Below are 45623 nucleotides of genomic sequence, written 5' to 3' on the forward strand. Positions count from 1 at the left end.
CGCGGTGGGCGCGGAAGGGGCGTACGTCAGGGTGCCGGTGTCGATGCTCATCGTGGGCCTCGAATCGTCGCGGTGGGGAGGGTGGGGACGTGCTCTGCTGATGTCCTCCACGGTCGCGAAAACGCGGGCCCCACGGCATACGGCGACGTGGTGTCTTGGGGGTGGTGCTAGGCCCCCTGCCGCCCTGGGGCGGCCCGCAGGCGCGGATCGCCGCCGCCGGTGGGCGACGTCCGGGCGGCCCTGGCGGCGGAGTGCGGAACGGGTCCGCTCACGCCGACTCTCCCCTCTCTGGCACCGGGCCGCTCACGCCGGCTCCCGCCTCTCTGGCACCGGGCCGCTCACGCCGGCTCCCGCCTCTCCGGCACCGGGCCGCTCACGCCGGCTCCCGCCTCTCCGGCACCGGGCCGCTCACTCCTGCTCGGCCCGGGGCCGCGCCCCCAGACCGCGCAGCCACGCGGCGACGTCCTCGGCGCCCGCCGCGACGGCGATGTCCAGCGGCGTCATGCCGTCGTACCCGACCCGGTCCACCTCGGCGCCCTGCGCGAGCAGATACCGCGCGGTGGCCAACTGTCCGCCGTGGCAGGCACCCCAGAAGGCGCTGCCGATGTCCTCGGCGTCCGGCGGGCCCGTCGCGGCCGAGGCCTCGGAGGAGGCCTCGACGGCGGCCCCCGAGGCAGCCCCCGAGGGGGCTCCGAAGGCGGCCTCGACGCGGTCGAGGAGGCCCAGCGTCGCCGCGTCCTGCAGCGTCGTCCGCGCCCCGTGCTCCAGCAGCCGCCGCGCCGCCCGCCACTGCCCGAACCCGCGCGCGTCCGCCAGCGGGGTGCCGCCCCCGATGACGGCGCCGTCCGCCTCGATGTCCGCGCCCGCCGCGAGCAGGGCGTCGAGCGCGGCCACGTCGTCGTTGCTCGCGGCCCAGTGCAAGGGGGTCTCCGCATGCGCCCCGACGAACCGGGCGCCGGGGTCCGCGCCCGCCGCGACCAGCACGGCGATGGTCTCGGGCGCCGCGGGGAAGTGCCCCGGCCAGTCCGTGGCGATGTGCAGGAGCGAGCGCGTGCCCGCCGCCTCGCCCTCCTGCCGGATCCCGGCGGCGGCGAGCCCCGGATGCGCGCCGAGCAGTGCGCGCAGCGCGGGGACGTCACCGGCGCGGATCGCCGCGGTCACGGCGACGGCCAGCGGATCACGCGCGTCGAGAACGTCCATGCCCGACCTCCTGATCGGCAGCGGCCTGATCGACTGCCTCCGAGTCTGTCAGGGGCCACTGACAACGGCCGGGCCCGCGCCGCCCGGGACCGTCCGCCGGGTCCGGTGCAGGACGGCACCGAGAACCATCGCGACGGCCACGGCGATCAGGTGCTCGCGGCCCGCGAGGTTGGGCTCGGCGATCGAACCGGCGACCGTGGGGACGACGGCGGCGACGTAGAGCACGGGCGCCCGCAGCGCCACGGCCGTGTACGCGAAGAGCCCGACTATGGCGGCGGAGGCACCGGTGTCCACCGCGTGCGCGGCCTCGGCGGGCAGCCCGAGCCGGTCGGGCCCGAGGGCGATCAGCACGCGTGCGCCGAGCGTGCCGGCCAGCGTGGCGGCGTAGGCCACCACCAGCGCGCGCACGCGCCCGAAGACCAGCTCGGCGAGCGCGAACGCCAGGATCAGCCGCGGCAGTCCGCCCCACGCCGACAGATCCACGGCGGGCACGAACATCGAGACGGGCGTACGCAGCAGCGACAGCCACAGCGGCTGGTCGGCCCGCACCTCGCTGAGCACGCGCAGCACATCGGCCCCGAGGGCGGTCTGCTGGAACTCGTGCAGCCCGATCACGGCGACGGCGGCGAAGAGGGCCAGCGCGATGCCCAGGGGCCCGCGCTCCCACAGCCCGCGGCACGGCTCCGCGACGACGGTCCGCCACTCGCGCAGCAGCCCGTCCAGGCCCCGGCGGGCCAGTCGCGACACCAGCGACACCAGCTGTCCATCCTCTTCCCGGACCGCCACCTTTGCGGGGCGGAGAACGTCGAAGGCCCCAACCGCGAACGGTTGGGGCCTTCAACTGCCCTTGCGGGCGAGTGCGGAGGATACGAGATTCGAACTCGTGAGGGGTTGCCCCCAACACGCTTTCCAAGCGTGCGCCCTAGGCCACTAGGCGAATCCTCCGCCGCAAACAATACAAGACGTTGGAGGGTGCTCGCGAACACGATCCGATCGGGGACCTCCCGACGGCTTCCCGAGGTCGGAACGGTTCCTCCCGGCGTCGCTTCCGCCCCCACGGATCCGCTAGGGTGGGCGTCAGCCCCTCACGTGGCGCTATCTGACTGAACTCCCCCAGGGCCGGAAGGCAGCAAGGGTAGGTCGGCTCTGGCGGGTGCGTGAGGGGCGCTTTGCGTTGGGGCGGTCCGGGTTGTCAGTGGTCGCCTATAACCTCGTATGCGTGTCGTCTCTCGCGCTGTACCGCCGCTATCGCCCGGAGTCGTTCGCCGAGGTCATCGGGCAGGAGCATGTAACCGACCCGCTGCAGCAGGCGCTGCGGAACAACCGGGTCAATCACGCATATCTGTTCAGCGGCCCGCGCGGCTGCGGCAAGACGACGAGCGCGCGCATCCTGGCCCGCTGTCTCAACTGTGAGCAGGGTCCCACTCCCACGCCCTGCGGCGAGTGCCAGTCCTGCCGCGACCTGGCGAGGAACGGCCCGGGTTCGATCGACGTCATCGAGATCGACGCCGCGTCGCACGGTGGCGTGGACGACGCCCGTGACCTGCGCGAGAAGGCCTTCTTCGGCCCGGCGTCGAGCCGGTACAAGATCTACATCATCGACGAGGCCCACATGGTCACCTCGGCGGGCTTCAACGCCCTCCTGAAGGTGGTCGAGGAGCCTCCGGAGCACCTCAAGTTCATCTTCGCGACGACCGAGCCCGAGAAGGTCATCGGCACGATCCGTTCGCGTACGCACCACTACCCCTTCCGGCTCGTGCCCCCCGGCACGCTCCGGGACTACCTCGCCGAGGTCTGCGGCCACGAGGCCATGACCGTCGAGGACGGGGTGTTCCCGCTGGTCGTGCGCGCGGGCGCGGGGTCCGTGCGTGACTCCATGTCCGTCATGGACCAGCTCCTCGCCGGCGCGGGCGATGAGGGTGTGACATACGCCATGGCGACGTCCCTCCTCGGGTACACGGACGGCTCGCTGCTCGACTCCGTGGTCGAGGCCTTCGCCTCCGGGGACGGCGCCGCGGCCTTCGAGGTCGTGGACCGCGTCATCGAGGGGGGCAACGACCCGCGGCGCTTCGTCGCCGACCTCCTGGAGCGGCTGCGCGACCTGGTGATCCTCGCGGCCGTGCCGGACGCGGCCGAGAAGGGGCTCATCGACGCCCCCGCCGACGTCGTCGAGCGGATGCAGGCCCAGGCGGGCGTCTTCGGAGGCGCCGAACTGAGCCGCGCGGCCGACCTCGTCAACGAGGGCCTGACGGAGATGCGCGGCGCCACCTCGCCGCGGCTCCAGCTGGAGCTGATCTGCGCGCGCGTGCTGCTCCCCGCGGCGTACGACGACGAGCGCTCGGTCATGGCCCGCCTCGACCGCCTGGAGCGCGGCGGGAACTTCATGCCGGGCGGCGGCCAGGGCCCCGCGATGGGGTACGTCCCGGGGCCCGAGGCCCACGCGGGCGTGCAGCAGCCCGGCGTCGCCATGCCCGCGCCGGGTCCGTCGGTTCCGCAGGGTCCGCCGGTTCCGCCCGGGGGTGGGCCTGCCGCCGCGCGCGCGGCGGTGCGGGGCTCCGGGGCTCCGCAGGGCGCCCAGGCTCCGGAGCCGCAGGCTCCGCAGACCCCGCAGGCTCCGCCCGCGACGCCTGCCCCGGCCCCCACTCCTGCTCCCGCCCCGGCGGCTCCCGTCGCCCCTGCCGCTCCCGCCGCTCCGGCCGGTGAGCGGCGTCCCGGCGGCTGGCCGACGGCTTCGGCCCCGGGCAGCGGCGCCTCGACGCCCGCGCCCGCCCCCGCGCCCTCCGCTCCGGAGGCGGCGGCGCCGCGACCGGGCGGCTGGCCCACGGCGGCGTCCGCGGGGAGCGGGGCCCCGGCCCCGCAGTCCGCCCCGCCGCAGGCCCCGGCCCCGTCCGCCCCGGCCGCGCAGGCCCCCGCCCCGATGGCCGCGGCGCCCGCGGGCGGCCCCGACCCGCGCACCCTGTGGCCGAACATCCTGGAGGCGGTGAAGAACCGCCGCCGCTTCACCTGGATCCTGCTCAGCCAGAACGCCCAGGTGGCGGGCTTCGACGGGACGACCGTCCAACTCGGCTTCGTCAACGCGGGAGCGCGGGACAACTTCGCGAGCAGCGGCAGCGAGGACGTGCTGCGGCAGGCGCTGTCCGAGCAGTTCGGCGTGCAGTGGAAGGTCGAGGCGATCGTCGACCCGTCGGGCGGCTCCGCGCCTCCGCCGGCCGCGGGCAACTTCGGCGGCGCCCCAGTGGCGCCGCCGCGCCCCGTCGCCCCTCCGCAGCCCGCGCCGACCCCGGCCCCGTCCCCCCAGGCCCCGCCCCCGCCGGCCCCGGACCCCGCCCCGGCCCCCCGGTCCGCCCCCGCCCCGGAGCACGTGGCCCCCGAGGACGACACCCCGGAGGACGACGACCCGGACCTGGTCGAATCGGCACTCTCGGGCCACGACCTGATCATGAGAGAACTGGGCGCGACGGTGGTGGACGAGTACCCGAACGAGTAGGGGGCGGGCAGCGCCCCCCGCCCCGGGGTACCGCCCCCCGCCCCGGCGCCCCGAGCCTGGAGGAACGTACGACAGGCTCCGGAGCCAGACCTCGTACAAAGGCACCCCGCCCCGCGGGCTAGGCTGGCCACCGTGAAGGTCCTCGTCATCGGCAGTGGTGCCCGCGAACACGCCCTGTGCCGCTCTCTGTCCCTCGACCCCGACGTCTCCGCGCTGCACTGCGCCCCCGGCAACGCCGGCATCGCAGAGGTGGCCGAGCTGCACCAGGTGGACGCCCTCGACGGCGCAGCCGTCGCGGCCCTGGCGGCCGAGCTGGAGGCGGGGCTCGTCGTCGTGGGCCCGGAGGCCCCCCTCGTCGCGGGCGTCGCCGACGCCGTGCGCGCCGCGGGCATCCCCTGCTTCGGCCCGTCCAAGGAGGCCGCGCAGCTGGAGGGCTCCAAGGCCTTCGCGAAGGACGTGATGGCGGGCGCGAGCGTGCCGACCGCCCGGTCGTACGTGTGCACCACCCCGGAGCAGATCGACGAGGCCCTCGACGCCTTCGGGGCGCCGTACGTCGTGAAGGACGACGGGCTCGCCGCCGGCAAGGGCGTCGTCGTCACGGACGACGTCGAGGCGGCCAGGGCGCACGCCCGCGCCTGCGACCGCGTCGTCATCGAGGAGTTCCTCGACGGCCCCGAGGTCTCCCTCTTCGCGATCACCGACGGCGAGACCGTCGTCCCGCTCCAGCCCGCCCAGGACTTCAAGCGCGCGCTCGACGGCGACGAGGGGCCGAACACCGGCGGCATGGGCGCGTACTCGCCGCTGCCCTGGGCCGACCCGAAGCTGGTCGACGAGGTCATGGACAGCGTGCTCCAGCCGACCGTGGACGAGCTGCGCCGCCGGGGCACGCCGTTCTCGGGCCTGCTGTACGCGGGCCTGGCGATCACGAGCCGCGGCGTGCGCGTCATCGAGTTCAACGCCCGCTTCGGCGACCCCGAGACCCAGGTCGTCCTCGCCCGCCTGAAGACCCCGCTGGCAGGGATCCTGCTGGCGTCGGCGAACGGCACCCTCGCCGACCTGCCCCCGCTGCGCTGGAGCGACGACGCCGCGGTGACCGTGGTCGTCGCCTCGCACAACTACCCCGGCACCCCGCGCACGGGCGACCCGATCGAGGGGCTCGACGAGGTCGCGGCGCAGGATGCCCCGTACGCGTACGTCCTGCACGCCGGGACGAGGCGCGACGGCGACGCCGTCGTCAGCGCGGGCGGCCGCGTGCTGTCCGTGACGGCGACCGGCGGCGACCTCACCGAGGCCCGCGAGCGCGCGTACGCGGCGCTCTCCCGCGTCCGTCTCGACGGCTCCCAGCACCGCACGGACATCGCGGCGAAGGCGGCCCGCGAGGCCGCGGCGAAGGCCTGAGCGGCCTGCCCGCCGAGGCGTGAACCGCCCGCCCCGCACCGTGTGAACCGCATGCTTCACGCACCCCGTGCGTGACTTTCGGCCAACCTGAGGCCCCGGATCCGAGACTGGATCCGGGGCCTTTTCAGCGGTCAGCTTTAGCCAAAGCCATTCCATCGAGTGACCGATGGCCCATCCGGCTGACGGCGACGGACACCCCAACTAGGGTGCGGCGCAAGCGTTCCTGGCGCCCAGAGCCAAACAGACCACCGGCATTGCGATGTCGGTGGCGGGTGCCACAGTGGGGGAGTGAGCAACACCAACGCCAGTGATGTGCGCCGCCGGCCCGGGCCGGCGGCCGAGCAGTAGGCAACAGGGGGTGCCATCGGTCGTGTCAGGTATGGGTGTGGAGGTGGGCGCGCAAGCGGCGCGCTCCCGGGCCCTCGCCGTGCTGCGCCTGCGCAGCCGGGCGCTGGCCGTCGCCCTGCTGCCCGCGGCCGTCGCCGTCGTGCTGCTCGCGGGCCGGGCCACGGGCCATGTGGGCGGCGGGAGTTGGGAGGTCGCCGGCTGGGTCGTCACGGCCGTCGCCGTGCTCGTCCTGCTCGGCGCGGCGGCCGTCGCCCTGGTGGTGGCACGGGCCAGGCCCGCCCTGAGCCCCACCGTCCCGATCGCCGAGGAGTCCGCCCCGGACCTGTACCGCCTGGTGCGCGACCTCGCCGACCGCCTGGACGTGCCGGCGCCCTCGGCGATAGCGCTCACCCCGGACTGCGACAGCTGGCTGGAGGACCGCACCCACCCCGCCCACGGCCCGCCCGCGCGGGACCGCGAGGACACGGCGGCGGGGAGCGGCCAGGGCCCCGACGGCGTACGGAGTCCGCGCGCCCCGCACCGCCCGGCCTCCGTCGCCCCGGTGCTGGTCATCGGCTCGCCGTTCCTGTGGTGGATGCGGGTCGGCGAACTGCGCGCGGTGCTCGCCCCGGTCGTCGCGGGTACGGGCCCTTCGGCCCACCCCGACATAGCCGCCGCCCGGCGCTTCGTGCGCGGGCTCGACGCCGCCGTGGCGGTCGCCTCGGCCCCCGGCCGCGGCCTCCTCGCGCGCGTGGTGCTCGGCGGGATCGGCCGGGTCGCCCGGATGCTCCTGCGCAACTGCCGGGTGCACGCCGCCGAGATGGAGCGCGGCGTCGCCGCGGCGGCCGCCGAGCGCGCCCAGACCGTGGACTACGGCGTCCGGATCGTCGCCCAGGAGCAGGTAGGCCTCGCGTACGCGGGCTGGGACCGCCTCCTGACCCGGGTGGCGCTGCCCGCCTGGCGCATGGGCCGCTGGCCGTCCCGGCTCGACGCGGGCGTGGTCTCGGCGCTGACCGAGCTGTCCCGCAGGGACCGCCTGGCGGAGGGCTTCGCCTCGCGCCTGGGCGAGCGTCCCGCCTGTGACCTGCTGGAGGAGCCCGGTTCGGTGGACGAGGCGGCCTCGCTGCTCGCCGCCAGGCTCTTCCACGGCGGCCCGGCCGAGTCGGGTCCCGACTGGGCGCCGGTGGCCTGGCAGGAGTATCCGGACGAGGTCGTGGACCGGAAGTGGCGCATGGACGCCGCCCGGCTGCACCGCGTCCTGGACTCGCTGGGGGTGAGCCGGTCCGCCGACCCGGCGGCCCCCGATTCCGAGGGCCCGACCCTCGACCGCGTCCTGCACCACCTCACGGCCGCGTCCGCCGCCCCGGAGAGCGACGGCGAGGCCGCCGCCGCGCCGGAGCCGCGGGCCGCCGCCACCCCGCAGACGGCCGCCGCCCGAGTCGGCGCGGGCGGCGTCCCCACCGACGGCACCGCCCGCGACGAGGTGCCCCACGTCCTCGGCGAAGACGCCCTCGCCCTTGCCGAAGGCACCCTGCACCTCGCCGAGGACGGCTCCGAGGACGCCCCGGAGGACGAGGGCCCCGGTGGCACGCTCGCCGCCGGACTCAGCGCCGAGCTGGCCCGCGAGGAGGCCGCCGAGCCACCCCGTCCGGCCCCCACGGGCCAGGGCCCGGACGAGTCGCTCTGGGACGACGGCGCGCTGCCGCTCTTCCCGATGCAGCCGCCCCGCACGGGCCGCGAGCTGCTCGCCGACCACGTCACCGCGATGGTCTGCTGCGCGGCGGTGGACACCGCGGGCGCCGCCCCCGGCCTGGACTGGCTGGACGGTCCCGCCCTGCTGGTCGACGGGGAGCGCGCGGCGGACCTCGCGCCGCGCGTCCTGAGCCTCGTCGAGGACGGCGACCCCGGGCCGCTGCGCGACTGGCTCGCCCGCCTGGGCATCCGCGCGGAAAAACCGGTCCGGCTGGTCTGACCCCGCCCCGCACCCGGCGAGGACCCCTCCGACCCCGAATCCGCAGGCAGTCGCCACCCTCCCGCCACCTCGTCCGCCCCCGTCGCGCCACCCCGCCCCGCCACCCCACGCGGAACGGCATGTTCCGTTCACGTCAATTCGCGACGAACGGTGACGGCGCGCCTGCGTAATGTGATGTGCTGGTCCCGCCGTCGGGCCGTGCGCGACCAACCCGGCGACGCCGTCTCGGGGGAGCGAGGGAGGGGAAGGCATGGGACCGGAGCCGATCCGCCGCTGGGAATCGGGCGCGCTCGCACATGCCGTGTCGGACCCTTTCGGGCAGGGCCCGCTGCCCTGGCTGCGCGGTTCGGAGCACTACTTCGACGACACGGGCACGGTCGTTCCCTGGTACGTCGACCACGCCCCCGGTGCCGCGGACATCCCCGCTCCCCGCACCGGCGGCCCGCTCACCGCCGACGACGTGCACCGCCAGATCAAGGGCTTCACCTCCACCGGCGCCGCGGCCCCGGGCGAGGCGATCGACTTCCACGTCACGGTCGACCCGCCCCAGCAGTTCAGCGTGGACATCTACCGCATCGGGCACTACGGCGGCGACGGCGCCAGCAAGATCACCACGAGCCCCCGGCTCTCCGGCATCGTGCAGCCGGCCCCGCTCGCCGCCGACCGCACGGTCTCCTGCCACCACTGGTGGCTCTCCTGGCGCCTGCAGATCCCCACGTACTGGAGCATCGGGGCGTACGTGGCGGTGCTGACCACCGCCGACGGCTACCGCTCGCACGTCCCCTTCACGGTCCGCGACAGCCACCCCGCCGACCTCCTGCTCCTGCTGCCGGACGTCACCTGGCAGGCGTACAACCTCTATCCGGAGGACGGCCGCACCGGCGCCAGCCTCTACCACGCGTGGGACGAGCAGGGCCGTCTCCTCGGCGAGAGCGAGGCCGCCGTCACGGTCTCCTTCGACCGTCCCTACGCCGGCGCGGGCCTGCCCCTGCACGTGGGCCACGCCTACGACTTCATCCGCTGGGCCGAGCGCTACGGCTACGACCTGGCATACGCGGACGCCCGCGACCTGCACGCGGGCCGCGTCGACCCGACCCGCTACCGGGGCCTGGTCTTCCCCGGCCACGACGAGTACTGGTCGGCGAGCATGCGCCGCACCACCGAGCTGGCCCGCGAGCACGGCACGTCCCTGGTCTTCCTCTCCGCCAACACCATGTACTGGCAGGTGGACCTCGGCCCCTCCCCGTCCGGCGTCCCGGACCGCCTCCTGACCTGCCGCAAGCGCCGCGGCCCCGGCCGCGCCGCCCTGTGGCGCGAGCAGGACACGGCCGAACAGCAGCTCCTCGGCATCCAGTACGCGGGCCGCGTCCCCGAGCCGCACCCCCTGGTCGTCCGCAACGCCGACCACTGGCTGTGGGAGGCGACCGGTGCGCACGAGGGCGACGAGATCCAGGGCCTGGTCGCGGGCGAGGCCGACCGCTACTTCCCGCGGACGCCGCTCCCCGAGCACCAGGGCCGGATCCTGCTCTCCCACTCCCCGTACGAGGACGCCGAGGGCGCCACCCGCCACCAGGAGACGTCCCTGTACCGCGCCCCCTCCGGCGCCCTGGTCTTCGCGTCCGGCACCTTCGCCTGGTCCCCGGCGCTCGACCGTCCCGGCCACGTGGACACCCGCGTCCAGCGCGCCACGGCCAACCTCCTGGACCGCATCTGCAAGCGCGACTGAGCCCGCGCACCGGCACCGACGCGCAGCTCGGCCCAACCCCTGGCCAAGACCGCACTCCCGATCAGGGAGAATCGACAGGACTTGGCCAGAACCACGGGAGGGAACCGTGTCCGGATTCGTAGAAAAGCCCGAGCCTCTTCAGGTCCCGGGCCTGGTGCACCTCCACACCGGCAAGGTGCGCGAGCTGTACCGGAACGAGGCGGGCGAGCTCGTCATGGTCGCCAGCGATCGCCTCTCCGCCTATGACTGGGTGCTGCCCTCGGAGATCCCCGACAAGGGCCGCGTCCTCACCCAGCTCTCCCTGTGGTGGTTCGACCAGCTCGCGGATCTCGTCCCCCACCACGTCCTCTCCACGGAGCTGCCCAAGGGCGCGCCCGCCGACTGGGAGGGCCGCACGCTCGTCTGCAAGTCCCTGGAGATGGTCCCGGTCGAGTGCGTGGCCCGCGGCTATCTGACGGGCTCGGGCCTGCTGGAGTACAACGCGTCGCGCACCGTCTGCGGCCTCGCCCTGCCCGAGGGCCTGGTCGACGGCTCGGAGCTGCCCGCGCCGATCTTCACCCCCGCGGCGAAGGCCGAGGTCGGCGAGCACGACGAGAACGTGTCGTACGAGGAGGTCGCCCGCCAGGTCGGCGCCGAGACGGCCGCCCAGCTCCGCCAGACGACCCTCGCGGTCTACGGCAGGGCGCTGGACATCGCGCGCGAGCGGGGCCTGATCCTCGCCGACACGAAGTTCGAGTTCGGCTTCGAGGGCGGGACGCTGATCCTCGCGGACGAGGTGCTCACGCCGGACTCCTCGCGCTTCTGGCCCGCCGACCAGTGGGAGCCGGGCCGCGCCCAGCCGTCGTACGACAAGCAGTTCGTGCGGAACTGGCTGACCTCGCCGGACTCCGGCTGGGACCGCAAGAGCGAGCAGCCGCCGCCGGCGCTGCCGCAGGACGTGGTGGACGCCACCCGCGCCAAGTACATCGAGGCGTACGAGCGGCTGACGGGCATGGCCTGGTAGCCGGAGCGCCCGGCACACGAAGAAGGCCCCGGTCGATTCGACCGGGGCCTTTCATCTGGAGCGGACGACCAGGTTCGAACTGGCGACCTCAACCTTGGCAAGGTTGCGCTCTACCAACTGAGCTACGTCCGCGCTGCGCCGAAGCGCGAGGACAACTATACCCAACCTCGCTCGCGTGCGAGACGCACTGCGGCATGACGGTTCTCCGCACCGATTTTCGTGGCCGCGGAGGACAGGTAGTTGCGGACGGTCCCCTGGGACAGCGCGGCCCGTTCGGCGATCTCCGCGACCGGCGCCCCGTCGGCGGCGAGTTCGAGCACCTCGGCCTCGCGGGCGGTCAGCGGGGAGTCCCCGGCGGAGATCGCGTCGGCCGCCAACTCCGGGTCCACGTAACGGTTTCCGGCGTGCACGGTGCGGATGATCTCGGCGAGCGTCTGGGCGCTGACGGTCTTCGGGACGAAGCCGCGCACCCCCACCGCGAGGGCCCGCTTGAGATGCCCCGGTCTGCCGTGACTCGTCACGATCATGGTGCGGCAGTCGGGGAGTTCGTCGCGCAGGGATGTGGCGACACTCACACCGTCGGCGCCCGGCATCTCCAGATCGAGCACCGCGACATCGGGCCGGTGGGCCCGCGCCATGGCGAGCGCCTCGGGTCCGGACGCGGCCTCGGCGACCACGACGAGATCGTCCTCCAGCGCGAGCAGGGCGGCGAGCGCCCCTCGGATGAGGTGCTCGTCGTCGGCGAGCAGTACGCGAAGGCTCACACCGCCACCTCTTCGTCCGGTTCCTCGTGCCGCTCCCGGCGGGAGCGGTCCTTCCGCGCGGTGGTGCCGGGCACTTCCACGGTGAGCCGGAACACCCCGTCGGCCGCCCCGAAGTCCAGCGTGCCGTCCACGGCGGCCAGCCGCTCGCGCAGCCCCGCGAGCCCCGACCCCCGCCCGCCGGGCGCGGTCTCGGGCGCCCCGTCGTTCTCCACGACCAACGTCGTACGCTCCTCGCTCTTCGTCAGAGTGATCTCGCACCGCCGCGCGTCGCCGTGCCGCAGCACGTTCGTCGCCGCCTCGCGCACGGCCCAGCCGAGCGCCGACTGCACGGGGGTCGCGAGCCCCGCCGCCGACCCGGTCAGCCGGCAGTCGATGCCCGCCGCCTCCAACACGCCCTGCGCACCGGCGAGTTCCGCCCCGAGGTCGACCTCACGATAGCCGCGTACGACTTCGCGGACCTCCCGCTGCGACTCCTGGGCGATGCGCTGCACCTCGACCATCTGGTCCACCGCCTCCGGCCGCCCGCGCCGGGCGAGCTGCACCGCGAGCTCGCTCTTGAGCGCGATGACGGCGAGGTTGCGCCCCATCACGTCGTGCAGGTCCCGCCCGAACCGCAGCCGCTCCTCGGCGACCGCGAGCCGCGCCTCGACCTCACGGGCCCGGTCGGCCTCCCACATCGCGGAGAGCGTCCAGGCGCCGCAGCGCGAGGACAGCAGCGTGATGAGGCAGCCGAAGGCGATGAGGACGCCGATCCCGACGAGGTGCCTGCCGCGCACCCCGACGGCGGCGAAGGAGCCGACGACCACGGCGTCGACCAGCGCGAAGCGCAGGACGAAGTCCCGGATGGGGACGGCGAAGGCGAGCGACTGGCCGAACGGCACCGTCAGATAGAGCGCGACGAAGTTGATCATTCCGTCGTCGACGCCGCCCACGGCCTGGAGGGCGAGGGCGAACCCCAGCGTGACGGCCATGAGGGCGGTGCTCACGACGAGGTCGCGGCGCGGCATCGGGGCCCGCTTGAGGTAGTGGTCGAGGGAGCGCTGCTGCGTGCGGTTGACGTGCACGCCCTGCACGGCGGCCGCCGCGATCATGCTCCAGCCGAGGAGCTGCGCGGCCGCGTCGTGGTGCAGGCTCAGGGCGGTCGGCAGCGAGCCCCAGCTGAGGAAGAAGACCCAGGGCATCGCGTACCAGACGGCCAGGCTCTGCCATTCGACCTTCTCGATCTTGCTCCGCGCGTGCCAGCCGCGCTGCCAGGCTCGCATCCGGCCGACCACGTACGTCGCCTCCCTCAGTGCCGGGGTCCTCGGTGGCACCCCCGTCAGTGCCGGGGTTCCCACCGGAACCACCGTCGTACAGCAAACACCGCGAGCAGGGTCCAGGCCACCGCCGTCACGATCGCGCGCAGCGTGTCCCCGGAGGAGAGCGTGCCGGCCCAGCCGCCGCGGATCAGCTCGACGACCGGGGTGAGCGGGAGCACCTGGCAGACGGAGGCGACCTTGTCGGGCAGGACCTCGAGCGGGACGAAGAGGCCGGAGCCGATCATCGAGACGAAGATCAACGGCAGGCTCATGACCTGCGCGGACTCGGTGGAGCGGCTGAAGCTTCCGGTGACGGCCGCCAGCGCGGCGAACATCACGATGCCCAGGGCGACGCCGAGCACGACGAGGTGGGGTGCGCTCGGCGCCCCGGTGTCGAGCACCATCGCGCAGCCCACGGCGAGGATCAGGCTCTGTACGACGCCGATGGCGACGGACGGCAGCGCGGCGCCCGCCAGGATCTCGTTGTCCCGCAGCTCGCCGGTGCGCAGCCGCTTGAGCACGAGCTCCTCGCGCCGGGCGGCGTAGACGGCGGTCAGCGCGGAGTACACGGCGAAGAGCAGCGAGAAGCCGAGGGCCGTCGGCAGCACGACGGTGCCGACGTCGAGGCCGGTGCCCTTCAGGTCCATGTCCTTGGTGGCCTGCTTCATGCTGACCGGGATGATGAACGGCACGAACAGCGCCGCGAACAGCGTCCCCTTGTTGCGCACGAGGAGCGTCGCCTCGGCGCGGGCCAGCGCGCCCATGCGCCGCGCCGGGGTGGTCACAGCCGTGGTGCTCATACCGCCATCTCCTTCCGGGCGGGGCGCCCGGCGGGGCCCTCGTCCGTTCCGCTCTCCGCTTCCTTGGCGATCCGCAGGAACGCCTCCTCCAGCGAGGCCGCCCGCACATCGAGCCCGCCGAGCTCGACCCGCGCGTCCCGGGCCCACAACAGCAGCCCGGTGGCAGTGCGTTGGAGTTCGTTCGTACGCAGCCGGATCCGGCGGCCCGTCGTCTCGTGCCCGGTCACACCCAGCTCGGCGAGCGGCGGCAGGTCTCCGGCGAAGTACCCCTCGGGCAGTTCGAAGGAGACGTGCGAGGGCTGTGCGGCGACCACGTCCGCGACGCTCCCCTCGGCGGCGATGCGGCCCTCGTGCAGGATGGCGAGCCGCTCGGCGAGCTGCTCGGCCTCTTCGAGGTAGTGCGTGGTGAGCAGCACGGTCGTGCCGTTGTCGCGCAGCGTGCGGACCAACTCCCAGGTCTCGCGCCGCCCTTCGGCGTCGAGGCCGGTGGTCGGCTCGTCGAGGAAGAGCACCTCGGGCCGGCCCATCAGGGCCATCGCGAGGTCGAGCCGTCGCTTCTCGCCGCCGGAGAGCTGCTTCACGCGGACACCGGACCGCTTGCCGAGCCCCACGATGTCCAGCGCCTCGGGGACGGGCATCGCCCCGCTGGTGCAGCCGGCCCACATCCGCGCGGTCTCCGCGACCGTCAACTCGGCGGGGAAGCCGCCCTCCTGGAGCATGACGCCGATGCGCGGGCGTACGGCGGACCGCTCGGTGTACGGGTCGTGCCCGAGCACCCGGATCCGTCCCGCGGCCGGTGCGGCGAGCCCTTCGAGGAGCTCGACGGTGGACGTCTTTCCGGCGCCGTTGGTGCCGAGGAGGGCGAACAGCTCGCCGCGTCCCACGGAGAAGGAGATCCCCCGTACGGCCTCGAACCCTCCTCCGTACACGCGCCGGAGATCGGTCACGTCGATCACTTGGTCTGTCATGACGTCAGCGTCCCCCGGCGCGGGGCGCCGCAGCAGTGCGGGCTGTCACCGGCGCGTATGACAAATGTCAGGGGGGTCACCCGGTGCCACCTGGGGCGATGCCCCGGAGCACGACATGAGAAAGGCCCCGGTCGAATCGACCGGGGCCTCTCATCTGGAGCGAACGACGAGGTTCGAACTCGCGACCTCAACCTTGGCAAGGTTGCGCTCTACCAACTGAGCTACGTTCGCATTGCCTCCGACCAGCTCTCACTGATCGGCGCGAGCACCAGCCTACCGCAACCAGAGGACTGGTCCGTAAGCGATGCGGAGCGGGTGACAGGAATTGCACACTGCGCCTTCCCCCTGGAAGGGGGATGTTCTACTACTGAACTACACCCGCACGACTCCGTGGGGTTCGGCTTTTCGGCCTGGCCCCTCGGCGTGCTCCAGACTCTAGCTGACCGGCGGGGGTGCAGCGCAAGTCGGTTGCCGCGAGGGGCCGCCCGGCCGGGTGTCGTACGAGGTCGGCGCGGGGCGGAGCGAGGCCGGCTCGGGTCCGGCCCCGGGTCCGGCGCGAGGTCAGTTGGCCGCCTCGAAGGCCTCGTAGACCTTCTTCGGGATGCGGCCGCGGGGCGGGATGTCCATCTGGTGCGAGCGGGCCCAGGCGCGGACCGCCGAGGGGTCGGGGGTCACGGCCGTGTGCCGGAACACCTTCCCGGACTTCGCCTGCTTGCGGGCCGCCTCCAGGTACGGGGCAAGTGCCGTGCGCAGTTTCTTGGCATTGGTTTGATTGAGGTCGATCTCGTACGACTTGCCGTCAAGACCGAACGCGACCGTTTCCGCCGCTTCCCCGCCGTCGATGTCGTCAAAGAGAGTGACCACGACACGCTGCGCCACGAATATCGGTCCCTTCGTGCGGCTCTACCGCGTTGACGTGCGGAGATGCCGACTGTCCGGCTGTTTTGGGGCAAAGTATCGACTATTGCCATTTCCTTTGTACAGTGCCCGGCATTGAATTGGGAAGCCCGCCCGAATACCTCCGCGTGTCCAGCGTGATTGCCGATCCGTGATCTTTTCCTGGATTCTTCGTGAAGGTGCCCCGTTCGAAACCTGTTTGGTCACCGGAACGTGACCGTCATCTCGTAGGTTGCTACGAATCTACGCGAGTAGAAATTTTGTGCCGGTAGTCTGAAGGAACCTGCTCAGCACACCGCAAGCAGCACACGCCAGCACCACACACCGGGAGTGCCAGTGGCACGCGTCGTAGTCGACGTCATGCTCAAGCCGGAGATCCTCGACCCCCAGGGCCAGGCGGTGCAGCGTGCACTGCCGCGCCTCGGTTTCCAGGGCATCTCCGACGTACGTCAGGGAAAGCGCTTCGAACTCGAGGTGGACGGGCCGGTCGACGACGCCGCCCTCGCCCGTATCCACGAGATGGCGGAAACCTTCCTCGCCAACACGGTGATCGAGGACTTCGTCGTAAAGGTCGAAGACGCCGAAGGCTCCGAGAAGGTGGCGGGGGCCGCGAAGTGACCGCTCGAATTGGAGTCGTCACTTTCCCGGGAACCCTCGACGACCGCGACACCCAGCGCGCCGTCCGGGTCGCAGGCGCCGAAGCCGTGCCGCTCTGGCACAAGGACAAGGACCTCAAGCAGGTCGACGCCGTGGTGCTGCCCGGTGGTTTCTCCTACGGCGACTATCTGCGGGCCGGCGCCATCTCGCGTTTCTCCCCGGTGATGGAGTCCGTCGTCGAGCAGGCGAAGGCCGGAATGCCGGTCCTCGGCATCTGCAACGGCTTCCAGGTGCTCACCGAGACGCACCTCCTGCCCGGCGCGATGCTGCGCAACAACCACCTGCACTTCATCTGCCGTGACCAGAAGCTGCGCGTGGAGAGCGACCGGACCGCCTGGACCGCCGACTACACCGTCGGCCAGGAGATCTCCGTCCCGCTCAAGAACATCGACGGCCGGTACGTCGCCGACGAGCGGACGCTGGACATGCTGGAGGCCGAGGGCCGCGTCGCCTTCCGCTACCTCGACATGAACCCCAACGGCTCGCTCCGTGACATCGCCGGCGTCACGAACGAGGCGGGCAACGTCGTCGGCCTCATGCCGCACCCCGAGCACGCCGTGGAGCCGCTGGTCGGGACCGGCCGCACCGACGGCCTCGGATTCTTCACCTCGATCCTGAAGAACCTCATGAACAGGGCCAACGCCTGATGACTCTGGACACCGTCAAGCACGCGGCCGAGACGCCCGACGTCAAGCTGCCCTGGGCCGAACTGGGCCTGAAGGAAGACGAGTACGCGCGCGTCCGCGAGATCCTCGGCCGCCGCCCGACCGGCGCCGAGCTCGCCATGTACTCCGTCATGTGGTCCGAGCACTGCTCGTACAAGAGCAGCAAGGTCCACCTGCGCCAGTTCGGCGAGAAGGCTCCCGAGAACGACGCCATGCTCGTCGGCATCGGCGAGAACGCCGGCGTCGTCGACGTCGGCCAGGGCTACGCGGTCACCTTCAAGGTCGAGTCGCACAACCACCCCTCCTACGTCGAGCCCTACCAGGGCGCGGCCACCGGTGTCGGCGGCATCGTCCGCGACATCATCGCGATGGGCGCCCGCCCGGTCGCGGTCGTGGACCCGCTGCGCATGGGCGACGCGCACCACCCCGACACCAAGCGCGTGCTCCCCGGAGTCGTCGCGGGCATCGGCGGCTACGGCAACTGCCTGGGCCTGCCCAACATCGGCGGCGAGCTCGTCTTCGACGCCTGCTACCAGGGCAACCCGCTGGTCAACGCCGGTGCCATCGGCGTGATGCGGCACGAGGACATCCACCTCGCGAAGGCGTCCGGGCCCGGCAACAAGGTCATCCTGTACGGCGCCCGCACGGGCGGCGACGGCATCGGCGGCGCCTCGATCCTGGCCTCCGAGACCTTCGACGACAGCAAGCCGTCGAAGCGTCCGGCCGTCCAGGTCGGCGACCCCTTCCAGGAGAAGCTCCTCATCGAGTGCACCCTGGAGGCCTTCGCCGAGAAGCTCGTGGTCGGCATCCAGGACCTCGGCGCGGCCGGGCTCTCCTGCGCGACCTCCGAGCTGGCGTCCAACGGCTCGGGCGGCATGCGCGTCGAGCTGGACGACGTGCCGCTGCGCGACTCCACGCTCACTCCCGAGGAGATCCTCATGAGTGAGTCGCAGGAGCGCATGTGCGCCGTCGTGGAGCCCGAGAAGGTCGACCGCTTCCTGGAGATCTGCGAGAAGTGGGACGTCATCGCCACCGTCGTCGGTGAGGTGACCGACGGCGACCGCCTGGAGATCTTCTGGCACGGCGAGAAGATCGTCGACGTCGACCCGCGCACGGTCGCGCACGACGGCCCGGTCTACGAGCGTCCCTACGCCCGTCCGTCCTGGCAGGACGCCCTCCAGGCCGACGACGCGAACAAGCTGGCCCGCCCGGCGAACGCGGACGAGCTGCGCGAGCAGGTCCTCAAGCTGGTCGCCGCCCCGAACCAGGCCGCGAAGTCCTGGGTCACCGACCAGTACGACCGTTTCGTGCAGGGCAACACCGTGCTCGCGCAGCCCGAGGACTCCGGGATGATCCGGGTCAACGAGGAGACGGGCCTCGGCGTCGCCATCGCCACCGACGGCAACGGCCGGTTCGCGAAGCTCGACCCGTACAAGGGCGCCCAGCTCGCGCTCGCGGAGTCGTACCGCAACGTCGCCGCGTCCGGCGCCAAGCCGCTCGCGGTCTCGGACTGCCTGAACTTCGGCTCGCCCGAGGACCCGGACGTCATGTGGCAGTTCGCCGAGGCCATCCGCGGCCTCGCGGACGGCTGCCTGGAGCTGGGCACCCCGGTCACCGGCGGCAACGTCTCGCTCTACAACCAGACGGGCGAGGCGGCGATCCACCCGACGCCGGTCGTCGCGGTCCTCGGTGTGATCGACGACGTCGCCCGCCGCACGCCGATCGCCTTCAAGGAAGAGGGCCAGCTCCTCTACCTGCTCGGCGAGACGCGCGAGGAGTTCGGCGGCTCGGCCTGGTCGCAGGTGGTCCACGGCCACCTCGGCGGTCTGCCGCCCGAGGTCGACCTGGCGCGCGAGAAGCTGCTCGCCGAGATCCTGATCTCGGCCTCGCGCGACGGCATGATCGACGCCGCGCACGACCTGTCGGACGGCGGTCTCGTGCAGGCCGTCACCGAGTCCTGCCTGCGCGGCGGGCAGGGCGCGCGCCTGGTCGTGCCGGACGGTCTGGACGCGTTCACGCTCCTCTTCTCCGAGTCGGCGGGCCGCGCGGTCGTGTCCGTGCCGCGCAGCGAGGAGCTGCGCTTCACCGACATGTGCGGGGCGCGGGGTCTGCCCGTCACGCGCGTCGGTGTCGTGGACGGCGACGCGGTGGAGGTCCAGGGCGAGTTCACGCTGCCGCTGAGCGAGCTCCGCGAGGCGCACGAGGCGACGCTGCCGGGGCTCTTCGCCTGACGGTTCCTGTCGCGGCCCCCGTTCGGACCTGGTCCGGGCGGGGGCTTCGTCGTGTCCGGGGGCGTGCGGCGTGCGCGGGCGGTGCTCGCGGATCGAGGGTTGCACGGGATTACGTAATTACGTAATCTCGCACTCATGGAGCTGGAAGAGCGCGTCGCCGAGCTGGAGCGGCGCATGGCCGAGCTGGAGGGCGCGCGCACCGCGCCCGTGCCCGCCACCGGCGAGGGCGACTTCTGGGCCCTCGAAGGGCTGAAGGCGAAGTACCCCGAGGACGAGGTGCCGGACGGCGTCGTCGTGTTCACCGGCTCGGTGCGGCTGCCGACGGGCCAGCGGTACGAGTGGCAGTACGGCCACACCACCGAGCAGCTCCTCGCGGGCGAGAGCGGGGGCGCCGACGAGGGCGCGGGGGAAGGGGAGGGCGCCGGTGCCGACTGGGGGGAGACCGCCGAGTCGCTCGCCGCGCTCGGCCACCCCGTGCGGCTGCGGCTGCTCCGCGAGATCCTCGGCGGTCGCCGCACCGCCGCCGACCTGGCCGCCCTCGACGACGTCGGCACGACCGGCCAGATCTACCACCACCTGCGCCAGCTGACCGGCGCGGGCTGGCTGCACACCAAGGGGCGCGGCCGGTACGAGGTGCCGGCGGGACGGGTGGTGCCGCTGCTCGTGGTGCTGTCCGCCACGCGCCCGTAAGCACGTCCGGGGGACCGCGCAGCCGCGTAGCCGCGCGATCGAGGCGGGACCGCACGACAGCGCCACCCCACGACCGCGGCGGGACCGCACCCACCGCAGCACCGCGCCACCGCACGACCGAGGCAAGACCGCACTACCGCAGGGGGAACCACCATGTCCGCACGTCAGCGCAAGTTCGCCGCGACGCTTCAGCGCCTGCTGCTGCTCTACATCGCGGTCCACCTGGCCGTCGACCTCACCGTGGGCCTGCCCTATCCCTCCTGGGTCGGCGTGGTCGCCGCCGCCCTGGTGTTCGGCCTCGGCTTCGTCCTCGGCCGCTCGGCCCGCCGCGCGTTCGAGGCCGCCGGGTCCCCGGCCCCCGTCGAGATCGACCCGCCGGTCACCGGCCGCTGGTCCGCGCTGAACAGCCCCGCCGACAAGGTGCCGAGCCACGGCACGCACGGCTTCGGGCAGACCTACGCCATCGACATCGTCGCCGAGCCGGCGGAGGGCCTCACCCGGCCCGCGTTCGCCTGGCTGTGGCCGGTCGCGCGGCGCAACCGCGCCTTCCCGGCCTTCGGGGCGCCGCTGCTGGCCGTCGCCGACGCGACCGTCGTACACGCGGAGGACGGCCAGCGGGACCACCTCAGCCGCAACTCCCTGCCCGGAGTCCTCTACTTGATGGTCGGCGAGGGCTTCGGCAGGTCGATGGGCGGCGCCCGCCGCATCGTCGGCAACCACGTCGTCCTCGACCTCGGAGAGGGGACGTACGCCGCGTACGCGCACGTCCGGCAGGGCTCGCTCGCCGTGCGGGCCGGCGACAAGGTCCTCGCGGGTCAGGTGCTCGGCCAGTGCGGCAACTCCGGCAACTCCACCGAGCCGCACGTGCACTTCCAGCTGATGGACGGGCCCGACCTGGACACGGCACGGGGCATCCCCTTCACCTGGCGCGGCGTCGGCGTGCCCGCGAACCGCGAGGTCTTCACGGCCGGGGAGGCCGCGGGCGTCACGGCCACCGGGGAAGCCGCGGCGTAAGCCCCGTCGCGGGCGGCGTACAGTGCGGAAATGGCTGAGGAACGTCTGGGGCTGCGCGAGCGCAAGAAGCGGCAGACCGCGACGCGGATCTGGCGGACCGCGCTCGACCTCTTCCTTGAGCGCGGCTTCGACAGGGTCTCCGTCGCGGAGATCGCCGCGGCGGCCGAGGTCTCGAAGGTGACGGTCTTCAACTACTTCGGCACCAAGGAGGACGTGCTCCTCGGCCCGATCGAGGAGCACGTCGCCGACGCGGCCGACGCGGTGCGCCACCGGGCGCCCGGCGAGTCCGCGGTCGACGCGCTGCGCCGGCAGTTCCTCGCCAAGGTCGCCGAGCGCGACCCCTCGATCGGCCTCTCCGACGATCCGCGCCTGCTCCAGCTTCGCCAGCTCATCAGCGACACCCCCGCGTTGGCGCGCCGCACCCTGATCTTCCAGATGCGCGGCGTCGAGCTGCTCGCCGAGGTCCTCGCCGAGGAGACCGGCGACCGGCTCCTCGCGGGCGTCGCCGCCCACCAGCTCCTGGCCGCGCGCGACGCGGTGATCCTGGAGAACCACCGCAGGCTCCTCGCGGGCGCCACCGCGGACGACATGGCCGACGACTGCGCGGCCCTCGCCGAGCGCGCCTTCGACCTGGTCGAAAAGGGACTGCAGGGGTATCCGGCGAAGCCCTAGGCTCGGCACCATGCCACCGGCCAAGAAGCGCACGCGCGCGTACGACTCCGCCAAGATCCGCACCGCCGTGCTCGCCCAGTACGGCAACGTGCGGGAGGCGGTCCGCACCCTCACCCCCGAGCAGCTCGCCCGCCCCACGCGCCTCGGCGACTGGACCGTACGCGAACTGGCCGCGCATCTGACGATGGTGCTCGCCACCGTCCACCGCTACCTCGGCATGCCGGAGCCCGACCGGCACGAAGTCGCCCTCCTGGACTGGCCGTTCGCCACCGTGACCGTCGCCGGACAGGTCGACGAGGACACCCGCGCGCTCGCCGACGGCGCCGATCTGGACGAGCTGTTCGCGCGGACGCTCGCCGGCGTCGAGGAGTCCCTGCCCGCCGCGCCGGACGACCGCCTGGTGCCGTCCCGCGTCGGTGTCATGACCCTCGCCGACTTCCTGGTCACCCGGACCGTCGAACTCACCGTCCACACCGACGACTTGAACGACGCGGTGCCCGGCCTCGACGTCCCCCACGACCGGGGGACCCTGGCCGCCTGCACCCGACTGCTCGCCGACGCCCTCGCGGTGAAGGCGCCGGGCGCGTCGACCGAGGTGCGCGTCCCGCCGTACGCGGTCGTGCAGTGCGTGGAGGGACCCCGGCACACCCGAGGCACCCCGCCCAACGTCGTCGAGACCGACCCGCTGACGTGGATCCGCCTCGCGACGGGACGTACGGACTGGGCGACGGCGCTGGAGACGGCGCAGGTCAGCGCCAGTGGCGAGCGGGCCGACCTGGCGGGGCTGCTGCCGCTCATGGGCTGATCCGGCGGCGGGACGCGGGGGCCGACGGGGCGGACGACGGCCGCGGTGGGACGGCCCGATGGAACCGACACCCCCACTTGCTCCGTCACATCGCCATGCACACGCAGCGTCTGACCCTCACTCTGACCGCGCTGGCCTCCGCCGGGCTGCTGCTCACCGCATGCGGCACCGAGTCGGGAGCCGGCTCCGAAGGCGGCTCCGGTGGCCGATCCGTGGAGACCGAGCTGCCCCTGACCGGCGTCCGGTGGAACGTCGAGAGCCTCACCCTGGGCGGCAAGAAGCACGCTGCCCCCGAGGACGTCTACCTGAAGATCGGCAAGGACGGGCGGGCCGGCGGCAGCTACGGCTGCAACCGCGTCGGCTCCGACGTGTCGGTCAAGGGCGACACCGTGGACTTCGGCAAGCCGCTGACGACGAAGCGGGCGTGCACGGACGACGACCGCATGACGTTCGAGAAGCACTTCATGCGCGCTCTCGACACGCAGAAGTTCACCGCGAAGGTCACCGGTGACCGGATGACCCTCACCACCGCCAAGGGAGACCGCGTGGACCTCACCTCGCAGCCCGCCGAGCCCGACGCCCCGCTCACCGGCACCAAGTGGACGGTGAACGGCATCGGCGACGGCAAGGCGGCCGCGACCCTGCCGAAGGCTCTGGCGGACAAGGTCCATCTCACCTTCGGCGAGGACGGCAAGGTGCGCGGCAACCTCGGCTGCAACGACGTCACCGCGAAGGCCGAGAGCAAGGACGGCCGCATCACCTTCGGCGCCCCCGCGACCACCCGGAAGATGTGCCCGGGGGACGCGATGACGACCGAGCGCAAGCTGCTCAAGCTCTTCGGCGGGACGGCGCGCTACCAGGTCGAGCAGGACGCGCTGAAGCTCACCGCCGAGGACGGCACGGTGATCCTCGCGCAGGCCGCGAAGAAGTAGCCGCGCCGATCGGGCGGGCCACCCGGCTCAGGACCCCCCGTCCCGGGCCGGGTACGGCAGCAGTTCGCTGTCCGTCCGCTCCCACGCGGCCCGCAGCTCCGCGAGCAGCTCCGGCTCGGCGGCGGCCCGGTCGGCCTGCTCGCGCTGGTCGGCCGCGAGGTCGAACAGCTGGTCGGCGCCGCCCTTGCCCCGGTAGTACTTCCAGTTCCCGCGCCGCAGCGCCCGCTCCCCGCGCACCCGCCAGAACAGTTCGCGCTCCTTCACGCGGGCGCCCTTGAGCAGGTACGGGGCAAGGCTCGTGCCGTCCAGCGGGTACGCGGCGTGCGGCCGGGCCCCGGCGATCTCCAGGAGCGTCGCCGTCCAGTCCGGCGTGTAGACGGGCTCGTGGCTGACCTGCCCGCCGTCGAGCCGGGCGGGCCACCGCACGATGGTCGGCACCCGTATCCCGCCCTCCTGGAGCGAGCTCTTGTTGCCGGACAGCGGCCAGTTGTACGAGAAGCGCTCGCCGCCGTTGTCGGAGGCGAAGAACACCAGCGTGTCCCGCTCCTGGCCCGACTTCCTCAGCGCGCGCAGCACCTCGCCGATCGACCGGTCCAGGTCCTGCACCATCTCCGTGTACTTCTCGACGGAGCCGCCGTCCTGGTGCCAGAGCGCGCCCTTCTGGCCCGCCTTGATCCGGCGGACGATCTCGGCGCTCTCCTCCTCGTCGCCGTCCGCGATCCACGGCCAGTGCGGGGTGGTGAAGTTGAGGTTGAGCAGCCAGGGCTGGTCGCCGTGGTCGCGCCGCACGTACTCACCGGCGCGCTCGGTCAGGATGCGCGTGTAGTACCGCAGGTCCTTGTACGCGGCGTCGCCCTCCCGGACGTCGCCCGCGTAGAGGTCGTACTCGCCGCCGAGCCCCAGCTTCGAGTAGTACTCCAGGGCCCCGCCGAAGTTCCCGAAGAACTCGTCCCAGCCCGACTTGGTGGGGGAGTAGTCCGGCAGATACCCGCAGTGCCACTTGCCGATCAGCGCGGTCGCGTACCCGGCGTCGCGCAGCAGCGAGGCGAGCGTGGGGTGCGTCGGTTCGAGCCCCACGGACTTGTCCGCGATCGGCTCGGCGAGCCCGCCCTTCGTACGCCCGGGGAAGCGCCCCGTGTACAGGCTGAAGCGGGTGGGCGAGCAGGTCGCGGACCCGGAGTAGGCGTCGGTGAACCGCACGCCCTGGCGGGCGAGCCGGTCCAGGTTCGGGGTCTTGATGTGCGGCGATCCGTAGGACGAGAGATCGGCCCAGCCGAGGTCGTCCCCGAGGATGAAGAGGATGTTGGGCCGCTTGGCGCGGCGGTGCGGGGCGGCCTCGAACGGCTTCTCCCGTACGGGGGTCTGGGCCGCCGCCTCGGCGGCGGGCAGCCCGATCGCGGCGGTGGCCGCGGAGGCGCCGACGACGCCGCCGAAGGCGCGCCGGGACAGCGGGGATGCGGGACGGGACACGGGGGCGCTCCTGAACGGGGCACGGCGCACCACGGCGGCACGGGCCCGAAGAGAGACGGGAGAGGGAGAGGATCCGTCGGGAATTCGTCGTGAATACGTCGGAAATCCGGCGGGAAAGTGCGGTGAAAGCGGCGAAAAAGGGGTGCTCAGGCAGCGCGACGACAGATGGCGCTCGCGACACGGACCAGGTCGACGTGGCGGCGCTCCACGAGTGTGACCTTCGGGTCACCGAGGGGCTGCATGGGCCAGGAGCCTGACCGAGCCTTCGTGTACGTGTCAACGAAACGGCCCGCCTGTTCACACGGGCTTCGTACTCCGCGCGCGCCCCGGCGGCCCCTCGCCCGCACGCCCCGGGCGCCCCTTGGGCCGACCGCCGTCACGATCACGGTCCGTGCAGGTTCCGTATCCCCAATTCGGACCAGTGGTCGATCTCGCCTACACTCGGTGCCGTGCCACGTGGTGACGGTCGACTCAATCACGATCTGCTCCCCGGCGAGAAAGGCCCCCAGGACGCGTGTGGCGTCTTCGGTGTCTGGGCTCCGGGCGAAGAGGTCGCAAAGCTCACGTACTTCGGGCTCTACGCCCTCCAGCATCGGGGTCAGGAATCCGCGGGAATCGCGGTCAGCAACGGCTCCCAGATCCTCGTCTTCAAGGACATGGGCCTCGTGTCCCAGGTCTTCGACGAGACCTCTCTCGGATCACTCCAGGGTCATATCGCGGTCGGTCACGCCCGCTACTCGACCACCGGAGCCTCCGTCTGGGAGAACGCCCAGCCGACGTTCCGTGCGACCGCGCACGGCTCCATCGCGCTCGGGCACAACGGCAACCTCGTCAACACGGCCCAGCTCGCCGAGCTGGTCGCCGAACTGCCCAAGGAGAACGGCCGCGCGACGCAGGTCGCCGCGACCAACGACACCGACCTGGTGACGGCGCTCCTTGCCGGACAGACGGACGACGACGGCAAGCCGCTGACCATAGAGGAAGCCGCCGCCAAGGTCCTCCCGGACGTGCAGGGCGCCTTCTCCCTCGTCTTCATGGACGAGCACACGCTGTACGCCGCCCGTGACCCGCAGGGCATCCGCCCGCTGGTCCTCGGCCGCCTGGAGCGGGGCTGGGTCGTGGCGTCGGAGTCCGCGGCGCTCGACATCTGCGGCGCCAGCTTCGTCCGCGAGATCGAGCCGGGCGAGTTCGTCGCCATCGACGAGAACGGACTGCGAACGTCCCGATTCGCGGAAGCGAAGCCCAAGGGCTGTGTCTTCGAGTACGTCTATCTGGCGCGCCCCGACACGGACATCGCGGGCCGGAACGTCTACCTCTCGCGCGTCGAGATGGGCCGGAAGCTCGCGAAGGAAGCCCCCGTCGAGGCCGACCTCGTCATAGCGACCCCCGAGTCCGGCACCCCCGCCGCGATCGGTTACGCGGAGGCCTCCGGCATCCCCTTCGGCGCGGGCCTGGTCAAGAACGCCTACGTGGGCCGGACCTTCATCCAGCCCTCGCAGACGATCCGCCAGCTCGGCATCCGCCTCAAGCTGAACCCCCTCAAGGAAGTCATCAAGGGCAAGAAGCTGGTGGTCGTCGACGACTCGATCGTCCGCGGCAACACCCAGCGCGCCCTGGTCAAGATGCTCCGCGAGGCCGGCGCCGCCGAGGTCCACATCCGGATCTCGTCCCCGCCCGTGAAGTGGCCCTGCTTCTTCGGCATCGACTTCGCGACCCGCGCCGAGCTGATCGCCAACGGCATGACCATCGAGGAGATCGGCACGTCGCTGGGCGCCGACTCCCTCTCGTACATCTCCATCGACGGCATGATCGAGGCCACCACCATCGACAAGCCGAACCTCTGCCGCGCGTGCTTCGACGGCGAGTACCCGATGGAGCTGCCCGACCCCGAGCTGCTCGGCAAGCAGCTCCTGGAGACGGAGCTGGCGGCAGGCCCTGCCGCCACGGCAGCGGCCGACGCGATCCGTCGCCCGTAAGCCCCACGTAGTAACGACACGAAAGTTCTCACCCCTCATGTCTGAGACCACTGGTGCCAGCTACGCGGCCGCAGGCGTAGACATCGAAGCGGGCGACCGCGCCGTCGAGCTCATGAAGGAATGGGTCAAGAAGACCCAGCGCCCCGAGGTCGCGGGCCTCGGCGGTCTCGGCGGTTTCGCCGGCCTCTTCGACGCCTCCGCCCTCAAGCGCTTCGAGCGCCCGCTGCTCGCCTCGGCGACCGACGGCGTCGGCACGAAGGTCGACGTCGCCCGCCAGATGGGCGTGTACGACACCATCGGCCACGACCTCGTCGCGATGGTCATGGACGACATCGTCGTCTGCGGTGCCGAGCCGCTCTTCATGACCGACTACATCTGCGTGGGCAAGGTCCACCCGGAGCGCGTCGCCGCCATCGTGAAGGGCATCGCCGAGGGCTGTGTCCTCGCGGGCTGCTCGCTGGTCGGCGGCGAGACGGCCGAGCACCCCGGGCTGCTCGGCCCGGACGACTTCGACGTCGCGGGTGCCGGCACGGGCGCGGTCGAGGCGGACCGGCTGCTCGGCCCGGATCGCATCCGTAAGGGTGACGCGGTGATCGCCATGGCGTCGTCGGGTCTTCACTCCAACGGGTACTCGCTGGTCCGTCACGTGGTGTTCGACCGCGCCGGCTGGGCCCTGGACCGTGAGGTCGAGGAGTTCGGCCGCACGCTCGGCGAGGAGCTCCTGGAGCCCACCAAGATCTACTCCCTGGACTGCCTGGCGCTCACCCGCACCACGGACGTCCACGCCTTCAGCCACGTCACCGGCGGCGGCCTCGCGGCGAACCTCGCCCGGGTCATCCCGGACGAACTGCACGCGATCGTCGACCGCGGGACGTGGACCCCGGGCGCGGTCTTCGACGTGGTCGGCAGGACCGGTCAGGTCGAGCGCCTGGAGCTGGAGAAGACGCTGAACATGGGCGTCGGCATGATCGCGATCGTCCCCGAGGAGTCGGCGGACGCGGCGCTCACCACTCTCGCGGACCGTGGCGTGGAGGCCTGGGTCGCGGGCGAGATCACGGACCGTGGGGACCACGCGTCGGGCGCCGAGCTCATGGGCGACTACGCCAAGTAGGGCTGTGGTGCTGCCCCTCGGGGCAGCACAAAACCCGGTCCGGCGTGGTGCCCACCCCGGACCGGGTGAAGTGCAGTTGCTATGTGAACTGCGAATACTGCGTATGCAACGAGGTCAAGCGCCGCGGCGCTGCGACGACGGACCGGACTCGTCGTCCTCGTCCTCGTCGTCGTTATACAGATCCGCGTACTGGGCGTACGGGTCGTCTTCCTCGTCGTCGTCCTCGAACGGCTCGCCATTCGGCGGCTGTTGCGAAGTCGAAGCGCCCAGCTCATTGGCCAGACGCGACAGATCCGTCCCGCCGCTGCTGTACTTCAGCTGGCGGGCGACCTTCGTCTGCTTGGCCTTTGCCCGGCCGCGCCCCATGGCTCGACCCCCTCGGATACGGGGCTCGACGGCCCCAGAGTCTTGACACGCGTTCATGATCTGGAACGGGCTCTCCGTGGAGAGACCGGTCCGTAGGGCTTCCACGGTACCTGCTCCTGCGGCCATACGGTACGTCGCCCGCAGGACGCGCCTCGGCGCACAACCCGCGAGGAGCCCCGTCCTCGCTGGTCAACTGCGATTTTAACCTCTTCTTGTCGGGCGACCCGCCGACGGGGGTGAGTCTTGTCTCTCGTGTACGTCGACGGGGCCCTGTCAAAGCATCGCGTGTCGTCCCGGGGGTGGCCGGAAGGTCAGCGTCCGCGCGCCTCCGCCATCCGCTGCTCGGCGATCCTGTCGGCCGCGGCGGCCGGCGGAATACCGTCCTCCTTTGCGCGAGCGAATATGGCAAGCGTGGTGTCGAAGATCTTCGAGGCCTTCGCCCTGCACCGGTCGAAGTCGAAGCCGTGCAGCTCGTCGGCGACCTGGATCACGCCGCCCGCGTTCACCACGTAGTCGGGTGCGTACAGGATCGAGCGGTCGGCGAGGTCCTTCTCCACGCCGGGGTGCGCCAGCTGGTTGTTCGCGGCGCCGCACACCACCTGCGCGGTGAGCACCGGCACGGTGTCGTCGTCCAGGGCGCCGCCGAGCGCGCAGGGGGCGTAGATGTCGAGGCCCTCCAGACGGATCAGCGCCCCGGTGTCCGCGGCGACGCGCACCTGCGGGTGCTTGTCGGTGATCCGGCGCACCGACTCCTCGCGCACATCGGTGATCACGACCTCGGCGCCGTCCTCGATCAGGTGCTCCACGAGGTAGTGCCCGACCTTGCCGACGCCCGCGACGCCGACCGTGCGGCCGCGCAGGGTCGCCTCGCCCCACAGGTGCTGGGCCGAGGCGCGCATGCCCTGGAAGACACCGAAGGCGGTGAGCACGGAGGAGTCGCCGGCGCCGCCGTTCTCGGGGGAGCGCCCGGTGGTCCAGCGGCACTCGCGGGCGACGACGTCCATGTCGGCGACGTACGTGCCGACGTCGCAGGCCGTCACGTAGCGCCCGCCGAGGGAGGCGACGAAGCGGCCGTAGGCCAGGAGCAGGGCCTCGCTCTTGATCTGCTCGGGGTCACCGATGATCACGGCCTTGCCGCCGCCGTGCTCCAGGCCGGCCATGGCGTTCTTGTACGACATCCCGCGCGCGAGGTTCAGCGCGTCGGCGACGGCCTCTTCCTCGCTCGCGTACGGATAGAAGCGGGTGCCGCCGAGGGCGGGGCCCAGGGCGGTGCTGTGGAGGGCGATGACGGCCTTGAGGCCGCTGGCGCGGTCCTGGCAGAGCACTACTTGCTCGTGGCCCCCCTGGTCCGAGTGGAACAGGGTGTGCAGGACGCCGTTGTCTGCTGTGGTCACTGTGGTGACTCCTGGTCGAAGAGCGGCGGTTGGACGGGCTCCCGTAAGGGTGGCGGGCTCCCGCTGGGCATGAGAGTAGAGCGTGTCCACCGTCCTTGACCTCCCCATGCCGGGGATCACCCTCGCGCGGAGTACGAGCGGAGTATGGGTGGAGAGCGGGGCCGAGCGCGGACGGGGGCGGCGGAGTTCGGCCATGCCGCGCCGTGCGCTGCCTTCCGGGTTTTCCGGCCGGTACGCGGGGGAGGGAGGAGCCGTGCCCAAGGTGTCATCGGTGACGGTCCCGTACGCGTCCTACTTGCGTGTGTACGAGCCGTTGGCCGCTTTTCCCGAGCCGGAGCGCGGCCACTGGACGCGCTATGCCCGCCGCCCCGACCTTCCCTCCTACCAGGACGAACTCCGGCGCTCCCTGGCCGACTTGGTCCCCACCCCGCCCGTGCCGGTGCCCGTGCACGAGAGCAGCGACGCCTTCGTGGCGGAGGTCGACGGGGTGCTGTGCGTCTGCCCGTGGCGGACCCGGCTGCGCGGCTGGCAGGCACTGGAGGAGCTGGCGGAGCAGCTGCCCGCGCCGGTCCTGGACGCGGTGCTGCCGCCGGTGCTGCGCCGCCAGACGGCCGCGGACTACGAGCGGTGGCTGGCCCGCAACCCCGACGCCAGGCCCTGGATCCGCACCTCGACCTGGCAGGTGCCGCTGCACTGGTTCGTGCTCGTCTCGGACGAGGAGCGCAGCCACGAGAAGAGCGCGCCCGCGCTCAGGTACCGCACCCCGATGGTGCAGGCGCGGCGGCGGGTCGCGCGCGGTCTGCGGGCGCTGCGGGAGGCGCTGGACGAGGGGCCGCTGATCGACGGGCTCGTGGACGTCGGCCGGTGGCTGGAGGAGTTCCACCCGCGCTCGCTGGTCGAGCTGGACTACGGCGGGCTCGTGCACGCGCTGTCGGCCGACGAACTCGACGAGGACCACTCGGCGGCGGACGTCGCCGAAGGAATCGAGGCGCTGCGCGACGGCGACGGCGAGGCGGCCGGCGAGGCGTATGCGAGGCTCGTGGAGCGCTGGCGGGCGGTGCGGGACCTTCAGTACGCGAACTGAGGTCCGGCGGTTCGTCTTCCCGGGGCATGGGGCGTGGGTCACGCATGTCGCGGGTCCGTGGTCGCCCGGTGACGGGACGTAGGTCCCGATACGGGCTTTTGCCTCAAGCGTGACGGACCGCACTTACTGCGCCCTTGCGCCCATCGCCCCTCCTCGTGCCAAAATAGGACAAGGAGTCCGGGGAGGGCTCCTTCCGCCCAACTACGGGCGGATTGCTCAGCATTGCACTCTATGGGGGGTCTGTTGACTCCTGATCGCTCTGTGACTGATCGTCACTGTGGCGTGACTGTCCGCTATGGCATGGTCCATCGGCTTCCGTCGGTGATGAACACCTGGGAGGGCAATTCCATCGGTTTGGCCGACGCGGCTGGACGGATGGTGTAGTTGTAGTGCCGAGGACAAGCCGTTCGTCCTATAACCGACTCGACTCGCGTCCGCCATTTCGGGCAACGCGGGTCAAGGTGCAGAATTTAGAGGAATGAACCGAGAAGGTTCGGTTCTCCCGAGGAGGCCGCTCATGACCGCTCGCACCCCTGATGCCGAGCCGCTGCTGACCCCGGCTGAGGTCGCCACGATGTTCCGCGTCGACCCCAAGACGGTGACGCGCTGGGCCAAGGCTGGCAAGCTCACGTCGATTCGCACGCTCGGCGGTCACCGCCGTTACCGCGAGGCTGAGGTCCGCGCACTGCTCGCGGGTATCCCGCAGCAGCGCAGCGAGGCCTGAAGTACCGCTTAACCAGCAGTAACCCGCACAACTCGGACGAAGAGCACCACTACTGCCGGGTCCCCCAACCTGGCCGTACGTCCGACATATAGCTACACGCGACGAGGGTCCCGCCCCAACGGGATCCACGCCTGGGACACATGGGTGCGTCGTTCGATCGCGCTGGACTCCGCCGGGTCCAGCGCGATCTTTTTTGTGCGCCGAGGACGCGCTGGTGGGCGGGTCCGTGAGTGCCCTTGTTGGTCTCTGGGGAGTCCCCGAGGGGGGTGTGCGGTGAGTGCCGTAGGGGTCGTGCAATTGCACATATTAAATTGGCCCATTGTAGGAAGGGCGTAAGTTCCGGGGTTCCCAAAACTTGTTCGGTGACACCCGTCACATGTCGTGAATCTTGTTGCGCCCGATGCCCTTGCGCTAGAGGGGACTTGGCGCGCCGCGAGGTTCCACGACTCTCAGCCTCCCACTCACGGGGAGGGGTGCGCGCCAGCTTTGGTCATGCCTTGGGGGGACTTTCGTCCCCGCCCGTGTCGCCGTGGCCGCCGGGCTCGCCGGCCTCGCCGTCCGAGGCGTCCTGTACGGCGTTCTCCAGGACGAACGCGGCCTCGGACGTCTCGCGGTCGCCGGAGTCGCGCTGAGAGGGCTCCAGGGCGAGCCTCAGGAGCTGATGGCAGATCGGGCAGTGGCGCGTCAGGTGGCGGTAGCTGGTGGCTGCCGCGAGGTGTGCGCGAAGCAGGGCGCGCGTTTCATGCCGAACCGATGCCGATGAAGCAGACATGCGTCACCTCCAGGGGAGCCTCCCGCGGCTCCCTGCTGTCTGGGGTACCGGTGGAATGTGACGGAGTCAAGGTGCGGGCACCACAACGGGCCGCACCCCGGGCTGGGGCGCGGCCCGTACGCACGGCGCGCGTGGGACACGAGAAAGGGCCGCACCTTGCCGGTGCGGCCGTGCGGGAGGGAACGAAGAAGGGCCGCACCTTGCCGGTGCGGCCCTTCGTCATCACTGCGGTCCTGACGGGATTTGAACCCGCGGCCTCCACCTTGACAGGGTGGCGAGCACTCCAAACTGCTCCACAGGACCTTGCTGTGCTGCGCTGTGTTGATTACTGCGTTGCGCTGCGAGAAGGACTGTACAGCAGCTCGGGCCCGCCGGTCGAACTCACGCTGAGCGACGGGTCCGTCACGGCCCGACGGCTACGGCACGGCCGCGTCGATCGCCTTCACGATGCGCTTGTCCGAGACGGGATACGCCGTGCCGAGCGCGTGCGCGAAGTAGCTGACGCGGAGCTCCTCGATCATCCAGCGGATGTCCAGGACCTCCTGCGGTACGGGCCTGCCCTGCGGCATCTGCTCCAGCAGCCACAGGTACTCGTCCCGCATCTCGCGCACCTTCTCCATGCGCGTGGTGTCCCGCTGGACGTTCGTCGGCATCTGCTGGAGCCGGCGGTCCGCGGCCACCATGTACCGCATCAGGTCCGCCAGCCGCCGTAGGCCCGTCTCCGTCACGAAGCCCGGTTTGACGAGCGAGTTCAGCTGCTCCCGCACGTCCGCGAGGTTGGCGAGCAGCGCGGGGCTGTTCGTCGCCTTCAGACGGCGCTCACAGGCCTGCCAGGCGGCCAGCACCTGCTGGGTCTGCCCGACCGCCTTCACGGTCGTGTCGACGATCTCCGCGCGCACCTTGTCGAAGAGCTTGCGGTACGACTCCTCGTCCCAGACGGGCCCGCCGAAGTCCGCGATCAGCTTGTCCGCCGCGGCCGTCGCGCAGTCGTCGAAGAGCGCCTGCATGGAGCCGTGCGGGTTCGCCGAGAGGGCGAGCTTCTGCTGGTTGGACAGTTTGTCCGAGGCGAACTTGCCTGGGTTGACCGGGATATTGCGCAAGATCAGCCGACGGGTGCCGCGCCACATCGCCCGCGCCTGCTCCGCCTCGGTGTCGAAGAGGCGTACGGAGACCGTGTCGCCGTCGTCCACGAGCGCCGGGTACGCCTTCACCGGCTGGCCGGCCCTGCGCGTCTCGAAGACGCGCGTGAGCGTGCCGATGGACCAGTCCGTGAGGCCGCTGCGCTCGACCGCCGCGCCGCCCGACCGCTCCGCCGTCGCCGCGGCCGCCTGGGACAGCGCCTTGCGGGCCTTCGGCTTCAGCCGGAGCTTCAGGGCCTCCAGGTCCTTGTCCTCGGCGAGCTTGCGGCGCCGCTCGTCGGTGATCCGGAAGGTCACCTTCAAGTGGTCGGGCACGCGCGTCAGATCGAAGTCGTCCGGCGAGACCGGCACGCCGACCATCCGCTGGAGCTCGCGCGCGAGCGTGACGTGCAGCGGCTCCTGGAGGGGCACCGCCCGCTCCAGGAACGCCTTGGCGAAGTTGGGTGCCGGCACGTAGTTCCGCCGGATCGGCTTCGGCAGGGAGCGGATCAGCTCGATCACCACGTCCTCGCGCAGGCCCGGGATCTGCCAGTCGAAGCCCTCGTCCGTGACCTGGTTCAGGACCTGGAGCGGGATGTGGACGGTCACGCCGTCCGCGTCCGCGCCCGGCTCGAACTGGTACGTCACGCGGAACTTGAGCTGCCCCTGCCGCCACGAGTCGGGGTAGTCGTCCTTGGAGACGTCACCCGCCTTCTCGTTGATCAGCATCGACCGCTCGAAGTCGAGCAGTTCGGGCTCTTCCCGCTGCTTCTTCTTCCACCAGGAGTCGAAGTGCGCCCCCGACACGACGTCAGCGGGCACCCGCTGGTCGTAGAAGTCGAAGAGCGTCTCGTCGTCCACGAGGATGTCGCGGCGCCGGGCGCGGTGCTCCAGCTCCTCGACCTCGGTGAGGAGCTTGCGGTTGGCGGCGAAGAACTTGTGGTGCGTGCGCCAGTCGCCCTCCACCAGCGCGTTGCGGATGAACAGGTCGCGGGAGACCTCGGGGTCGATGCGGCCGTAGTTCACCTTGCGGTCGGTGACGATCGGGACGCCGTACAGCGTGACCTTCTCGATCGCCATCACGGCCGCCTGGTCCTTCTCCCAGTGCGGCTCGCTGTACGTCCGCTTCAGGAGGTGCTGGGCGAGCGGCTCGACCCACTCGGGCTCGATGCGCGCGTTGACCCGGGCCCACAGGCGCGAGGTCTCCACCAGCTCGGCCGACATGATGAAGCGCGGGGGCTTCTTGAAGAGCGCCGAGCCGGGGAAGACCGCGAACTTGGCGCCCCGTGCGCCCAGGTACTCGTTCCGCCCGCCGCGCTGCTTGGGGTCGCTGTCCTTGGACTCCTTCACGTCCTTCATCCCGATGTGGGAGAGCAGGCCGGACAGGAGCGAGATGTGGACGTGCTGCTCGGGGGCGTCGTCCTCGTTCAGATGGATGTCCATCTGCTTGGCGACCGTGCGCAGCTGCGTGTAGATGTCCTGCCACTCGCGGATGCGCAGGAAGTTCAGGTACTCCGCCTTGCACATGCGGCGGAAGGACGACGAGCCGCGCTCCTTCTGCTGCTCGCGGACGTACCGCCACAGGTTCAGGAACGCGAGGAAGTCGCTCGTCTCGTCCTTGAAGCGGGCGTGCTGCTGGTCGGCCTGCGTCTGCTTCTCGGCGGGGCGCTCGCGCGGGTCCTGGATGGAGAGCGCCGCGGCGATCACCATCACTTCGCGTACGCAACCGTTCTTGTCGGCCTCCAGGACCATGCGGGCCAGGCGCGGGTCGACCGGCAGCTGGGCCAGCTTGCGGCCCTGCGGGGTCAGGCGCTTGCGCACGTCCTTCTCCGCCGGGTTCAACGCGCCCAGTTCCTGGAGCAGTTGGACGCCGTCGCGGATGTTGCGGTGGTCCGGCGGGTCGATGAAGGGGAACTTCTCGATGTCGCCGAGGCCGGCCGCGGTCATCTGGAGGATGACGGAGGCGAGGTTCGTACGGAGGATCTCCGCGTCCGTGAACTCCGGGCGGGCCAGGAAGTCGTCCTCGCTGTACAGACGGATGCAGATGCCGTCCGACGTACGCCCGCAGCGGCCCTTGCGCTGGTTGGCGCTGGCCTGGCTGATCGCCTCGATGGGCAGCCGCTGCACCTTGGTGCGGTGGCTGTAGCGCGAGATGCGGGCCGTGCCCGGGTCGATGACGTACTTGATGCCGGGGACGGTCAGGGAGGTCTCGGCGACGTTCGTCGCCAGGACGATGCGTCTGCCCGTGTGCTGCTGGAAGACGCGGTGCTGCTCCGCGTGCGACAGACGGGCGTAGAGGGGGAGGACCTCGGTGAAGCGGTAGTTCTTCTTGTTCAGCGCGTCCGCCGTGTCGCGGATCTCGCGCTCGCCGGAGAGGAAGACGAGGATGTCGCCCTTGCCCTCGGCCTGGAGCTCCTCGACGGCGTCGGTGATCGCGGTGATCTGGTCGCGGTCCGACTCCTCGCTGTCCTCTTCGAGGAGCGGGCGGTAGCGCACCTCCACCGGATACGTCCGGCCGCTGACCTCGACGATCGGGGCGTCCCCGAAGTGCCGGGAGAACCGCTCGGGGTCGATCGTCGCGGAGGTGATGACGACCTTCAGGTCCGGGCGTCTGGGCAGCAGCTGGGACAGATAACCGAGCAGGAAGTCGATGTTGAGCGAGCGCTCGTGGGCCTCGTCGATGATGATCGTGTCGTACGCGCGCAGCTCGCGGTCCGTCTGGATCTCGGCGAGCAGGATGCCGTCCGTCATCAGCTTCACGTACGTGTCGGCGCCCACCTGGTCGGTGAAGCGGACCTTCCAGCCGACGGCCTCGCCCAGCGGCGTGTTCATCTCGTCGGCCACGCGCTCGGCGACCGTGCGCGCGGCGATGCGGCGCGGCTGCGTGTGGCCGATCATGCCGCGCACGCCCCGGCCGAGCTCCAGACAGATCTTGGGGATCTGCGTGGTCTTGCCGGAGCCGGTCTCGCCCGCGACGATCACGACCTGGTGGTCGCGGATCGCCTCGGCGATCTCGTCCTTCTTCTGGCTGACCGGGAGCGCCTCGGGATACGTGATCGCGGGCACGCGGGAGCCGCGCTCGGCCATCCGTGCCCCGGCCTTGTCCACGTCCGCCGCGATCTCGGCGAGGACGGCGGCGCGGGCCTCGGGCTTGCGGATCCGGCGCGCGCCCTCCAGCCGCCGGCCGATCCGGTGCTCGTCGCGCAGCGAGAGCTCGGACAGACGGGGGGCGAGGGCGTCGAAGGTGAGGGCGGGCTGCGTAGACATACGCCGTCCAGGATCTCACCCGCGCCTCGGCGGTGGCGAACCGATTTCTCTGGCGGGGCGCCGCGGCACGTACGCTTCTGGGCATGCTCTCCCGTGCGCGTACGCCGTGGCGCCCCCTTCTGGGGGTGCTGCTCGTCGTGCTCGGGGTGTTCTGCGCCGGGCCCGCGACGGCGGTGGCGGGCCCGTCAGGGGCCGTGGCGCCCGCGGTGACGGTGCCCGTGGCGCCCGCGGGCGACGACGCGCCCCTCGCCCAGGAGCCCGACGGTCACGGCGTGCCCGGCTGCGGCAAGGGCGGCCGGCAGGACGCCGACCACGTGCCGGGCACCCCGGCCCGCTCCGGAGCCTCGTACGAACTGCTTCCCGCGCTGTACGACGCGCACGCCGCGCCCGGCGCGTGGGGCGTCGACCAGGCCGTCCTCGCGATGGCACCGGGCCGTGCGCCGCCCGCGCTCGACCCGCCGTCGCCGATAGATCTCTCGATCCTGCGCGTGTAGGAGGCCCCTGACCTCAGGGGCCCCTTCATCGACGTACAACAGGACAAGAGAGATCGCTCTGATGCCCAAGAACGACAACAAGAAGAGCCGCGACAACAAGAAGAGCCGCAACATCGCCATCGGCGCGGGTGTCGCCGTCGCCGCCGTGCTGCTCGGCGTCGCCTCCTACACCGCGACCAAGCCCGACGACTCCACCGGCAAGGTGAAGGAGGAGGCCGCGGGCGCGGCGCCCTCCACCGAGCAGCAGGCCGGGGTCTATCCCGAGCTGGAGAAGCTCGCGCGCCGCGACGCCAAGGACCCGCTCGCGCAGGGCCGCGCCGACGCGCCCGTCGTGATGGTCGAGTACGCCGACTTCAAGTGCGGCTTCTGCGGCAAGTTCGCCCGCGACACCGAGCCGGGCCTCGTGAAGAAGTACGTCGACGAGGGCACCCTGCGCATCGAGTGGCGCAACTTCCCGATCTTCGGCGAGGACTCCGAGCGGGCCGCGCGCGGCGCGTGGGCGGCGGGGAAGCAGGGCCGCTTCTGGCAGTTCCACGAGGCCGCGTACGCCGACGGGTCCAAGGAGAAGGGCTTCGGCGACGACCGCCTCCAGGAGCTGGCGAAGGAGGCCGGGGTCAAGGACGTCGGCCGCTTCACGAAGGACGCGGACAGCGCCGCCGCCAAGGCCGCGGTGAAGAAGGACCAGGAGGAGGCGTACGGCCTCGGCGCCACGTCGACGCCGTCCTTCCTCGTCAACGGGCGGCCCATCTCGGGCGCCCAGCCCGACGAGGTCTTCGACCAGGCGATCGAGGCGGCGGCCAAGAGCGCGAAGGGCCGGTCGAAGGCGGCGGACAAGTGACCGCCGACGTCGGGTACTTCGCCGCCTTCCTCGGCGGTCTGCTCGCCCTGGTCAGTCCGTGCAGCGCACTGCTGCTGCCGGCCTTCTTCGCGTACTCGATCGACTCGACGTCCCGGCTGGTCGCCCGCACCGGCATCTTCTACGCCGGGCTCGCCACCACGCTGGTGCCGCTCGGCGCGGCCGGGTCCTTCGCCGGACGCTTCTTCTTCGGCCACCGCGACCAGCTGGTGCTCGCCGCCGGCTGGCTGATCATCGGGCTCGGCGCGCTGCAGATCCTCGGCATGGGCTTCGCCTCGCGGAAGATGGCCGAGCTGTCGGGCCGCATCCGGCCGACCACCGCGTTCTCCGTGTACGCGCTTGGCGCGGTGTACGGGCTCGCCGGCTTCTGCGCGGGGCCGATCCTCGGCAGCGTCCTGACGGTCGCGGCGGTGAGCGGGAGCCCGGTGTACGGGGGACTGCTGCTCGCCGTCTACGGCCTCGGGATGGCCGTGCCGCTCTTCCTGCTCGCGCTGCTCTGGGAGCGGTTCGACCTGGGGCGGCGGCGGTGGCTGCGCGGGCGCACGTTCACGGTGGGCCGCTTCGAGCTGCACACCACCTCGCTCCTGTCCGGGCTCTTCTTCATCGGGCTCGGGGCGCTCTTCCTCGCCTACGACGGGACGACGGCGCTGCCCGGCCTCCTGGACGTGGACGACTCGTTCGCGGTGGAGCAGTGGGCCGGCCGACTCGGACGGTCGGTGCCGGACGCGGTGCTGCTGGTCGCCGTCGTGGCGCTGGTGGGCGTGGTGCTCGCGGTGCGGGGGTGGCGGCGGAGCCGGGAGCGGGGCGGCACGGAGGCCGACCTGCCCGGGTGAGTCCCTTTTGGGTGTTTTAGCGTGGTCATATGTCTGATCACGGTGCGCACGGGCGGGTTCCCACGAGGAGCGAGCGGTGGGCCGCCTTCAAACGGTCCCCGTTCCTGCCCGCCTCCGTTCTCGTGCTCATCCTGGCGGCGGCCGCGGGGCTCTTCGCGGGTTCGTACACGTACTCCATGGCGAACCCGACGCCCCACCGGATCCCCACGGCCGTCGTCGGCGCGCACGACACGGCGCGGGGCAGGGCGTTCCTCGACGGCATGGAGAAGGCGCTGAACGCCTCGCTGGAGGTGCACCGGTACGACAGCGTGGCCGGGGCCCGGCGGGACGTGGACGAGCAGAAGGTCTTCGCGGTCGTGGACGCGGGCCGGGGCGACCGGGTCGCCCTCGACGTCTCCGGGGCGTCCGGGGCCTCGGTCGCCCAGGTGCTCGCGGAGACGGCGCCGAAGGTGGGGGCGGAGGTCGGGGTGCCGGTGACGGTGAAGGACATCAAGCCGTTGCAGGCGGGGGACCCGCGGGGGCTCGCGATCTTCTACATCTCGCTGGCCGCGGTGATCATCGGCTTCGTCGGGGCGATCCAGCTCAGCGTGCACGCGCGCGGGCTGAACCCGGCGGAGCGGATCGGCTTCACCGCGCTCTACGCGCTGCTCGGCGGGTTCGTGGTCGCGGCCGTCGTGGACTGGTGGCTGGGGGCGGTGGACCTGCCGTTCGTGGAGTCCTGGCTGATCCTGGCGCTGACGATGTTCGCGTCGGGGATGGTCTTCACGATGTTCAACACGCTGTTCGGGCGGTGGGCGATGATCCCGACGTGGGGGCTGATGGTGCTGCTCGGCAATCCGTCGTCGGGCGGGGCGGTGTCGTGGCCGCTGCTGCCGTCCGTGCTGGGGCACGTCGGGCGGTGGCTGCCGCCGGGGGCGTCGGTGAACGCGCAGCACACGGCGGTGTATTTCGGCACCCACCAACACGTGTTCCCGTTCCTGGTCCTGGGGGCCTGGGCCCTGCTCTCCGCCACGATCTTCTGGCTGTGGCGCCACAGGCACCCGGGGGGTCGGGTCCGGGAGTCCTCGCCGGCCCACGCGGGGGCGTAGGCGTCTGCGCCTCTTGTCCGTCTCGGGGGCGGGGCCGCGGGGGTATGTGCGTACTCGCCATCCCTGCGCCGCGCCCCAAGTCCAAAGGCGCTATGGCTGGCTCGGTGCTCCGTTCGCACATACCCCCACGTCCCCTCGGGAGCGCGTGCGCCTGCCGGCCGGTGGGGTCCCGCCGCTGTGTGCGGCGGCCCGGTGGCGAACTGGCCGCTCCTGCTGTGGGCAGGCGTTCCGCAGGGCGGAACGGGTGGGCACAGCCCCCGGTGCCGGGTGGCGATAAGTGTGGCTCCAGCCCCGGCGCAGCCGGACCGTGCCGGGTGGCGATAGAGGAGGCACCGGCCCCGATGCAGCGGGGGCACAGCGCAGGCGCGGGGAGGGAGGGAAACGGCAGAAGCCCCGCCGGGAGAGGCAGGGCTTCTGGAAGAGGTGGCTGGGGCCGGGATCGAACCGGCGACCTATCGCTTTTCAGGCGATCGCTCGTACCAACTGAGCTACCCAGCCACGCGATCCACGAGGAATCGCAAGCGGTCCTGACGGGATTTGAACCCGCGGCCTCCACCTTGACAGGGTGGCGAGCACTCCAAACTGCTCCACAGGACCAAGCGTTGTGCGAGAACAAGTCTCGCACAGGGTGTTGCGTGCCCCCAACGGGATTCGAACCCGTGCTACCGCCTTGAAAGGGCGGCGTCCTGGGCCACTAGACGATGAGGGCTAAGAGGCCCGCCGTGTGCGCCGCAGCGCGTCGGGGACGTGAGAAGCATATGGGATGCGGGGAGCTATCGCCAAAACGGTTTAGGGAGAGGGGCTGGGAGCGGACGGAGACGGGCTCGCCCCGGGCTGGTTCTCCTTGGGCAGATGGCGGCTGACCTCCGCCTTCGTGAGGCCGAGCCCGCCCAGCCTGATCTCGTCCCAGGCCTGCAGCCGCTTGCTCGTGCGGTCCAGGTAGAGGATCGACGCCTCGACCGGATCGGGGTTCTTGTCCTCGACCGCGCGCAGCCCGCTCCCGCCCGTCGACCCCTCGACGCGCAGCCGCGTGCCCTTGTCCATGACCTCCATCTCCTGATGGTGGATGTGGCCCGCGAGGACCAGCGGCACCTCGCCGTCCGTCTCGCGCGCCGCCGTCGGGTTGTGGGCCACCGCCACGTCGACCGGGGTGCCGGCCGCCCGCTCGGCGCGCAGGGCCGAGGCCAGGCGAATCCCGGCGATGCGCTCGACCGGGTCGCCCTCCGCCTTCACGGAGCGGTCGGGGGTGTACTGCGGGTCGCCGATGCCGGCGAAGCGCAGGCCCGCGACGGTCTCGGCCCTGCCGTCGTCGAGCACGTGCACGTTCTTGAAGCGCTCCAGATAGCGCTGGGTGCGGTGCGAGTCGTGGTTGCCGCGCACCCACACGTAGGGCGCGCCCAGGTCCTCGATCGGGTCGAGGAAGGCGTTCTCGGTGGCCGAGCCGTGGTCCATGGTGTCGCCGGAGTCGACGATGACATCGATCTCGTACTGCTTGACCAGCGAGGAGATGATCTTCCAGCTGGCCGGGTTGAGGTGGATGTCCGAGACGTGCAGGACCCGCATCGTGGTGGGGTCCGGCTGGTACGTGGGGAGCGTGGACGTCACGTCGTAGAGCTTGGTGACGTTGGTGACCAGGCGCGCCAACTCCTGCTGGTAGACGTCGAATTCGCTGACGATGCTGCGCGCGTTGCCGACGACGGAGGGGGCGCTGCTGAGCAGGCCGGAGAACTTCGGCTCCAGGACGGACTTCGGGTTCCAGGTGGCGTACGCGGCCGTGCCCGACGCCGCGAGCAGGGCGAGGGCCAGACCGCCCGCGGCGAGCGCGCGGCGCGGGCGGCGGTAGACGGCGAGGCCGAGCGCGGTGGCGCCCGAGACGACGGCGACGCAGGAGCGCACGGCCAGGTCGAGCGTGCCGTGGCCGACGTCGCGCGCGACCTCGTCCTGGAGCCCGGAGAGCCGCTCGGGGTGGTCGACCAGGGCCTGCGAGCGCACCGGGTCCAGGCGGTCCACGTCGACGTCCAGGCGGATGGGGGCCGTGTGCGAGCGCAGCTCCAGCGCGCCCAGCGGGGAGACGTTGATCTTCGTGCCGCCCGAGACGGACGGGCGCAGCGTCATGCGGGTGTCCATCGGGCCGACCGGCGCACGCACGCTGCCCACGATGAGCAGGCCGAGCCAGGCGCCGAGCAGCACGACCGTGATCAGGCCGAGGGCGCGGGCGTAGGGGTGCGGGGGGCTGACGAGTGCGGTGACGGGGTGGGCGCGGCGGGCGCGGTAGTGGCGGACGAGGGCGGCGCCCGCTCTCCGTGCCCGCTGCATGACGACCGTGACGTCGCGTGCCATTGGTCCGGTATGCCCAACCGGAGGGGCGGCTATGCCGGGACGGGACGGGCGCCGTGGCCGACAATGGGTGCGTGCTGGAGATGACGCGCGAGGAGTTCGAGGAACTGGTGGCCGAGGCGCTCGACCGGATTCCGCCCGAGTTGACGCGACTGATGGACAACGTCGCGGTGTTCGTGGAGGACGAGCCGCCCGCCGACGATCCCGAACTGCTCGGGCTCTACGAGGGAACGCCGCTGACCGACCGGGGCGAGTGGTACGCGGGCGTCCTGCCGGACCGCATCACCGTCTACCGGGGCCCGACGCTGCGGATGTGCGAGTCGCGCGAGGACGTGGTCGCCGAGACGGAGATCACCGTCGTGCACGAAGTGGCCCATCACTTCGGCATCGACGACGCCAGGCTGCACGCGCTCGGGTACGGGTGAGCGAGGGCGTCCGCCCTGGTGTGCGGGGGCGGCGCGGGCGGGGGTGGACGTCCGTGTCCTCTTGCGGGCCGCGGGAGTTGGGTAGGGCGTCCCGATTCTCAGCGCCTCAGGAGGTGCTCGGCCGTGCGCCAGTTGTACGTTCCCGTCAGGTGGGCCGTGGTCGCGATGGCCGTCGCGGCGACGGCGGGCTGCATGAGCGTCAGTGACGACGACGGGAAGGCTCCGGGGCCCGGCCGCTCCGCGGGGCACCGCAGCGGGGCGGCCGCGCCCGACGGCGGTCCCGTGACGCAGGGCGGCGACCTCGCCGCCGGCGACGAGCGCGGGCAGGGCCGCGGGCGGGGCAAGGGGAAGGGCAAGGGCAAGGGCGGCGGCGACAAGCCCGACGCGCACGCGTCCGCGTCGGGGGCCGCGAAGCCCTCGGAGTCCGCCTCCGCGTCGGCCCCCGAGGAGCCGTCGAAGCCGGGCAGGCCGGGGAAGCCCACGCCGACGCGGCCGAAGCCCGCTCCGACGCGTACGACGGAGACGCCGGACCCGCCGAAGCCCACGCCGACCCCGACGCCGGATCCGACCACGCCCGAGCCGTCGTCGTCGGAGGGGTCGGGGCAGGACGCCCAGCTGCAGCGGCGGGACGACGGGATCGAGGGGCGCGAGCCGTCGCCCCAGGCAGGGCCCCGGTAGGGCGTCCGGGCCGGTCTTCGTTCCGGGGCCCGGCCCAGGCGCCGCAAGGGCTCGGTGGGGTTCTCGCGGGCTCCCGGACGGGGGTTCTCGCGGGCCCCGGACGGGGGTGTGCGAGGGGCTCGGACGGGGGTGCGCGAGGGGCTCGCTCAGGGCCCCGGAGCCGCTCGGTTTGCCATTCGGGGTGGGGGGTGCGTATGGTGGTAGATCGTTTGATCCCATTTGCCCGGCGCCGCCACAGAAGAGCGCCGCGTGGCGCGTACTCTCCCTTGCCGTGGCTGACCGCATAGAGGCGGTCCATTGCGAAATCACGGAGTTGACGGGCGCGTGCCGAGACTCCGGAAGGTTTCGCATTTCGCATGTCCATTTCCAGTTCTGACCACGCCGTCCTGCCCGAGAACGAGATCGTCGAGGCCGTCGAGAACGACGCCGTAGAGGCTGTCGCCGACGCCACCGAGATCGTTGAGGCCGCGGACGCCGCAGACACCACCACCGACGCCGACGCCGCCGAGGCGGACGCCGACGCCGAGCCCGAGATCACCTTCGGTGACCTGGGTCTCCCCGACGGCGTCGTCCGCAAGCTCGCGCGCAACGGCGTGCACACCCCCTTCCCGATCCAGGCCGCGACCATCCCGGACGCCCTGGCCGGCAAGGACATCCTCGGCCGCGGCCGCACCGGCTCCGGCAAGACCCTCTCCTTCGGTCTGCCGACCCTGGCGCGCCTCGCCGACGGCCACACCGAGAAGAAGAAGCCGCGCGCGGTCATCCTGACCCCGACCCGCGAGCTGGCGATGCAGGTCGCCGACGCCCTCCAGCCCTACGGCGACGTCCTCGGCCTCAAGATGAAGGTCGTCTGCGGCGGTACGTCCATGGGCAACCAGATCTACGCCCTGGAGCGCGGCGTCGACATCCTCGTCGCCACCCCGGGCCGCCTGCGCGACATCATCAACCGCGGCGCCTGCTCCCTGGAGAACGTCGAGGTCGCCGTCCTCGACGAGGCCGACCAGATGTCCGACCTGGGCTTCCTGCCCGAGGTCACCGAGCTGCTCGACCAGGTCCCCGAGGGCGGCCAGCGGATGCTGTTCTCCGCGACGATGGAGAACGAGATCTCCACGCTGGTCAAGCGCTACCTGGTCGCCCCGGTCAGCCACGAGGTCGACGCCGCCCAGGGCGCCGTCACGACCATGACGCACCACATCCTGATCGTGAAGCCCCGCGACAAGGCGCCCGTCACGGCCGCCATCGCCGCGCGCAAGGGCCGCACCATCATCTTCGTCCGCACCCAGCTGGGCGCCGACCGCATCGCCGAGCAGCTGCGCGACGCCGGTGTGAAGGCCGACGCGCTGCACGGCGGCATGACGCAGGGCGCCCGTACGCGGACGCTGGCGGACTTCAAGGACGGCTACGTCAACGCGCTCGTCGCCACCGACGTCGCCGCCCGAGGCATCCACGTCGACGGCATCGACCTGGTCCTGAACGTGGACCCGGCCGGCGACCACAAGGACTACCTGCACCGCTCCGGCCGCACCGCCCGCGCGGGCCGCTCCGGCACGGTCGTGTCCCTGTCGCTGCCGCACCAGCGCCGCCAGATCTTCCGCCTCATGGAGGACGCCGGCGTCGACGCCACCCGCCACATCATCAACGGCGGCGGCACGTTCGACCCGGAGGTCGCCGAGATCACCGGCGCCCGCTCCATGACCGAGGTGCAGGCCGACTCCGCGGGCAACGCCGCGACGCAGGCCGAGCGCGAGGTCCGCGAGCTCACCAAGGAGCTGGAGCGCGCCACGCGCCGCGCCGCCGAGCTGCGCGACGAGGCCGACCGCCTCACCGCGCGTGCCGCCCGCGAGCGCGGTGACGACCCGGAGACCGCGGTCGCCGAGGCCACCGCCGCCGCCGAGGCCGTCGTCGAGGCCGCCGCGTCGGTGCCCGAGCAGCCGGTGGCCGAGCGCGACGAGCGCCCGGCCCGCGAGGAGCGTTCCTCCTCGTACGACCGCCGTCCGCAGCGCGACGAGCGCGGCAACTACGAGCGTGACCGCCGTGGTGACCGCGGTGGCTTCAACCGCGACGACCGTGGCGGTTTCAACCGTGACCGTCGTGACGACCGTGGTGGCCGTTCGTTCGAGCGTC

General features: G+C 71.9%; 39 protein-coding genes, 8 tRNA genes and 1 other RNA gene (1 of these 48 only partly in view). 25 read left to right on the top strand and 23 right to left on the bottom strand.

What is annotated here, in order from left to right:
- The 4 genes from AB0L89_RS18320 to AB0L89_RS18335 all read right to left on the bottom strand — a co-directional run.
- Positions 1-51, bottom strand: partial view of a sensor domain-containing protein gene (locus AB0L89_RS18320; RefSeq protein WP_365141901.1) — the 5' end (the start) only. 687 nt of this gene lie to the left of the window's left edge; 51 of the gene's 738 nt are visible here — the first part of the coding sequence; its start codon is at positions 49-51; the stop codon falls past the left edge of the window.
- Between the two features lie 357 nt (positions 52-408).
- Positions 409-1200: an ankyrin repeat domain-containing protein gene (locus AB0L89_RS18325; protein WP_365141903.1), complete on the bottom strand. Its 792-nt coding sequence runs from the start codon at positions 1198-1200 to the stop codon at positions 409-411.
- Positions 1201-1248: 48 nt separating this feature from the next.
- Positions 1249-1956: a hypothetical protein gene (locus AB0L89_RS18330; protein WP_365141905.1), complete on the bottom strand. Its 708-nt coding sequence runs from the start codon at positions 1954-1956 to the stop codon at positions 1249-1251.
- Positions 1957-2060: 104 nt separating this feature from the next.
- Positions 2061-2145 (bottom strand) — tRNA-Ser (locus AB0L89_RS18335).
- Between the two features lie 131 nt (positions 2146-2276).
- Between AB0L89_RS18335 and ffs the strand changes: the two genes are divergently transcribed.
- The 6 genes from ffs to AB0L89_RS18365 all read left to right on the top strand — a co-directional run bounded on the left by ffs (position 2277) and on the right by AB0L89_RS18365 (position 11113).
- Positions 2277-2375, top strand: an RNA gene (gene ffs, locus AB0L89_RS18340) — signal recognition particle sRNA small type.
- A gap of 44 nt (positions 2376-2419) precedes the next feature.
- Positions 2420-4687 carry a DNA polymerase III subunit gamma and tau gene (locus AB0L89_RS18345; RefSeq protein WP_365141907.1) on the top strand — a complete coding sequence of 756 codons (2268 nt, stop codon included), beginning with the start codon at positions 2420-2422 and terminating at the stop codon, positions 4685-4687.
- 132 nt (positions 4688-4819) lie between these two features.
- Positions 4820-6085 carry a phosphoribosylamine--glycine ligase gene (purD, locus tag AB0L89_RS18350; protein WP_365141909.1) on the top strand — a complete coding sequence of 422 codons (1266 nt, stop codon included), beginning with the start codon at positions 4820-4822 and terminating at the stop codon, positions 6083-6085.
- Between the two features lie 379 nt (positions 6086-6464).
- On the top strand, positions 6465-8384 hold the full coding sequence (locus AB0L89_RS18355; RefSeq protein WP_365142034.1) for a hypothetical protein: 1920 nt from the start codon (positions 6465-6467) through the stop codon (positions 8382-8384).
- Positions 8385-8634: 250 nt separating this feature from the next.
- Entirely contained in the window at positions 8635-10110 is a 1476-nt protein-coding gene (locus AB0L89_RS18360) for a N,N-dimethylformamidase beta subunit family domain-containing protein (RefSeq protein ID WP_365141911.1), read from the top strand.
- Between the two features lie 106 nt (positions 10111-10216).
- Positions 10217-11113: a phosphoribosylaminoimidazolesuccinocarboxamide synthase gene (locus AB0L89_RS18365; protein WP_365141913.1), complete on the top strand. Its 897-nt coding sequence runs from the start codon at positions 10217-10219 to the stop codon at positions 11111-11113.
- Between the two features lie 56 nt (positions 11114-11169).
- Here the strand turns inward: AB0L89_RS18365 and AB0L89_RS18370 are convergent.
- The 8 genes from AB0L89_RS18370 to AB0L89_RS18405 all read right to left on the bottom strand — a co-directional run bounded on the left by AB0L89_RS18370 (position 11170) and on the right by AB0L89_RS18405 (position 15822).
- Positions 11170-11245: transfer RNA gene (locus tag AB0L89_RS18370), tRNA-Gly, on the bottom strand.
- A gap of 23 nt (positions 11246-11268) precedes the next feature.
- Positions 11269-11877: a response regulator transcription factor gene (locus AB0L89_RS18375; RefSeq protein WP_365141915.1), complete on the bottom strand. Its 609-nt coding sequence runs from the start codon at positions 11875-11877 to the stop codon at positions 11269-11271.
- Entirely contained in the window at positions 11874-13214 is a 1341-nt protein-coding gene (locus AB0L89_RS18380; RefSeq protein ID WP_365141917.1) for a histidine kinase, read from the bottom strand. The genes AB0L89_RS18375 and AB0L89_RS18380 overlap by 4 nt, the downstream gene beginning before the upstream one ends.
- On the bottom strand, positions 13196-13975 hold the full coding sequence (locus AB0L89_RS18385) for an ABC transporter permease (protein ID WP_365141919.1): 780 nt from the start codon (positions 13973-13975) through the stop codon (positions 13196-13198). Before AB0L89_RS18385 ends, AB0L89_RS18380 begins: the two co-directional genes overlap by 19 nt.
- Positions 13972-14943, bottom strand: coding sequence for an ABC transporter ATP-binding protein (locus tag AB0L89_RS18390; protein ID WP_365141921.1), 972 nt, complete (start codon positions 14941-14943; stop codon positions 13972-13974). The genes AB0L89_RS18385 and AB0L89_RS18390 overlap by 4 nt, the downstream gene beginning before the upstream one ends.
- Positions 14944-15098: 155 nt before the next feature.
- Positions 15099-15174 (bottom strand) — tRNA-Gly (locus tag AB0L89_RS18395).
- Between the two features lie 79 nt (positions 15175-15253).
- Positions 15254-15325: transfer RNA gene (locus tag AB0L89_RS18400), tRNA-Gly, on the bottom strand.
- Between the two features lie 179 nt (positions 15326-15504).
- Positions 15505-15822, bottom strand: coding sequence for an Lsr2 family protein (locus tag AB0L89_RS18405; protein WP_365141923.1), 318 nt, complete (start codon positions 15820-15822; stop codon positions 15505-15507).
- A gap of 354 nt (positions 15823-16176) precedes the next feature.
- On the opposite strand from AB0L89_RS18405, the gene purS reads away from it, so the two are divergent.
- From purS to AB0L89_RS18445, 8 genes are all read left to right on the top strand, one after another.
- On the top strand, positions 16177-16458 hold the full coding sequence (gene purS / locus AB0L89_RS18410; RefSeq protein WP_365141925.1) for a phosphoribosylformylglycinamidine synthase subunit PurS: 282 nt from the start codon (positions 16177-16179) through the stop codon (positions 16456-16458).
- Positions 16455-17144 (top strand): phosphoribosylformylglycinamidine synthase subunit PurQ, encoded by a 690-nt coding sequence (gene purQ / locus AB0L89_RS18415; protein WP_365141927.1) that lies wholly within the window; start codon positions 16455-16457, stop codon positions 17142-17144. Before purS ends, purQ begins: the two co-directional genes overlap by 4 nt.
- Positions 17144-19393 carry a phosphoribosylformylglycinamidine synthase subunit PurL gene (gene purL, locus AB0L89_RS18420; RefSeq protein ID WP_365141929.1) on the top strand — a complete coding sequence of 750 codons (2250 nt, stop codon included), beginning with the start codon at positions 17144-17146 and terminating at the stop codon, positions 19391-19393. Before purQ ends, purL begins: the two co-directional genes overlap by 1 nt.
- 135 nt (positions 19394-19528) lie before the next feature.
- Positions 19529-20083, top strand: a complete 555-nt coding sequence (locus AB0L89_RS18425) for a winged helix-turn-helix domain-containing protein (protein WP_365141931.1) — start codon at positions 19529-19531, stop codon at positions 20081-20083.
- Positions 20084-20236: 153 nt separating this feature from the next.
- Positions 20237-21097 (top strand): M23 family metallopeptidase, encoded by an 861-nt coding sequence (locus tag AB0L89_RS18430; protein ID WP_365141933.1) that lies wholly within the window; start codon positions 20237-20239, stop codon positions 21095-21097.
- 30 nt (positions 21098-21127) lie between these two features.
- Complete coding sequence (locus AB0L89_RS18435) at positions 21128-21769, top strand: TetR family transcriptional regulator (RefSeq protein ID WP_365141935.1); 642 nt, start codon at positions 21128-21130, stop codon at positions 21767-21769.
- Between the two features lie 10 nt (positions 21770-21779).
- Entirely contained in the window at positions 21780-22574 is a 795-nt protein-coding gene (locus tag AB0L89_RS18440; RefSeq protein ID WP_365141937.1) for a sterol carrier family protein, read from the top strand.
- A 95-nt stretch (positions 22575-22669) separates the two neighbouring features.
- Positions 22670-23506, top strand: a complete 837-nt coding sequence (locus AB0L89_RS18445) for an META domain-containing protein (RefSeq protein ID WP_365141939.1) — start codon at positions 22670-22672, stop codon at positions 23504-23506.
- A gap of 27 nt (positions 23507-23533) precedes the next feature.
- Here the strand turns inward: AB0L89_RS18445 and AB0L89_RS18450 are convergent, their stop codons facing one another.
- Together AB0L89_RS18450 and AB0L89_RS18455 are read right to left on the bottom strand one after the other, a co-directional pair.
- Positions 23534-24976 carry a sulfatase-like hydrolase/transferase gene (locus AB0L89_RS18450; RefSeq protein WP_365141941.1) on the bottom strand — a complete coding sequence of 481 codons (1443 nt, stop codon included), beginning with the start codon at positions 24974-24976 and terminating at the stop codon, positions 23534-23536.
- A 146-nt stretch (positions 24977-25122) separates the two neighbouring features.
- On the bottom strand, positions 25123-25218 hold the full coding sequence (locus AB0L89_RS18455) for a putative leader peptide (protein WP_365141943.1): 96 nt from the start codon (positions 25216-25218) through the stop codon (positions 25123-25125).
- Between the two features lie 207 nt (positions 25219-25425).
- On the opposite strand from AB0L89_RS18455, the gene purF reads away from it, so the two are divergent.
- Both purF and purM read left to right on the top strand, forming a co-directional pair.
- On the top strand, positions 25426-26952 hold the full coding sequence (gene purF, locus AB0L89_RS18460) for an amidophosphoribosyltransferase (RefSeq protein WP_365141945.1): 1527 nt from the start codon (positions 25426-25428) through the stop codon (positions 26950-26952).
- A gap of 37 nt (positions 26953-26989) precedes the next feature.
- Positions 26990-28063, top strand: coding sequence for a phosphoribosylformylglycinamidine cyclo-ligase (gene purM / locus AB0L89_RS18465; protein ID WP_365141947.1), 1074 nt, complete (start codon positions 26990-26992; stop codon positions 28061-28063).
- A gap of 114 nt (positions 28064-28177) precedes the next feature.
- Here the strand turns inward: purM and AB0L89_RS18470 are convergent, their stop codons facing one another.
- Positions 28178-28429: a DUF3073 domain-containing protein gene (locus AB0L89_RS18470; RefSeq protein WP_361172967.1), complete on the bottom strand. Its 252-nt coding sequence runs from the start codon at positions 28427-28429 to the stop codon at positions 28178-28180.
- Positions 28430-28740: 311 nt separating this feature from the next.
- The gene (locus AB0L89_RS18475) at positions 28741-29823 is read right to left on the bottom strand and encodes a Glu/Leu/Phe/Val dehydrogenase dimerization domain-containing protein (RefSeq protein WP_365141949.1); all 1083 of its coding nucleotides are present in this window, start codon (positions 29821-29823) and stop codon (positions 28741-28743) included.
- Positions 29824-30076: 253 nt separating this feature from the next.
- On the opposite strand from AB0L89_RS18475, the gene AB0L89_RS18480 reads away from it, so the two are divergent.
- Together AB0L89_RS18480 and bldC are read left to right on the top strand one after the other, a co-directional pair.
- Positions 30077-30907, top strand: a complete 831-nt coding sequence (locus AB0L89_RS18480; RefSeq protein ID WP_365141951.1) for a hypothetical protein — start codon at positions 30077-30079, stop codon at positions 30905-30907.
- Between the two features lie 517 nt (positions 30908-31424).
- Complete coding sequence (gene bldC, locus AB0L89_RS18485; RefSeq protein ID WP_003949541.1) at positions 31425-31631, top strand: developmental transcriptional regulator BldC; 207 nt, start codon at positions 31425-31427, stop codon at positions 31629-31631.
- A gap of 490 nt (positions 31632-32121) precedes the next feature.
- Here bldC and AB0L89_RS18490 read toward each other — a convergent pair whose 3' ends face one another.
- The 3 genes from AB0L89_RS18490 to hrpA form a co-directional block, all read right to left on the bottom strand.
- The gene (locus AB0L89_RS18490) at positions 32122-32403 is read right to left on the bottom strand and encodes a DUF6274 family protein (protein WP_365141953.1); all 282 of its coding nucleotides are present in this window, start codon (positions 32401-32403) and stop codon (positions 32122-32124) included.
- 228 nt (positions 32404-32631) lie between these two features.
- Positions 32632-32706 (bottom strand) — tRNA-Asp (locus AB0L89_RS18495).
- Positions 32707-32819: 113 nt separating this feature from the next.
- Positions 32820-36788 (bottom strand): ATP-dependent RNA helicase HrpA, encoded by a 3969-nt coding sequence (hrpA, locus tag AB0L89_RS18500; protein WP_365141955.1) that lies wholly within the window; start codon positions 36786-36788, stop codon positions 32820-32822.
- Between the two features lie 83 nt (positions 36789-36871).
- On the opposite strand from hrpA, the gene AB0L89_RS18505 reads away from it, so the two are divergent.
- The 4 genes from AB0L89_RS18505 (at position 36872) to AB0L89_RS18520 (ending at position 40059) form a co-directional block, all read left to right on the top strand.
- Entirely contained in the window at positions 36872-37282 is a 411-nt protein-coding gene (locus AB0L89_RS18505; protein ID WP_365141957.1) for a hypothetical protein, read from the top strand.
- Positions 37283-37343: 61 nt separating this feature from the next.
- Positions 37344-38120 (top strand): DsbA family protein, encoded by a 777-nt coding sequence (locus AB0L89_RS18510; protein WP_365141959.1) that lies wholly within the window; start codon positions 37344-37346, stop codon positions 38118-38120.
- On the top strand, positions 38117-38971 hold the full coding sequence (locus AB0L89_RS18515; protein WP_365141961.1) for a cytochrome c biogenesis CcdA family protein: 855 nt from the start codon (positions 38117-38119) through the stop codon (positions 38969-38971). The genes AB0L89_RS18510 and AB0L89_RS18515 overlap by 4 nt, the downstream gene beginning before the upstream one ends.
- Before the next feature lie 29 nt (positions 38972-39000).
- Positions 39001-40059, top strand: a complete 1059-nt coding sequence (locus tag AB0L89_RS18520; RefSeq protein WP_365141962.1) for an ABC transporter permease — start codon at positions 39001-39003, stop codon at positions 40057-40059.
- Positions 40060-40483: 424 nt separating this feature from the next.
- Here the strand turns inward: AB0L89_RS18520 and AB0L89_RS18525 are convergent.
- The 4 genes from AB0L89_RS18525 to AB0L89_RS18540 form a co-directional block, all read right to left on the bottom strand.
- Positions 40484-40557: transfer RNA gene (locus AB0L89_RS18525), tRNA-Phe, on the bottom strand.
- A 24-nt stretch (positions 40558-40581) separates the two neighbouring features.
- Positions 40582-40656: transfer RNA gene (locus AB0L89_RS18530), tRNA-Asp, on the bottom strand.
- 39 nt (positions 40657-40695) lie between these two features.
- Positions 40696-40768, bottom strand: a tRNA-Glu gene (locus AB0L89_RS18535).
- An 80-nt stretch (positions 40769-40848) separates the two neighbouring features.
- Entirely contained in the window at positions 40849-42399 is a 1551-nt protein-coding gene (locus AB0L89_RS18540; protein ID WP_365141964.1) for a metallophosphoesterase, read from the bottom strand.
- 71 nt (positions 42400-42470) lie between these two features.
- Here AB0L89_RS18540 and AB0L89_RS18545 point away from each other — a divergent pair, with 71 nt between their 5' ends.
- The 3 genes from AB0L89_RS18545 to AB0L89_RS18555 all read left to right on the top strand — a co-directional run.
- Positions 42471-42821 carry a metallopeptidase family protein gene (locus AB0L89_RS18545; protein WP_365141966.1) on the top strand — a complete coding sequence of 117 codons (351 nt, stop codon included), beginning with the start codon at positions 42471-42473 and terminating at the stop codon, positions 42819-42821.
- 192 nt (positions 42822-43013) lie between these two features.
- Positions 43014-43499: a hypothetical protein gene (locus tag AB0L89_RS18550; RefSeq protein ID WP_365141968.1), complete on the top strand. Its 486-nt coding sequence runs from the start codon at positions 43014-43016 to the stop codon at positions 43497-43499.
- 356 nt (positions 43500-43855) lie between these two features.
- A partial coding sequence (locus AB0L89_RS18555; RefSeq protein ID WP_365141970.1) for a DEAD/DEAH box helicase occupies positions 43856-45623 on the top strand: 1768 nt, incomplete at its 3' end.

The organism is Streptomyces sp. NPDC052114 (assembly GCF_040680155.1).
Lineage (GTDB): Bacteria > Actinomycetota > Actinomycetes > Streptomycetales > Streptomycetaceae > Streptomyces.

Excerpts from the sequence above, each read along its gene's own strand:
- bldC (WP_003949541.1), top strand. The coding sequence starts at position 31,425 with ATGACCGCTCGCACCCCTGATGCCGAGCCGCTGCTGACCCCGGCTGAG.
- AB0L89_RS18385 (WP_365141919.1), bottom strand. The coding sequence starts at position 13,975 with ATGAGCACCACGGCTGTGACCACCCCGGCGCGGCGCATGGGCGCGCTG.
- AB0L89_RS18510 (WP_365141959.1), top strand. The coding sequence starts at position 37,344 with ATGCCCAAGAACGACAACAAGAAGAGCCGCGACAACAAGAAGAGCCGC.
- AB0L89_RS18435 (WP_365141935.1), top strand. The coding sequence starts at position 21,128 with ATGGCTGAGGAACGTCTGGGGCTGCGCGAGCGCAAGAAGCGGCAGACC.
- AB0L89_RS18455 (WP_365141943.1), bottom strand. The coding sequence starts at position 25,218 with ATGCAGCCCCTCGGTGACCCGAAGGTCACACTCGTGGAGCGCCGCCAC.
- AB0L89_RS18390 (WP_365141921.1), bottom strand. The coding sequence starts at position 14,943 with ATGACAGACCAAGTGATCGACGTGACCGATCTCCGGCGCGTGTACGGA.
- AB0L89_RS18440 (WP_365141937.1), top strand. The coding sequence starts at position 21,780 with ATGCCACCGGCCAAGAAGCGCACGCGCGCGTACGACTCCGCCAAGATC.
- AB0L89_RS18520 (WP_365141962.1), top strand. The coding sequence starts at position 39,001 with ATGTCTGATCACGGTGCGCACGGGCGGGTTCCCACGAGGAGCGAGCGG.
- AB0L89_RS18550 (WP_365141968.1), top strand. The coding sequence starts at position 43,014 with ATGAGCGTCAGTGACGACGACGGGAAGGCTCCGGGGCCCGGCCGCTCC.
- purL (WP_365141929.1), top strand. The coding sequence starts at position 17,144 with ATGACTCTGGACACCGTCAAGCACGCGGCCGAGACGCCCGACGTCAAG.
- AB0L89_RS18490 (WP_365141953.1), bottom strand. The coding sequence starts at position 32,403 with ATGTCTGCTTCATCGGCATCGGTTCGGCATGAAACGCGCGCCCTGCTT.
- AB0L89_RS18505 (WP_365141957.1), top strand. The coding sequence starts at position 36,872 with ATGCTCTCCCGTGCGCGTACGCCGTGGCGCCCCCTTCTGGGGGTGCTG.
- AB0L89_RS18430 (WP_365141933.1), top strand. The coding sequence starts at position 20,237 with ATGTCCGCACGTCAGCGCAAGTTCGCCGCGACGCTTCAGCGCCTGCTG.
- AB0L89_RS18355 (WP_365142034.1), top strand. The coding sequence starts at position 6,465 with ATGGGTGTGGAGGTGGGCGCGCAAGCGGCGCGCTCCCGGGCCCTCGCC.
- AB0L89_RS18360 (WP_365141911.1), top strand. The coding sequence starts at position 8,635 with ATGGGACCGGAGCCGATCCGCCGCTGGGAATCGGGCGCGCTCGCACAT.
- AB0L89_RS18325 (WP_365141903.1), bottom strand. The coding sequence starts at position 1,200 with ATGGACGTTCTCGACGCGCGTGATCCGCTGGCCGTCGCCGTGACCGCG.
- hrpA (WP_365141955.1), bottom strand. The coding sequence starts at position 36,788 with ATGTCTACGCAGCCCGCCCTCACCTTCGACGCCCTCGCCCCCCGTCTG.
- AB0L89_RS18425 (WP_365141931.1), top strand. The coding sequence starts at position 19,529 with ATGGAGCTGGAAGAGCGCGTCGCCGAGCTGGAGCGGCGCATGGCCGAG.
- AB0L89_RS18540 (WP_365141964.1), bottom strand. The coding sequence starts at position 42,399 with ATGGCACGCGACGTCACGGTCGTCATGCAGCGGGCACGGAGAGCGGGC.
- AB0L89_RS18470 (WP_361172967.1), bottom strand. The coding sequence starts at position 28,429 with ATGGGGCGCGGCCGGGCAAAGGCCAAGCAGACGAAGGTCGCCCGCCAG.
- purM (WP_365141947.1), top strand. The coding sequence starts at position 26,990 with ATGTCTGAGACCACTGGTGCCAGCTACGCGGCCGCAGGCGTAGACATC.
- AB0L89_RS18445 (WP_365141939.1), top strand. The coding sequence starts at position 22,670 with ATGCACACGCAGCGTCTGACCCTCACTCTGACCGCGCTGGCCTCCGCC.